Genomic DNA, 55,249 nt, shown 5'->3' with positions numbered 1-55,249 from the left:
TCACCGGCGTGCACGGTCAGGTCGACGCCGTCGACCGCCTGGACCGCGCCGACCTTCCGCTTGAACGGGAAGCCGCCGTGGATCGGGAAGTGCTTGGTGAGGCCCTCGGCGGTGAGCAGCGGCTCGCCCGGGGTGGGCGCGGCGTCACGGGGCGCCGGGAGGGTGACGTTCTCTGCCATGGTGATAGCTCCCTAGCCCAGCCGGGGCTTGATCTGCTCGGTGAAGAGGGTCTGCTTCTGCTCGGCGCTCAGGTGGCACGCGGCGGCGCGCCCCACCTCCAGCAGCGGCCGCTCGTCGGCGCAGCGGGCGCCGCCGACCTCGCCGGTGAAGCCGCAGCGCGGGTGGAACCCGCAGCCGGAGGGCGGGGTGAGCAGGCTCGGCGGCGTCCCGGGGATCGGGTGCAGCTCCTCGTGGACGTCCGAGCTGAGCCGGGGCATCGAGCTCAGCAGGCCCCAGGTGTACGGGTGCTGCGGCCGGCCGAGGATCTCCTTGACGGAGCCCCGCTCGACGGCCCGGCCCGCGTACATCACCAGCAGGTCGTCCGCGACGTTGGCGACCACGCCGAGGTCGTGGGTGATCAGGATGATCGCGGAGCCGAACTCCTGCTGGAGGTCCTTGAGGAGGTCCAGGATCTGCGCCTGGACGGTGACGTCCAGGGCGGTGGTCGGCTCGTCGGCGATCAGCAGCTCGGGGTTGCAGACCAGCGACATGGCGATCATCGCGCGCTGGCGCATACCGCCGGAGAACTGGTGCGGATAGTCGTCCACCCGCAGATTGGGCTGCGGGATCCCGACCTTGGTCAGCATCTCGATGGCGCGCTGCCGGCCCTCGCGCTTGCTGGCGCCGGTGTGCTTGATGAACGGCTCCGCGATCTGCCGGCCGACGGTGTAGTACGGCGACAGGGCGGTCAGCGCGTCCTGGAAGATCATGGCCATCTTGTTGCCGCGGAGCTTCTCCAGGGTCTTCTCCCTGGCCCCGGTCAACTCCTGGCCGTCCAGCGTGATCTCGCCGGTGATCTCGGTGCTCTTGGGGTTGTGCAGCCCCAGCACGGCGAGGTTGGTGACGGACTTGCCGGATCCCGATTCGCCGACGATGCCGAGCGTCTGCCCGCGTTCGAGGTCGAAGGAGAGGCCGTCGACCGCCTTGACGATGCCGTCCTCGGTGGAGAACCGGACATGCAGGTCGCGGACGGAGAGGAAGGGGTCCGATCCGGCCGGGACCGGCGCTTCCTCGGTCTTGGTGAGTGTGGTCACTTGGGCTCTCCTAGGACAGGCGCACGCGCGGGTCGATGAGGGCGTACGTCGCATCCACGATGATGTTGAACACCAGGATCAGCGCGGCGCTGAAGATCAGCACGCCGAGGATCATGGGCAGATCGAGGGTGATGACGGAGTTGATGGCCAGCCGGCCGAGGCCCGCCAGCGAGAAGGTGTACTCGGTGATCATGGCGCCGCCGAACAGCGAGCTCAGGTCGATGCCCAGGATCGTGACGATCGGGATCAGCGAGCCGCGCCAGGCGTAGCGGAGGAAGACGTAACGCGCCGGCATGCCCTTGGCCTTGGCGGTGCGGACGTGCTCCTCCTGGAGCTGCTCGATCATCGTCGAGCGCGACATACGGGTGTACTGCGCGGTGAAGATCGTCGACATCACCAGCCACGGCAGCAGCAGGCCCATGAACCAGCCGGCCGGATTGCTGGTGAGCTCCACGTACTTGGGCGAGGCCATGATGCCGCTGTAGACGAAGATGCCGAGGACGATCGGGCCCAGGATGTAGATCTGCACCGAGCTGAGGACCATGGACGCGCCGGTGACCGTCTTGTCGAGCAGCGAGCCCTTCTTCCAGGCGGCGAGCAGACCGGCACCGAGGCCGATCACCAGGAACGCGACCGCGCCGCCGACGGCCAGCGACGCCGTGGTGGGCAGCCGGTCCATCATCGTCGCCCAGACGTCCTGCTTGGTGGCGAAGGAGTAGCCGAAGCAGGGGGCGCTGCAGTGCCCGACGGAGTAGTCGCGGCCCGCGAAGATGCCGACGAGGAAGTCCCAGTACTGCGTCGGCAGGGGCTTGTCGAGACCGAGGTTCTGGTGGATCAGGGCCACGTTGTCGGCGGTGCAGTTCTTACCGCACGCCATCATGGCCGGGTCACCCGTGGAGAAGAACACGAAGAACGTGAAGGCGCTCAGCAGGAGAAGAATGACGACCGCGCCGAAGATCCGGCGGAATAGAAAGGGAAGCATGGCAGTTCGCTGCTCTCAGGACGGCGGCTGTGGGGAGTGACGGAGTGGCGGGGAAGGCCCCGGAGAGCGCGCGCTCCGCCGTGCCGCGCGCTCTCCGGACCGCTTCCGGTGCTTGCTTCTGTGCGTCTTACTTCTTGAGGAACAGCGTGTTCAGGTCCATGTAGTTGGTGTCGCTGTTGTAGCGGGTACCACCCACGTTGGAGCCGTACAGCTGGAGCGTCTTGGTGTAGAAGACCGGGGCGGCCGGGTTGACCTTCTCCACGATGTAGCGGTGCAGCTTCTGCCACTCCGCGGTCTGCTTCTTGATGTCCGTGATCTTCTCGATGCGGTCGATCTCCTCGCTCACGTGCTTGTCACGGATGTGCGAGTAGTTGGCCGCGCCGTCCTGGATCTGACGGGGGTCGTACGACGGCGGGATGACGGTGGAGGCGTCCGCCCAGTCCTGGCCCCAGCCGGTCATGTAGATGTCGAAGCCGTTGTCGACCTTGCCCATCTGCTGGTACCAGGAGGCCGCGTCGACCTCCTTCTTCTGGACGTCGAAGCCGGCCTTGTTCAGGGCGTCCTCGATGACCGCGGCTTCCTTCTGGCGGATCTCGGTGTTGGAGTAGGCGTAGACGAGCTTCATGCCCGTCTTGCCGGCCTCCTTGAGGAGCTTCTTGGCCTTTTCCGGCTCACCGTTGGGGTGCGTGAGCTTGCCGTAGGGGTCGTAGCCCTTCACATAGCCCGCCACGGTCGGGGCGAGCAGACCGCCGGCGACCTCACCGCCGTAGCTGCCGCCGTTGATGCGGACGATCTGCGAGTTCGGCATGGCGTAGGTGATCGCATCGCGGATCTTCTTGTCCTTGATGCGGTCCATGTTCATGTTCATCTGCCAGACGTAGGGCTGGTAGCCCTGCACCAGGCGCTTGCTGGCGCTGGGGTTGTCCAGCACCTGCTTGGTCTGCGTCGGCTCCACCGCGTTGGTGAAGCTGATCGCGTTCTTGGCCTCACCCTGGTCGGCCATCAGCCGCTTGGTGGAGTCCGAGAACTGGTGGTTGAAGGTGATGTCGAAGCCGTCGACGTACTGGTGCCGCGTCGGGTCCGTCTTCGCGTCCCAGCTGGTGTTGCGCACCAGCTTCGCGGACTTGCCTTCCTTGAAGGAGGCGAACTTGTACGGGCCGGCGCAGACCGGCTTGACGTCGTAGTTCTCCTTGGTGTCCTTCGCGCCCTCGGGGACGACGCTGTAGCCCGCCATGGCGAGCGCGTAGGGCACCTGCGACTGCGGCTTCTTGAAGTGGAAGATGACGGTCTTGTCGTCCGGGGTGTCCAGCACCGTCTTGGGCAGGTGGTCACCCTTGTACGGACCGTCCGGCAGCGCCTTGCGGTAGGTGGTGCCCGCGCCCGACAGCCAGGTCTGCATGTAGGTGGGGCCGTCGGTGATGAACTTGGCGTACATCCGCTCGAAGGTGTGGCGGATGTCCTTCGAGGTGATCGGCTTGCCGTCCTCGAACTTTATGCCGTCCTTGAGCGTGTACTTCCACGTCTTGCCGCCGTCGGACATCTGGCCCGAGTCGGTGGCGAGGTCGCCGACGACCGTCTTCTTGCCCGCGTCGTCCTGCTTGTACGTGGTCAGACCACGGAAGATCAGCTTGGACAGGTCACCCAGGTCGCTGACGTACATCTGCGCCGGGTCCAGGTGGTTGAAGCTGTCACGCTGGAAGACGCGCATGGTGCCGCCCTTGCGGGCGCCCTTGACCTCGGCGGCCGGGCCGGTGGAGTCGGCGGCCGTGCCGAGCGCCACGGCCTTGGACTGCGCGGCGGCGTCCTTGTCCGTCTGGGACTTGTCCTTGCCGCTGCTGCCGCCGCTGCTGCATCCGGTGAGCGCGAGCGAACCGGCCGCCAGGGCCACGATCACGGCGCGTGCTCTGCGCGTAGATAGTGCGTTCATGAGGTTCCAGCACCTGCCTGTCGTTGTTGTCCAGATGTGCTGCCTGACGCAACCGGTACGAGCCCGGCCCGGGGGTGACAGCGCCCCCCCTCAAATGGACGATCAGCGCCCGGACTTGGGGTCGAAGGCGTCCCGCACCGAGTCCCCCAGCAGGTTGAAGCACAGCACGAAGATCACCATCGCGGCGCCGGGGAAGACGAGGAAGGTCGGGTCGTTCTCGTAGACCATGCCGGCCGTGTGGAACAGCCGTCCCCAGTCCGGAGTGGGTTCCATGATGCCGACGCCCAGGAAGGAGAGGCCGGCCTCCGCCGTGACGAACAGCGGGAGCATGTAGGTGGCCTGCACCAGGATGGGCGTGACCACGTTGGGCAGCAGTTCCTTGCGGATGATGCGCCAGGGGGAGGCGCCGGTGATCTTCGCGGCCTCGACGAACTCCCGCTCACGCAGGGACAGCACCTGGCCGCGCAGCAGCCGGGCCAGACCCATCCACCCCAGCGCCCACTGGACCAGGATGAGCGCCACCACGCGTACGTAGGTGGGGGTCTCGTCGCCCGGCGGGATGAAGAACGCCACGACCACGGGCATGAAGGCCACGAAGGTCAGCTGACTGGGGAAGGCGAGCAGGAAGTCGATGACCCGGCCGAGCCAGTAGTCGGTCTTGCCGCCCACATAGCCGGCCGTGACGCCCAGGAGGGTGCCGGTGATGACCACCAGGATGGTCACCGCCACCGAGATGCCCAGGGACGTCCGCATGCCGTAGATCAGGGAAGTGAACAGATCGCGGCCGAGGGCCGGTTCGATACCGAACCAGAAGTCCCCGGAGATGCCGCCGTTGGCACCCATCGGATAGCCGAACTCGTCGAAGAGGCTCGGGTCCTCGTTGCCGTAGAAGGTGTACGGGTTCTTCCCGTACACCGACGCGATCAACGGGGCCAGCGCGGCCACGACGAAGAAGGCCAGCACAATGACCGCGCAGATGACGCCCGTGCGGTCGCGCTTGAAGCGTCGCCACATCAGTTGGCCGGGGGAACGGCCAACGAGCTCACCGTCCTTGCCGTCCTTCGTCTTCTTCAGACCCTTGGAATCAAGTCCGGGTGGATCGGACTTGGTTGCCGCGGTCTGGGATGGACTAGTCATCGCGAAGTGCCCCCGCGCCGAGTTCTCTTGGAGAGTGAAGCGGCACCGATTCGCACCGCTGGATGAGCGGACTTTCGCAAGTGATTTATGGCGGAGTCAAGGGGATCGGGTGTGCTCGTGAACAGGTCGTCTACTTCTTGAGCGAAGATTGCGCAGATCGACGCCCGGGCGTGCTTGACAGGGGTCCGGGATATACGGCATGGGGGACATATCGCCACGAACTGCTTTAACATGAAGGCAACTTCACTGTCGCAACACCGATATACGGACGCGCCATGATGAACAACGTACGGCCGTGCGGGTGCCGTAGACCGGCCGGGACGCCAGATGGTGTCCTGGCCGGTCGCTGCTTTGTCCGGGTTTCGCCGGTCGCCCGGGCCGGCTCTGTTGTGGCCGGGCCGGGAGTCGAGTAGACCTGCGGGGGCACCTCCTGTGCGGGGTGCCATGGACGACTCGGTACTTCGACACGGACGGGGGGCGAGCCGTGTCCACAGTGCGGGACAGCGTTCTCACCCGCGGCGCGCGCGGCCTCGGCGCGCTGGTCTGCCTGCTGCTCGCGCTGATCGGCGTGGCCTGGATCATCCGTGATCTGACCATCGCTCAGCACGGCGCGGACGTAGGGCGGTTCTGGCTCGGACAGGCGCCCCGGCCACGGGAGTTCACCGCCTGGGCCACCTCGGCGCTCGACCCGCTGCTGGTGCTCGGCGCGCTCGTCGTCGCGGTCGCCGCCCTGCGCACCGCCGTCGCCTCGACCATGGTCACCGGCGCCCTGCTCTCCCTGGCGGCCGCCACCGCACTGCTGCGGGTCCCGCTGGTGTGGATGCTGGGCGCGGGCTGGCTCCAAGGGCTGGACAGCGGTCTCATGGCGCGGGCACGGCTGACCGGCCTGGTCCAACTCGCCCTGGCGATCGCCCTGATCGTGGTGTGCGCGGCGGGACGGCGGCCGGACGGGGCCGGCGGGCGCGGGGCGCACGGGCTGACGGCGCCGGAGTCCGCGGCCTACGGAGTGGTCCGTGCGGTGCCGCCGGCGGCGGGCCCCGGAGCGCCCGGCAGGCCGTTCAAGGGGTCGGCCGTCACCGTCGCCGTCCTCCTGGGCGCCGCCGGAACCGCCGTCACCGGCTGGGAGATCCACTGGTGGGCGCAGCTCGGCGGGGACATCTACGCCAAGGGGCTGCTCGGCGACGCCTCCGTCTTCCGCGCGCTGCTCCAGCCGCCGGTGCACTGGCAGGCGGTGGCGCTCGCGCTGCTGGCCCTGGGCGCCGCGGCCGCCGCGCTGCGCCGGACGGCCTGGAGCCGGCCGGCGGCGCTGACGGCCGCGGCCCTGCTGTGCGTGCACGGCGCCGTGGCACTCGCCTTCGCCGGGCACACCGGGAAGTGGGGCCGCTTCGCCGTGCTGCCCCTCCGGGCCCAGCTGGAGCTGGGCACCGCCGGCTTCGTGGTGGCCGCCGGGCTGGCCGCGCTGATCGCGGCGGCCCGGCCCGGTGTCCCGGCGGCGGTCCCGGAGCGGGACGCGGTGCTGGCGTACGGCGCCGCCCCGGGCGAGGCGCGGCCACCGCACGCCCCGCCCCCGCCGTCCACGCTCCCGCCCGGCTGGTGAGACGGGCGGAGGGGCGGGGGATCTAGGGGGCGGGCGAACAGATCCCGTAGGGGGTGTGGGTGCCCCTGCGGAGCCACAACGGGGAAGTGGCGGAGGGTATTCCCGTCGTCATGGTCAGGACGGCATCCCCAATGACCGCTTGAGGAAGTCGACTTGGAGCAGCAGCAGGTTTTCGGCCACCTGCTCCTGTGCCGCCATGTGCGTCACCCCGGACAGCGGCAGCACCTCGTGCGGGCGGCCCGCCGCCAGCAGCGCCGAGGACAGCCGCAGCGAATGGGCCACGACCACATTGTCGTCCGCGAGGCCGTGCACGATCAGCATCGGGCGGTGCGGCTGCACCGCTCCGGACAGCCCCTCGTCCGTGATCAGCGAGTTCTCCGCGTAGACCGCCGGTTCCTCGTCCGGGTGGCCGAGGTAGCGCTCCTGGTAGTGGGTGTCGTACAGACGCAGATCGGTGACCGGCGCGCCCACCACCGCCGCGTGGAAGACATCGGGCCGGCGCAGCGCGGCGAGCCCGGCGAGATAACCGCCGAAGGACCAGCCGCGGATGGCCACCCGCTCCATGTCCAGGGGAAAGGATCCGGCCAGCGCCCGGAGGGCATGCACCTGGTCGTCCAGGGCGTACTCCGCGAGCCGCCGGGAGACCGACTTCTCCCACCCGGGGGAGCGGCCCGGGGTTCCCCGGCCGTCCGCGACGATCACCGCGAAGCCCTGGTCGGCGAACCACTGCGAGGTCAGATGGGCGTGGTGCGCGGCGACCACGCGCTGGCCGTGCGGACCGCCGTACGGGTCCAGCAGCACCGGCAGCGGACCGTCGCCGTCCTGATAGCCGCTCGGCAGCAGCACCGCACACGGAATCTCCCGTTCCCCGGCCAGGACGAGCCGGGGGCGGGCCGTCAGGGACGGCTGCTCGGCGTGCGAACCGATCGTGGCGAGCGTCTTCTCCCCGCCGTCGGCATCCAGCCGCACCACCTCCACCTGGGTGCCGGGCCGATCCAGCGACGCCTGGGACAGCACGGTCAGCGCCCCACCGCGCACCGCGGAGGACACCGTCGGATACGGGCGCTCGCCCACCCGCTCCCAGCCGCCCTGGTCACCGCTGCCGCGGAACCAGGCGCGGTAGACGCCGATGTCGTGCACCTCGGTGCCGCTCGCGGAGAACAGGACATCGTCCTCGCCGATGTCCAGGACGGCCCGGACGTGCAGCGGCGCCCCGGTCAGCGGCCGGTCGCCGACGAACAGCTTGCGCGCGCCGCCCTCGTCCGCGATCCGCACCAGCCGGCCGTCCGGCGTCCAGGCCGGAACCCCGGGGAACGGCTCGACCCACGCCTCGTCCTCGTCCTCGTGCACCGTCCGGGTCGCGCCGGTCGTGGTGTCGACGGTCAGATAGCGCTGATCGCGCTGGTCGCGGGCCTGTACGAGCAGCAGCGGCGGACCGGCCGCGGACCAGTGGACGCGCGCCAGATAGGGGTAGCGCTCGAAGTCCCAGACGATGTCGGTGCGGGTGCCGTCCAGGCCGAGCAGGGTGAGGGTGACCTCGGCGTTGCGGGTGCCGGCCGCCGGGTACGCGACCTGGGCGGGCTCCCGGTCCGGATGGGCGGGGTCGGAGATCCACCAGCGCCGCACCGGCGCCTCGTCGACCCGCGCGGCCAGCACCGCGTCGCTCTCCGGTGACCACCAGAAACCCCGGTAACGCCCCATCTCCTCGGCGGCGATGAACTCCGCGAGCCCCCAGGTCACCTCGGGCCCGTCGGGCTCGGCCAGCACCCGGTCCGCCCGCCCGCCGGCCGCCGCGCCGCCCTCGCCGCCGTCTTCGTCCGAGGTCGCGACGCCGTCCACCGGCACCACCCGCAGCCGGCCGTCCGCCACAAAGGCCACCTGCCGGCCGTCCGGCGAGGGCCGGGGGTCCACCACCGGCCCCTGGACCGGGAGTTCACGGGTGGTGCCGGCCCGCAGCTCGGAGACGAACAGCCGCCCCGAGAGCGTGAAGGCCGCCAACTCCACGGCGGAGTCCGTCGCATAGCCGACGATGCCCGCCGAGCTCTCCCGGCTGCGCTCGCGGCGGGCCCGCTCCTGCGGGGGGAGGTCCTCGTCCGCACCGGCCAGCAGGGCCCGCGGGTCGGCGGCCGGGAACTCCCGTCCCTCTTCCAGGTCGAGTACCCACAGCTGCTGACTGGGGTCGGTGCCCGCACCGGAGCGGAGGAAGGCGACGCGCGCGCCGTCGGGGGAGAGGGCGTAGCTGCGCGGGGCGCCCAGGGTGAAGCGCTGCGTACGGGCGTACTGCCGCGGGAACGAAGGCTGTCCGGTCATGGGGCCGAGCCTAGGGCCTGTCTTCGGGGTCCCGCCCGCCTCCGGGAGAACGACGGGATTTCGACGAAACCGCCTAGGGGTTTCGCGCCGGTCGGGGCCGGGTCGTGGCCGGGGCGGAGCCGCCCGTTCCGCCCTCGACGGCGGACCGGCTCACCCCGGTCGCGCTCGTGAAGATCATGTGCGCCCCCGTTCTGCTTCCGTGCTCCGACTTATGCGCTAGCGCGGAAAGTTATGATCCCTTGCGCGTAGTGGGTACGGGGTAAAGAGCCCTTGGCATACCCGGGTGCGCGGGTCGTGAAGTCGGTCCGGGCACCCTGAACTCTGTCCGGACCGTGAGTACTTGGAGGTGAGCCGCCGTGGCACTCTCGATTTCGGCGGTGGTGCTGCTGGCGATCATCGTCTTCTTGCTTGTCAAGAAGTCTGGACTGAAGGCCCCGCATGCACTGGTCTGCATGCTGCTGGGCTTCTATCTGGCCAGCTCGTCCATCGCCCCGACGATCAAGCAGCTGACGACGAACGTCGCGGGCATGCTCGGGAACATCAAGTTCTGAGCCGCCGCCGTCCCGGCCCGTCCGCGGTGGGCCCGTCCGTCGGGTGCCCGCCCACCGGGTGTCCGTCCGTCGAAGGCCCGTCCGCCGGCCGGGCACCCGGGTGGCGGACGGGATCGCCTGCGGGCGGCGGACGGGGCGGCTCGTAGGCTGTCGGCATGACCGATCAGCCCGCCCGTCCCCCGCAGCCACCCGCCGGGGGAAGCGCCTCGGCACCCGCCGGGGGGAGCGCCTCGCCCGCCGCCTTTTCCCGGCGGCTGCTGCTGGTGCATGCGCACCCCGACGACGAGTCGATCAACAACGGCCTGACCATGGCCAAGTACGCGGCCGAGGGCGCGCTGGTCACCCTGGTGACCTGCACCCTCGGTGAGGAGGGCGAGGTCATCCCGCCCGAGCTCGCCGCGCTCGCGCCGGACCGCGACGACACCCTCGGCCCGTACCGCGCCGGTGAGCTGGCCGCCGCGATGGCCGCCCTGGGTGTCACCGACCACCGCCTCCTCGGCGGGCCGGGCCGCTACCGGGACTCCGGGATGATGGGCGCTCCCCAGAACGACCGGCCGGACGCCTTCTGGCAGGCCCCGCTCGACGAGGCGGCGGGCGAACTGGTGGCCGTGATCCGGGAGGTCCGGCCGCAGGTCCTGGTCACCTATGACCCGAACGGCGGATACGGCCACCCCGATCACATCCAGGCGCACCGCGTCGCCATGCGCGGTGCCGAGCTCGCCGCGCGGGCGGACTTCCGGCCGGAGCTGGGCCGGGCCCATGAGATCGCGAAGATCTACTGGAACTGCAATCCCCGGTCGGTGGTCGAGGAGGGTTTCGCGCGGCTGCGCGCGGCCGGCCACAGCTTCCCCGGGGTGGCCACCGTCGACGATGTGCCGGGCGTGGTGCCGGACTCCGAGGTCACGGCGTCCCTCACCGGCGAGCCCGGGTACGCGGCCGCGAAGTCCGCGGCGATGCGGGCGCACTACACCCAGATCGCGGTCGACGGGCCGTTCTTCGCGCTCTCCAACGACTTGGGCCAGCCGCTGTTCGGCACGGAGCACTATCGGCTGGTGCACGGCGTCCCGGGCGCCGCGGAGGGGGTCCGGGAGGACGATCTCTTCGCGGGTATCGGCGAAATGGTGGGTATGGAGGAGAGTGCCCGGATTGAGGAGGCGGCGGAATGAGCACGGCGAAGGGCGGCGGCAACGCCGGTGAGGGAAACGGCGGCGCGGCTTCCGGTAACCGGAAGCGGTCGCGGGCGGGCTCGGGCGGAACGTCCGGTATGCCGTCCGGTGCTCCCGTGGCGCCGCTGGCCGGTTCCGTGCCGGCCGCGCCGCTGACGGTGGGACGGGTCGGCATATATGTGCTGCTTCTGGTCGCGGGCGTCCTGGTGGCCGCCGCCGGAACGCTGGTGCAAGCGGCCTGGTTCCCCGGCGGTTTGGTGCTGGCCCTGGCCGGTGTCGGCGGCCTGTTTTACGGGGGCGGCCGGGCGACCGGCACCTCCGCGGGCGTGCTGGTGCCCGGCGCGGCCTGGCTGGTGACCGTGTTCCTGCTGCTCAGCAACGTCCGGCCGGAAGGTGACTTTCTCTTCGGCGCGGGGCTCGGCTCGTACATCTTCCTGCTGGGCGGCATCGTGGTCGCTGTGATCTGCGCCACCGCGCAGCAGATGCGTCCGACGGGTCTCCGGCCCGGCCGAGTTGGCGGATGACGTGGTCCATACCGGGACGGATGCCGCGCCGGACCGGGTGAACGAACCGGGTCCCGGGGGTTCGCCCGGGGCGGGGGTGTTCGTACGCTCCCCGGGTGGCCGCCCGCGGCGGACAGTATGGTGGTGCGCGCCGTCGCGCCGCCCTGGGGGCACCTCCCGGCCTGTGGCCGGGGATCATCTCTGACGAGCGGCGGAGCCAACCGGGAGAACCTGCTTTGAGTCGTGAATCTGACAGTTCGTCCTCCGGCCCCCAGGGCCGTGGCGGAGCCGCGTACCCGTCCGGGACGCCGCCGTACGGCTCGCCCAGGGGAGAGGCCGGCGACACGCCGGCGTCCGGTGCCGCGGCGCAGCCGGAGGAGCCCAAGACCGAGACCACGCTGACGACGCGGATCAAGATCAACATTCCGGGGTCACGCCCCATCCCGCCGGTCGTCGTGCGCAAGCCCGTCGGTGAGGAGGCCGGCATGAACGGATCGGCTGGTTCCGGCGGTTCCGCCGGTTCCCGCGGCACGCCCCGCCCCGCAGAGCGGAACGCGGAGCGTACGGCGAACACGCCCCGGCCGGACGCCCCGGCGGACGAGGCCCCCGCGGGCGGCCCGTCCGAGAAGACCAGCGACTGGTTCGCGCCGCGCAAGCCGCAGGCCGGCGCCGGTGCGTCCTCGTCCACCGGCTCCCACGCGGTGCCGCCCGCCCCGGGCGGTGCCACGCCGCCGCCCGCTCCGTCGGGCCCCACGCCGCCGCAGCGCCCGGACCTGCCGTACTTCTCCGACAGTCCGGCACCGCAGGAGGGCGCCTCGCCGTTCGACGGCGGTGCCCGGCCGGGCACCGGCTCGCCGTTCGACGGTGGTCCGGGCGCGGCCGCCTCGCCGTTCGACGGGGCGGCGCCCGGCGCTACGCCGTTCGACGGCCCCGCCGCTCCCGCCCGCGACCACAGCCCGTTCGACGCCCCGGCGGGCGGCCCGAGCGGTCCGACGACCGGGCCGGCGCGTGGCAATGCGGCGCTCAACCTCCCGCCCGGCTTCAGTGACCCCGGCACCGGCGGCACGCCCCGGATCGACGACACCGCGGAGCTCACCCCGCAGCCGCCGGCGCCGCTCGCCGGTCCGGGCAGCGGTCTCGGCGGCGGCGTCGCCGGCGGACTGCCCACCGCCCCCAAGGGCAAGCGCGGCCCGAAGGGCCCCCAGGGCGGCGCCCCCGGCGGCCGCGACCGGGTGTCCGGCGACACGCTGGTCAGCGGCATCCCGAAGATCCCCGGCGACGAGAAGCCGTCGTCCCCGTCGCCGTTCGCGCAGGCCCCGGCCGGTGAGGGCGACAGCGCCGCCCCCAAGCCGCGGCCCAAGATCCCCGAGCCGATCAACCCGCCCAAGAGGGGCCGTAACAAGCTCGTTCTCGCGGGTGTCGCCGTCGTGGTGCTGGCCGGTGTCGCCTATGGCGCCGGGCTGCTGCTCGACCACGCCGATGTGCCCAACGGCACCACCGTGCTCGGGGTGGACATCGGCGGCACCACCAAGGAAGAGGCCGTCAAGAAGCTGGAGACGGCGCTCAAGGACAGCCGTACCGCGCCGCTCAAGCTCAGCATCGACGGCAAGTCCGCGACCCTGCGGCCCACCACGGCGGGTCTGGACATCGACCCGCAGGCGACGGTGCGCAGGGCGGCCGGCCGGGACTACAACCCGGTCTCCGTCATCGGCTCGCTGGTCGGCGTGCACCGCACGGCCGAGCCCGCGGTGATCGTCGACGACGAGAAGCTACAGATCGCCCTGGAGAACGCCACCGGGCCCGGGGGTGCCACCGAGGACGGCGGGATCACCTTCGAGAACGGCAAGGCGGTGCCGCACTACGGCGCGCCCCACAAGGCGATCGATGTGGACGCGTCCAAGAAGAAGGTCACCGACGCCTACCGCAAGCGCGCCGCGACCGGCACCGACGCACCCGTGATGCTGGCCGCCGGCATCCAGCAGCCGCAGGTCAGCAAGGCCGCGGTGGACAGGGCGCTGAAGCAGTTCGCCGAGCCCGCGATGTCCGGTCTGGTGACGGTCCGTACGGACGCGGCGCACACGGTCTCCTTCAGCCCGCAGAAGTCCATCCCGAAGTTCCTGTCGTTCAAGATCATCAACGGCGCTCTGGTGCCCTACTACGACCGGCCGGCGCTCAAGCAGCTCTACGGCGACACCTTCAACGGCGTCATGGTCACCAAGGGCGACGGCTCCAAGCACCCGGTCAGCGTCGAGGAGGTGGCGAGCGCGGTCGGCAAGGCGCTCCAGGGCACCAGCCCGAGCGAGCGGGTGCAGACCATCGCCACCAACGGCAACTGACCGCCGTACCACGCGATATCGCAGGTGAGAGGCCCCCGCGGGGAGTCTCCCCGGTCACCCCGGGAGGACCCCTAGGGGGCCTCCCCCATGACGGATGTCATGGGGGAGTGCTGACAGCCGGCACTGCCGCGCGGCGTGCGGAGGCCGGATGCTGAACAGCATGACGAGCACAGCGGCCACCACCGCCGACACCACCACCACCACCGCGACGGCGGAGCGGGCACCCGTGGTCAGCTTCCGGCGGGTCAGCAAGAGTTACGGCGCGGTGCGCGCGGTCTGCGACCTCGACCTGGAGCTGTCCCCGGGAGAGACCGTCGCCCTCCTCGGCCCCAACGGCGCGGGCAAGTCCTCCGCCCTCGATCTGCTCCTCGGGCTGCGCACCCCCGACTCCGGCACGGTCACCCTCTTCGGCACGACCCCGCAGCGCGCCATCGAGCAGGGCAGGGTCGGCGCGATGCTCCAGAGCGGCGGCCTGATGGAGGGCGTCAAGGTCAGGGAGCTGGTCAAGCTCGCCCGCGATCTGCATCCCCGCGGCCATCCGCTCGACCAGATCCTGGCCGCCGCCGATCTCACGGCCATCGCCGACCGCAAGGTCGACAAGCTCTCCGGCGGCCAGGAACAGCGGGTGCGCTTCGCCCTCGCCACCGCGGGCGGCAGCGATCTGCTCGTGCTGGACGAGCCGACCACCGGGATGGACGTCACCGCCCGGCAGACCTTCTGGGCCGCGATGCGCCGGCAGGCCAACGAGGGCCGTACGGTCCTCTTCGCGACGCACTACCTCGAAGAGGCCGACGCGATCGCCGACCGGGTGATCCTGCTGCACCGCGGCCGGGTGCTGGCCGACGGCACCGCCGCCGAGATCAAGTCCCGGGCCGGCGCCCGCCGGGTCACCTTCGACCTCGACGAGCCGGCCGGCCCCGGGGCGCTGGACGGCCTGCCCGCGCTGCTCTCCCTGGAGGTCTCGGGCCGCACGGTCCGCATCCGGTCCCGCGACGCCGACGCCACCGTCCACGCGCTGTACGCCCGCGGGCTCTACCCACGCCACCTCGAAGTCTCCGGCCTCGGCCTGGAGCAGGCATTCATCGCCCTGACCACCGCCTCCGACGCCGGCCCCGCCGAGGAGGCGGCACGATGACCACTCTGATCAAGCTGGAGATCGTCCGCGCCCTGCGCAACAAGAAGTTCATGTTCTTCTCGGTGATCTATCCGCCGGTGCTCTACCTGATCATCGCCGGCGGCGCGGACAGCACGCCCCTCCCCGGGATGAAGCTGGACATGGGTCTGTATTTCATGGTGTCCATGGCAGCATTCGGTGCCATGACCGCCGTGCTGCTGGGCAACAGCGAGCGCATCGCCAAGGAGCGCGAGAAGGGCTGGGTGCGGCAGCTGCGGCTGACGGCACTGCCCGGCCGCGGCTATGTCGCCGCCAAGATGGCCGCCGCCGCGACCGTCAGCCTGCCCTCGATCCTGCTGGTCCTGATCGTCGCCGCGGTGGTCAAGGGCGTCCGCCTGGAGCCCTGGCAGTGGATCGCCATCGCCGGCGGCACCTGGCTCGGCAGCTTCGTCTTCGCCGCGCTCGGCGTCGCCCTCGGCTATCTGGCCACCGGTGACGCGGTCCGCCCGATATCGATGCTCTGCTACTTCGGCCTGGCCTTCCTCGGCGGCCTGTGGATGCCGCTGACGATCCTGCCGCAGTGGGTGCAGAACATCGCCGAGTGGCTCCCGACCCACGCCTACGCGGCGCTCGGCACCGCCGTCGAGGCCGGCGGCGCACCGCACCTCAAGGACGTGGCCATCCTGGCCGGCTATCTGCTGGTCTTCACCGCCGGTGCGGCCGGCCTGTACCGAAAGGACACCCACAAGGCGTGAGAGGCACGACGGGGACAGGTGAGCCGGCGGACCGCAGTCCCATGCTGATCGGGCAGCCGCCCAGCAACCGCCGCCAGGCGCTGGTCAAGACGATGTGGATCTCCCTCTGGCTGCTGTATCTGGCCGGCCCGGTGAGCGGGCTGCTGCGGCCCGGCGTCCCCACCGCCGAGCGGATCTGGGGCGGCCTCGGGCTCACGCTCTTCGTCCTCTGCTACTTCGGCCTGGTCTTCCGCCACATCTGGGGCGAGCGGAGCCGCTCGGTGGTCCACGGCTCCCTGGTGCTGCTGCTGGTGCTGTCCATGGTGCTGTCCTGGACGCTGGACTCCTCCTGGCTGGTGCTGTTCATCTTCACCAGCGTGGGCTGCGGAGTGGTGCTGCCCTGGCAGCTGTCGCGCTGGTCCATCCCGCTGGTCACCCTGGTGCTGCTCCTCGTCGGCGCCCACGATCCGCAGATCCGCGGCTACTACCTCTTCGCCTACGGGCTCCCGGCGCTGGGCTGCGGTTTCCTGATGGTCGGCGTGCAGCATCTGATCCATACGTCCAGGGAACTGCGCGCCGCCCGCGAGGAGGTCGCCCGCCTCGCCGCCAACGACGAGCGGCTGCGGCTCTCCCGCGATCTGCACGACCTCCTCGGCCACTCCCTCTCCCTGATCACGCTCAAGAGCGAGCTGGCCGGCCGGCTGCTGCCCGACCGGCCGGCCGACGCCGCCCGGCAGGTCGCCGACATCGAACGGGTCAGCCGGCAGGCCCTGCTCGATGTCCGGGAGGCGGTCACCGGCTACCGCCGCCCCCGGCTCGCCGTCGAACTCGCCGGGGCGCGGACCGCGCTGCGCACCGCGGGCATCACGGCCGTCGTCGCCCCGGCCCTGGAGAGCGAGTACCGCGGGCTCGCCGTCGACGAGGAGGGCGCCCTGGCCTGGGCGCTGCGCGAGGCCGTCACCAACGTCATACGCCACAGCGGCGCCCGCCGCTGCGAGCTGCTGCTCACCGAGGAGTCCGAGGCCGACGAGCGCCACTGCCTGTGCCTGACGGTGCTCGACGACGGCACCGGCCCGCCCCGCGACCGGCACGACGGCAACGGCCTCAGCGGTCTGCGCGAGCGCCTCGCCCTGGCGGACGGCCGGCTGGAAACCGGCCCCGCCCCGCGCGGCCGCGGCTTCGCACTGCGCGCCACTGTCCCCCTGAGCGGCTCCGCCACGGGCCCCTCCCCGTCCCTTCGAACCCCATAGGGTGACCCGCATGATCAGAGTGCTGCTGGCGGAGGACCAGTCGATGGTCCGCGAGGCGCTGGCCGCGCTGCTGTCGCTGGAGGACGACCTGGAGGTCGTGGCCCAGGCGGCGCGCGGCGACGAGGTCCTCCCCGCCGCGCGGGCGCACACGGTGGACGTCGCCCTCCTGGACATCGAGATGCCCGGAATGAACGGACTGGACGCGGCGGCCGCGCTGCGCGACGCCCTGCCCACGGTGAAGACCGTCATCCTCACCACCTTCGGCCGCCCCGGCTATCTGCGCCGCGCCATGGAGGCGGGCGCCGACGCCTTCCTGGTCAAGGACGCCCCGGCGGCCCGGCTCGCCGACGCGATACGGCGCGTGCTGCGCGGCGAGCGGGTCATCGACCCGGCGCTGGCGGCCGCCGCGCTCGCCGACGGCGCCAGCCCGCTGACCGGGCGCGAGCGCGAGGTGCTGCTGACGGCCGCCGACGGCGCCACCAATGCCGAGATCGCCGCCGCACTCCAGCTGTCCGCGGGCACGGTCCGCAACTACCTCTCCACCGCCATCCAGAAAACGGGCGCCCGCAACCGCGCCGAGGCGGTCCGCACGGCCCGCGACAAGGGCTGGCTGTAGCCCGGCGGGCGGCAGCCGGTCCCGCGCGCGCCGGGACCTTCGTCCCGGTGCGGTCTGCGGCGGAGTCTTGCAGGCTTGAAGTGTTATGCCTGCCGACCGATCCACCGAGCACCGCGTCTGGGCTCCCCTGCTGCTCATCCTGGTGATCCTCCTCGTCGCCGTGCTGGATGCGACGACCGGCCCGGAACTGCACATCTCGGCCTTCCTGGGCATCGCCCCGCTGTACGCCGCGCTGCGCTGCTCGTTCCGACGGACGCTCCTGGTGGCCGTCGTCTTCGTCGTCAGCCTGACCTACATCGACCTCTTCACGGTCCCCGACTGGGCCCCGGCCAGCCGGGTCGTCGGGATCTTCGGCGCCTTCCTGGTGGCCGTCTTCTCCCTGATGCTGTGCCGCACCCGCCTCCAGCGGGAGGCCCTGCACGCCCGGACCCGGCTGGTCGCCGACACCGTGCAGCGGGCGATGCTGCGCGAGCTGCCGCTCAGCGCCGGCGCGGTCGAGGCGTACGGCTTCTATGTCTCCGCCCAGGAGGGGGCCCGGGTCGGCGGGGACATCTACGAGGCCATCGACACCCCGCACGGCCTCCGGCTGATGATCGGCGACGTACAGGGCAAGGGCATGCCGGCGATCGGCGCGGGCGTCGAGGTGCTGGCGTCGTTCCGGGAGGCCGCGCAGTACCAGGAATCGCTGGAGTCGGTGGCCGAGCGCATGGAGCAGGCGCTGGTCCGGCACAACGCCCGCTCCGTCGAGCAGGGCGCCGACGAGCGCTTCGTCACGGCGCTGCTGCTGGAGATCCGCACCGCGGCCGGTTCACGGCAGGGGCGGGTGCTGTCCTGCGGCCACATCCCGTACTACCTGGTGCGCCACGGCGAGGTCACCGAGCGCCGGGACGGCGAGGGCGGCCTGCCGCTCGGCCTGGGCATGCTCGGCGGCGGGCCCCGGCACAGCGTCCGCATCCACCCCGACCCCGACGACTGGATCGTGCTGTGCACGGACGGGGTGACCGAGGCGCGCGGCAAGGACGGGGAGTTCTACCCCCTGGCCGAGCGGCTGGCCGGGTGGACGGACCTGGAGCCCCCGGAGCTGGCCCGCACCCTCCGGGCCGATCTGGAGCGCTTCACCGGCGGCGACCTCAAGGACGACGCGACCGCGCTGGTCGTCCGGCGCACCCCCGCCGCCACTCAGTTGAGCATGGCCCGTGCCGCCGCGGCCTGACGCCGTATCGCGAGCGCCCCGGCCGCGTCGACGGCCTCCACCACCCGGGCGTACTCCTCCAGCTCGGCCGCCCCGGCCAGGAACTCACCACGCTGGACGAGCAGTTGGGCACGCTCATGACGCAGCCGCGCCGGATGGCTCGGCAGCAGCAGCGACAGCTCCAGCGCCCACAGCTGCACCGCGCTGTGCTCCGGGCGGGCCTGCGCCCAGGCCCGGATGTTGTTGAGGATCCGCAGCACGATCTCCAGCGGATCGGCGGGCGTCATCATCTGCGCGCTCAGCGGCTCCCCGGTCGCCCCCGCGACCAGCAGCTCCGCGTCCTCGTCGGTGAGCGGCCGGCCGCCCGCGAACGGATCGGCCAGGACATGGCTGCCTGCGGGATCGCCGAAGCCGACGACGAAATGGCCCGGCAGCGCCACCCCGTACACCGGGGCCCCGGCCCGCCGGGCGACCTCCATCCACACCACCGACAGCAGGATCGGCAGGCCCCGGCGCCGCCGCAGCACCTCGTGCAGCAGTGAGGACTCCAGCCGCCGGTAGTCGGCGGGCGAGCCGCCGAAGCCGCACCGGGTGCCGAGCAGCTCGCTGAGATTGCGGGCCCAGGCCCCGGGGCCGCCGGCCGGGGCGTACGGGAGCAGCCCGGCCAGCCGGTCCAGCTCGATCTGCACCGCGTCACAGCCCGCCTCGTCCAGCGCGGGATCGGCCTCGGCGCCGATCAGCAGACACAGCAGCGCCAGATCGGGCCGCTCGGCCCGCGCGGCCTCGGCGAACTGCTGCCGCCGTGCGGCGCGGGCGCCGTCCCGCTCCGGCTCGGGTTCCTGGGGCATGTCGGTGAATGACCCCTTCAGCGCCGGCCGCCGGGCCGGGCACGCCGGTAGTGATAGCCGTGGTGCTCGGTGAAGCCCAGCCGGTCGTAGAACGCGAGAGCGTCCGCGTTGTCGGCCTCGACCTGGAGATACGCGGCCGAGGCGCCCTCTTCCAGGGCCCGCTCGGCGAGCGCCGCCATCACCAGCGTGGCCAGCCCCTGCCGCCGTGCGGCCGGTGCCACCTCCAGGGCCGCGAAGCCCGCCCAGCGCCCGTCGACGACCAGCCGTCCGATCGCCGCCGTCCCGCCGTCCGCGCCGCGCACCGTCGCGAACCACACCGACGGCCCGCCGGTCAGCACCTGCCGGGCGATCCGGGTGGCCTCCTCCGACGCGGCCGCCTCACCGGTCCGGTTGTACAGCGCCAGCCAGTCCGCGCCGGGCTCCCGCGAGAGCAGGGCGCGGGAGGTGTCGGCGTCGGTGTCGGCGAGCGGCGCCAGCGCCGCGATCCGGACGGTGGTGTACCGCTCGTCGGTCCAGCCGCGCTCCGCCAGCTCCGCGGCCAGCCGTTCATCGCTGTCGGCCAGCCCGGTGGCGACCACGATCACCGGCGGCAGACCACGCTCCTCATACCACTGGCCGATCCGCTCCAGCGCAGCTTCCAGCGGGACACCGGGGTCGCCGAGCGGCAGCACCGAATTGGCGCGGCGGGTGAATCCGCCGGATGCCCGCAGCGTCCACTCCCCGAGACGCGCCGTCTCCACGGCGGGCCAGCCGCGGGCCGCGACGGTCTGGAGCTCGCGGGCGGTGGCGGCGGGCCCGCGCCGGCGGGCCGGTTCCCCAGTGGACGGCCGCGCGGCCCCGTGCCGGGCGCCGGCCGGACGGTCGGGCACCACCTTGGCCGCCACCAGCGAGGACTCCTCGATCCGTACGGTCTCGCCGTTGCGCCGTGTGATGCTCAGCACACCTTGATCCCAGGATGTGAGAACGCCGACCGCGTCGGTGAACGCGGGAACCCCCGCACCGCCCCCGGTCAGACGCCGGACGGATACCCTTTTGCCCACGTCAGCACGGGTGATCCGGACCTCCGCGCGTCCGCCGGCCAGGAATTCCATCGCTCAAACCGCCCCTCTTGTTCGTCTCGCGCCCGGGAACGGAGATACTAGATGGCGGGCATCGACGACGCCGCGCTCCCGCGCGCCCAGCGGCGGTACTGCCAATCGGTCCGCCGGCCCTACCGAGGAGGAACGACAGCGTGACCTACGTCATCGCGCAGCCTTGTGTCGACGTCAAGGACAAGGCGTGCATCGAGGAGTGCCCGGTCGACTGCATCTACGAGGGCTCCCGGTCCTTGTACATCCACCCGGACGAATGCGTCGACTGTGGCGCCTGTGAACCGGTCTGCCCGGTCGAGGCGATCTTCTACGAGGACGACACCCCGGAGGAGTGGAAGGACTACTACAAGGCGAATGTGGAGTTCTTCGACGAGCTCGGTTCGCCCGGTGGCGCCAGCAAGCTCGGTCTGATCGAGCGGGACCACCCCTTCATCGCGGCCCTGCCGCCGCAGAACCAGTAACGACCCGAGGACCAAGGGGGAGCCTGCCCGCTCCCTCTTGCTCCCGTGTCGTGGGGGGCACCTCCAGCGTCAGCCACGGGAGGTCGACGGCGCCGCCCCGGTCCCGTACGGCCTGCCGCCGTACGGGACCGCAGCATTTTCCGCCGAGGGCCCCGCACCACCCGAGAAAGAGAGCACCGTGGGCGCAGCATCGTCATCCCGGCCCGAGTCGCTTCGCGACCGCCTTCCGGTATTCCCGTGGGACCGCCTGGAGCCGTATAAGGCCACCGCCGCCGCGCACACCGACGGCATCGTGGACCTGTCCGTCGGCACCCCGGTGGACCCGGTCCCCGCGCTGGTGCGGCAGGCGCTGACCGACGCGGCCGACAGCCCCGGCTACCCGACGGTGTGGGGCACGGCCGCGCTGCGGGACGCGCTCACCGGCTGGGCCGCCGAGCGGCTCGGCGCCCGGGGCCTGGAGCACACCAATGTGCTGCCGGTCGTCGGCTCCAAGGAGCTGGTGGCCTGGCTGCCCACCCAACTGGGCCTCGGCCCCGGCGACAAGGTCGGCTACCCCCGGCTGGCCTACCCGACCTACGAGGTCGGCGCCCGGCTGGCCGGCGCCGAGCCGGTCGTCTACGACGACCCCACCGAGCTGGACCCCAACGGTCTGAAGCTGCTCTGGCTGAACTCGCCGTCCAACCCCACCGGCCGGGTGCTGAGCGCCGACGAGCTGCGCCGCACCGTCGCCTGGGCGCGCGAGCACGGGGTGCTGGTCTTCAGCGACGAGTGCTACCTGGAACTGGGCTGGGAGGCCGACCCGGTCTCCGTGCTGCACCCGGACATCTGCGGCGGCTCCCACGACGGCCTCGTCGCCGTCCACTCGCTCTCCAAGCGCTCCAACCTGGCCGGCTACCGCTCCGCGTTCCTCGTCGGTGACGCCGCGGTCCTCGGCGACCTGCTACAGATCCGCAAGCACGGCGGCATGATGATCGCGGCGCCCGTGCAGGCCGCCACCGTCGCGGCGCTGGGCGACACCGCCCATGTCGCCGAGCAGCGTGCGCGCTACGCCCGCCGCCGCGCCGCGCTGCGCGGCGCCTTCGAGGCCGCCGGCTTCCGCATCGAGCACAGCGAGGCCGCGCTCTACCTCTGGGCGACCCGCGACGAACCCTGCTGGGACACCGTCGGCGACCTCGCCAAGCGCGGCATCCTCGTCGCCCCCGGCGAGTTCTACGGCCCGGCGGGGGAGCGGTTCGTACGGATCGCCTTCACCGCCACCGACGAGCGGGTGGACGCGGCGGTGCGCCGGCTGGCGGACTGAGCCGCGGCTGACCACGCGCAGGGGCCCGGGGAGAGTGAACTCCCCGGGCCCCTGCGTCGTACGGGCGGACCGCCGGTCAGCGGCCGCCGAGCGGCAGACCGCCGAGCAGGCCGGTGGCGGGCGCGAGCAGGCCCTTGGGCGAGCCGACGAGCCCCTTGGCGGCGTCGAGCGGCAGCGAGCTGGTCGAGACGCCCTTCTTGGCGATCGGGCGGGCCACGCCCTCCGCCTTGTCAACGGCGGCCTGGGTGAACGGCATGGCCTTCTTCACGACGGGGCCGGCGGTCTCGACGAGCGCCGGGGCGAGCTTCGTGGCGGCCTTGCTGCCGGCCGCGTTCACCAGGCCGACGCCGTCGCGCGCGGTGTGGTCGAGGGTCGCGCTGGTGTTCTGGGAGTCCAGGGGCGCCGTCAGTCCGCCGAGTGCCTTGGTGGGCAGCTCCGCAGCGCTCGCGGAGCCGGCCGCAGCGACCACGGGAGCGGCACCCGCTGCAACGAGCAGGGCGGCTCGGGCGATCCGACGCGTAACGGGGAGGGACATGGTGCTCCTTTTACGGAGAAGGACTCGTACTTCTGACAGATGTGCCATGTCCGCCTGGCGGACGCACTGACTACCGCGTCAGAACCCCGAAGGTTGCGGTGAACTCCGGTAAAGAGTTGGTAACGCGTCACATAATCGGCCCTGGATAAAGACGGGCAATATGTGCACACGCCGAGGTGCCGCGGAAACGTCACAGCCCTTTGCGTACAAGGGAATTGACGGAAGGCGTGCGCGGGATGCGGTCAACTCGCCTTCTGTGAAAGGGAATTGCTACCGGTGCCCCTTCCGGGCGACCGGGCAAACTATTGCGCGGTGACGATTCGCACATGGTGCGCGGCCACCGCGGAATCGTCCGGCTTCCGCTGCCAGCCCTTCCCCGCATCGTCCGCCTGCCACATCCGGCCGGCGTAAGAGATCTGTTCGATGCGCAGCTCGGCGGAGTGCGCCATCGCCCACATGGCCAGCTCCCAGCCGCGCCGCTCGGCATCGCCCGCGCCCACCGCACCGGACTGCCGCACCGGTATCGTCACGCCGCTCCCGCCGCCCGTGGCACGGCCCTTGCCGTCGCCCGTCCGCGGCAGCACCCCGGCGCCGAACTCCCGCACCAGCCGCTCCCGCAGCGCCGCGGCGCCACCCGCCTGCCCGTCCACCGGGCGGCTCTCCGTGCAGGTCATCGCGTCCCGGTCGCGGCCCGAGAGCGCGCCGGTCAGCCGAGCGGCGTTCGCCTCGTGCTTCGCGTACGCCTGCGGATAGCCGCTGCGCTGCACCTTCTGCGCAGCGACGGTCAGCGGCAGCCGGGAGTAGCCGGGCACCTTCGCCAGATGCCGGTAGAACTCCCCGGCCGAATAGACCGGATCCATGATCTGCTGCACGCTGCCCCAGTCCTGCGACGGCCGCTGCTGGAAGAGCCCGACCGAATCCCGGTCACCGAAGTCGATGTTGCGCAGCCCCGACTCCTGCATCGCGGTCGCCAGCGCGATCGTCACCGCCCGCTCCGACAGGCCGCGCGAGGACGCCACCGCCGAGATCGTCGCGGCGTTCGCGGCCTGCTCCGGGGACAGCTCGTAATCCTTCGCGTCCCCTTCGGCGCGCACCGTGCACTGCGGTGCTCCCGGGCCACCGGTCACGAACTGGACCACGAGATAGCCGGCCAGTCCGATCAGTACGGCGACGGCTGCGGCGGCACGCCACAGACGGGCGCGGCGGCGGGGGGCTGAGGGCTGTGCGGACACGGGCCCACCGTACTGGAGTGCTGCCGATAGGGTCGGATCCATGGAGCGCTCCACAGATCACCCCGCCCTCGACCTCTCGCTCGACGCCGCCGCGCTCACCGCGCAGCTCGTCGACTTCCCCTCCGAGAGCGGCAACGAGAAGGCCCTCGCCGACGCCGTCGAGCACGCGCTGCGCGCGCTCCCGCACCTGACCGTCGACCGCTACGGCAACAACGTCGTGGCCCGCACCGACCTGGGCCGCGCCGAGCGGGTGGTGCTCGCCGGACACCTCGACACCGTGCCGATCGCCGACAACGTCCCCTCCCGGCTGGACGAGAACGGCGTGCTCTGGGGGTGCGGCACCTGCGACATGAAGTCCGGGGTCGCCGTCCAGCTGCGGATGGCCGCCACCGTCCCGGCCCCCAACCGCGACCTGACCTTCGTCTTCTACGACAACGAAGAGGTCGCCGCGCACCTCAACGGCCTCGGCCATGTCGCCGACGCCCACCCCGACTGGCTCACCGGGGACTTCGCCGTCCTCCTGGAGCCGTCCGACGGCCAGGTGGAGGGCGGCTGCCAGGGCACCCTCCGGGTCCTGCTGCGCACCACCGGCGAGCGCGCCCACTCCGCCCGCAGCTGGATGGGCGCCAACGCGCTGCACGCCGCCGCCCCGATCCTGGCGAAGCTCGCCGCGTACGAACCGCGCCGCCCGGTCATCGACGGCCTCGAATACCGCGAGGGCCTCAACGCCGTACGCATCGAGGGCGGCGTCGCCAACAACGTCATCCCGGACGCCTGCACGGTCACCGTGAACTTCCGCTACGCACCGGACCGCACCCCCGACGAGGCGGTGGCCCACGTCCGCGAGGTCTTCGCGGACTGCCCGGTGGACGAGTTCGTCATCGACGACCACTCCCCGGGCGCACTGCCGGGGCTCGCCCACCCGGCGGCCAAGGCGTTCATGGAAGCCGTCGGCGGCACCGCGATGCCCAAGTTCGGCTGGACCGATGTCTCGCGCTTCAGCTCCCTGGGTGTCCCGGCCGTCAACTACGGCCCCGGCTACTCCCTGCTCGCGCACAAAAAGGACGAGCGGGTGGAAATCGACCGCATCCTGCACTGCGAGGAACGGCTGCGTGCCTGGCTGACGGCCTGACGCCCCCCGGGCCCGCCGCCGACCGCTCGCCTCCCCACCGAATTCCCCTGCTCTTCATGTCGGCGGATCTACGCTGAACAGGCAAACGATCTGCCAGCGGAGGGAGCACGACATGGCCAGTCCCGAGGGAGCACCGGTCCCTGAGGAGCAGCGGCTGGGTCCCGTACTGCGCCGCCAGGAGCAGGTACAGGCCGGCACCACCGACCAGCGGCTGCTGGACTCCGAAGGCCCCTCCGAGTGGGTGCACACCGATCCCTGGCGCGTGATGCGCATCCAGTCGGAGTTCGTGGAGGGCTTCGGCGCGCTGGCCGAGCTGGGTCCGGCCGTCAGCGTCTTCGGCTCGGCCCGTACGCCGCGTGACTCCATGGAGTACGACGCCGGGGTACGGATCGGCCGGGCCCTGGTCGACGCCGGCTTCGCGGTGATCACCGGCGGCGGCCCCGGCGCCATGGAGGCCGCCAACAAGGGCGCCAACGAGGCCGGTGGCACCTCCGTCGGGCTGGGCATCGAGCTGCCCTTCGAGCAGGGCATGAACGAGTATGTGAACCTCGGCGTCGACTTCCGCTACTTCTTCGTCCGCAAGACGTGCTTTGTGAAGTACGCCCGGGGCTTCGTGGTGCTCCCCGGCGGCCTCGGCACCCTCGACGAACTCTTCGAGGCGCTCACCCTCGTCCAGACCCGCAAGGTCACCCGCTTCCCGATCGTGCTGTTCGGCACGGCCTACTGGAGCGGCCTCGTCGACTGGCTGCGCGACACCCTCATCGCCCAGGGCAAGGCATCCATGCACGACCTGGAACTCTTCCACCTCAGCGACGACGTGGACGAGGCAATCGCCTTGGTGACTAAGGAGGTCGGGATCTAGGGGGCGGGGGGCCGGGCCTCGCGCCGAGTGGTGCGGCGCGGGCCCCGGGCTGAACGGGGTCGCCCGGGCTCCCGCCGACCGGCGAGGCCCGGGCCCCCCGACCGGCGAGGCCCGGGGGGAATGCCGCCGTCGCCAACGGGCGCTGCCCGGGAATGCGGGCGCCGGCCGGGCGCCGCCTGGAAATGCCCCTGCCGACCGGCCAGGCCCGGGAATTCCGCCGCCGGCCCCCGGCAGGCGCCCGGCCGGCGCCCGCCCCGGGAATACCCCCGCCCCCCATCCCGTTGTCGGCCCCGAGGGGGCTCACGCACCCCCTACGGCATCCGTTCGCACGAGCCCTAAGGGCCGTCTCCCTCAGGCCAGGCCCCGGCGGGCGACGGCCGGGGGCCGGTGGCCGGCGATCGAGGCCACCATGTCCAGCACCTGCCGGGTCTCGGCGACCTCGTGGACGCGGTAGACCCGGGCGCCCAGCCAGGCCGAGACGGCGGTGGTCGCGAGGGTGCCGAGGACCCGTTCCTTGACCGGCTTGTCGAGCGTCTCGCCGACGAAGTCCTTGTTGGACAGCGAGACCAGCACCGGGAAGGGCGTATCACCTGCTCCGGCGAAGCCGAGAGCTCGGGGATCGGCCTCCGCCATCTCGCCGAGCCGGCGGGTCGCCTCCAGGCTGTGCCGGGTGTTCTTCCCGAAGTCGTGCCCCGGGTCGATCATGATCGCGTCCCGCCGGACGCCCAACTCCACGGCCCGTTCGGCCAGTCCGAGCGTCACCCGAAGGATGTCCGCCATCACGTCGTCGTAGGTCACCCGGTGCGGCCGGGTCCGTGGTTCGGCGCCGCCCGCGTGGGTGCACACCAGGCCGACGTCATAGCGCGCGGCAACCTCGGCGAGCCGTGGATCGACGCCGCCCCAGGCGTCGTTGAGCAGATCCGCGCCGGCCTCGCACACCGCCTCGCCGACCTCGTGCCGCCAGGTGTCGACGCTGATCACCACATCGGGGAAGCGCTTGCGGACCTCGGAGACGAACCCGACCGTGCGGCGGGCCTCCTCCTCGGCGCTCACCTCCTCGCCGGGACCGGCCTTGACGCCGCCGATGTCGATGATCGCGGCACCGTCGGCCACCGCCTGTTCCACCCGGTCGAGGGCGGGCTCGTCACGGAACGTGGCGCCCTGGTCGTAGAACGAGTCCGGCGTCCTGTTGACGATCGCCATGATCACCGGCTCATGCGCGCCGAACTCGCGATTCCCCAGCCGCAGCATTCCCTGACTCCCTCTCCGTGGTCCGGGAGCGACCCTAACTGTCACACCCGCATGGCACGATCAGTGCAGGCACATAGTCCGGGGAGTTGGTCGTGTTCTGGTTCTTGCTGATCGCGATGGTCGTGGTGGTGGCCGCGGTCACGCTCGTGGTGGTCGGCGGCGGTGACGGCGGTGGGCTGCGGGATTCCGAGCCGGACCGGCTGCACGACCCGCTGCCGGAGGACCGCCCCGTGGCCCGCGCCGATGTCGCCGCCGTCCGCCTGCCGGTGACCGTCCGTGGCTATCGGATGACCGAAGTCGACGACGTCCTGGACCGGCTGGGCGCCGAACTCGCCGAGCGGGACGCCCGGATCGCCGAGCTGGAGGCCGCGCTGGCCGGGGCGCATGCCTCCGCCATGGGCGGCCCGGGGCTGATACAGGACGGCCCGCCGGTGCTCGGGCCGGTGCCGGAGACGGGGCCCGCCCCCGGGCGCGGCGACCGGAAATCCGCGGACGCACCCGAAGCGCCCGGTCAGCGGCCGGACGACGAGGAGCGGGCATGAGCGGCGTGGTGAGGGAACCGGACGGCATCCCGCGCTGCCCGTGGGGCCTGGAGTCGGCGCAGATGGCCGACTACCGCGCCTACCACGACACCGAATGGGGCCTGCCGGTCCATGGCGACGACGCCCTCTTCGAGCGGATGAGCCTGGAGGCGTTCCAGTCCGGGCTCTCCTGGATCACGATCCTGCGCCGCCGCCCCGGCTTCCGCGCCGCGTTCGCCGGCTTCCGGATCGCGGAGGTGGCGCGGTTCACGGACGCGGACGCCGAGCGGCTGCTCACCGACCCCGGCATCATCCGCAACCGCGCCAAGATCGCCGCGACGATCAACAACGCCAAGGTCGCCGCCGAGCTGGCCCCCGGCGAGCTCGACGACCTGATCTGGTCCTTCGCCCCCGCCCGGGCGGGCCGGCCGGTGCCGCGCACCGTCGACGACGTCCAGGCGACGACCCCGGAGTCCACGGCGCTCGCCAAGGACCTCAAGAAGCGCGGCTTCCGCTTCGTCGGCCCGACCACCGCCTACGCGATGATGCAGGCCTGCGGCCTCGTCAACGACCATCTGGCGGAGTGCCACGTCCGGGCGGCCGTGGAGGCGGCGGCCGGCTGACCCGGCCAGCCGGGCGGGGCCGGTCCCAGGGCGGTCAGCGCCCCAGGAAGACCGGCTTCTCCTTCTTCACGAACGCCTCGACCGCGATCCGGTGGTCCTCCGACGCCCCGGCCCGGCCCTGGAGTTCGTCCTCCTTGCCGAGGGTCTCGACGAGCGAGTGCCCCGCCCCGTAGGCCAGCGACTCCTTGAGCGCGGCATACGCGGCGGTCGGGCCCTGGGCCAGCCGGCGGGCGACGGCCGCGGCCTCCTCGGCCAGCTCCTCGGCCGGCACGACCTTGTTGGCGATCCCCAGCTCGTACGCCTCCTGGGCACCGACGTTGCGCGGGAAGAGCAGCAGGTCGGCGGCCCGGCCCTGGCCGATCAGCCGCGGCAGGGTCCAGGACATCCCGGAGTCGGCGGTCAGCGCGACCCCCGCGAAGGAGGTGTTGAAGGAGGCGGAGTCGGCGACCACGCGGTAGTCGGCGGCCATCGCGAAGCCCGCGCCGGCGCCCGCGGCGACCCCGTTGACGCCCGCCACCACGGGCTTGGGCATCTCGGTCAGCGCCGTCACGATGGGGTTGTAGTGCTCACGCACGGTGTTCATGGTCTTCCCGGAGCCGGTGGCCCGGTCCTCGGCCAGCAGGCCGATGTGCTCCTTGAGGTCCTGACCGACGCAGAAGGCGCGCCCGGTGGCGGTCAGCAGAACGGCGCGCACGGCGGAATCGGTGGCGGCCTCCTGGAGCGTGTCCCGCAGCAGGACCTTCGCCTCGATGTTCAGCGCGTTCATCGCGTCGGGGCGGTTGAGCGTGATCGTCGCGAGTCCGTCGGTCACGTCATAGAGCACGGTGTCGGCCATAGTGGGAGTCCCCTCCGTCGCGGCTCGGACTGCTCGGCAGCGGCAGTCAGCGCTCAGGATGCCGGAGATCATCGGGCATCGGCATGTGACGTACATCAAAGATTGCGGGCGCGCCGGGGGTCGGCGGGCGGAGAAGTATTGCAGTCAGCTCTCCGAATTGAGGGGGTTTGCGGGAGCGCGTTGCCGAAGGGATGCAGCCCGATGTTGGTCATCGGGTCGTTCGATGCGGGATAATGGCCTGGAAGCAATGTGTTCGATGCCGGTGACACGTGCCTATTCGGGCCGTCGGCTGAGATGAGCTGGTTTCAGGAAGGGGAACGAGCATGGCGGCCATGAAGCCGCGGACGGGCGACGGCCCGCTCGAGGTGACCAAGGAGGGGCGGGGCATCGTCATGCGTGTTCCGCTCGAAGGCGGCGGGCGGCTCGTCGTCGAGCTGACCCCCGACGAAGCCAAGGCCCTGGGTGAGGCCCTGGACAAGGTCACCGTCTGACAAGGGCGGCGCAACCGGCGGTTTCCCGGGGCTGGCCCCGGTATCCCCAGCCGAATTACCCCGGCCCCGGCATGTGGCGCGCAGTGAAGGCGCGCCGCGTGCCGGGGCCGTTTCGTCCCTCCGGAGCCGGGTGGGTCAACCGCGTTTGACGGCGCAGAGCAGTCCGTCGCCGACCGGCAACAGGGACGGCACGAGGGTCGTGCTCTCCCTTACGGCCCGCAGGAGTTCCCGCAGGCGCAGCACCTCCGCGGGCTGCACCGCCGAATCGACCGTACGGCCGTCCGCGAAGACGCCCTCGAAGCAGACCAGGCCGCCGGGGCGCAGCAGACGCAACGATTCAGCGAGGTACTCCAAGCACTCCATCAGGTCGCCGTCGCAGTACACGAGGTCGTATCCGCCGTCCGCGAGCCGGGGGAGTACGTCCAGGGCCCGGCCGGGGATGAAGCGGGCGCGGTTCCCGGCGAAGCCGGCCGCACGGAACGCCTGCTTGGCGAACGCCTGGCGCTCGGGTTCGAGGTCCACGGTGGTCAGCACCCCGTCGGGCCGCATGCCGTGCAGGAGGTAGATGCCCGACACGCCCGTGCCGGTGCCGATCTCGGCGACCGCCTTGGCGTCCACGGCGGCGGCGAGCAGACGGAGGGCCGAGCCGGTGCCGGTGGTCACCGTGCGGATTCCGGCTTCCCGTGCGCGGTCACGGGACCAGTGCAGGGCGGCCTCGGCGCTGTCGTCGATGGTCCCGGCGCCGTACGCCTCGGCGAATGCCAAGCTCGTCTGCCGGTTGCCGGTAATGGCCCTCTCCTGTCCCCGTAGTTGACGCAACCGTGACTGTATCCGCTGCGTGCGGGAACCCGCAGATGGGACTGGACGTTAAGGAGGGGTAGCGGGATGACGGGGGGATGCACGGTGAAGACCGCGCGAGACGAGAAGCAGGACCAAATGCAGGTCAAAACTGCTTATCCGGAGCTAACGGGCGAGGTGGATATGGTAGGGGCTCTACTGGACACCACCAGAGCCACCAGGGGAGGTGCGGCTGCGGCGGGTGACCGAGGGGTGCTGAGGCGCTTGAAGAGGTCGTTCGCCGAGCCGAAATCCGTGACAAACACTGCTGACCGTTTCCGCCCCCACGGCCCGAAGGGCATGGGAGGGGCCTCCGACTCCGCGACCACCGCGACCTTTGCCGCAGACGCGGATGCGCAGGCGTGGACTCCGCCCAGCTGGGAGGAGATCGTCAGCACCCACAGTGCACGGGTCTACCGCCTCGCCTACCGCCTCACCGGCAATCAACACGACGCCGAGGACCTCACCCAGGAGGTGTTCGTCCGCGTCTTCCGTTCGCTGTCGACGTACACCCCCGGCACCTTCGAGGGCTGGCTGCACCGCATCACGACCAACCTCTTCCTGGACATGGTCCGGCGCCGTCAGCGTATTCGCTTCGACGCGCTCGGTGACGACGCGGCCGAGCGGCTCCCCAGCCGCGAGCCCTCCCCGCAGCAGCACTTCAACGACACCCACTTCGACGCCGATGTGCAGCAGGCGCTGGACACCCTGGCGCCGGAGTTCCGCGCCGCGGTCGTGCTGTGCGACATCGAGGGCCTGTCCTACGAGGAGATCGCCGCGACGCTCGGCGTCAAGCTGGGCACGGTCCGCAGCCGGATCCACCGTGGCCGCTCCCATCTGCGCAAGTCCCTCAAGCACCGGGCCCCGGCCACCCGCGCCGAAGAGCGCGAGCAGCGGCGCTCGCTGGCCGTGGTGCCCTCGCAGGAGGTCGGAATCGCGTGAGCGGCAACGGCGGTCCGTCCCCCGCCGAGCAGCATCTCGGCGACCGCCTTGCGGCCCTGGTCGACGGCGAGTTGGGGCATGACGCGCGCGAGCGGGTGCTCGCGCACCTTGCGACCTGCGGTAAATGCAAGGCGGAGGCCGACGCCCAGCGTCGGCTGAAAAACGTCTTCGCCCAGGCGGCACCCCCCGGGCCGTCCGAGGGCCTGCTGGCACGTCTCCAGCAATTGCCCGGCGGCGACCCCGACGGGCCCGGCAGCCGGCTCGGCAACGGCGCCCTCGGACGCGGCGAATTCGCCGGCGGTGGCGGCGCCTTCCGCTATGTCCCCTCCGGCGGTCACTCCGGCCATGCCATGGCGGCGCTGCCCACCCAGCGCGGCCGCGGCTTCCGGGTGCACGAGGTCGACCGTCCCGCACAGCGGCGGCGGTTCGCCTTCGCGGCGGCCGGTGCGGTCTCCCTCGCGGCCTTCGCGCTGGGTGGCGCCCTCCCGCTGGAAGCGGCCGTCGACCTGCCCGGCGGACGCGTCGACGGCGGCGGCACGACCGTCACCCCGCTCAGCGTCAGCCCGGCCGCCGACAGCGGTTCCTTGCTCCGCGGCGCGGAGTTCGCCGCCAGGAACTCCGCCGGCCGGCAGCCGTCCGGCGGCCCGACCCTGGCCCCGGCCCCCAGCGCCATGGCCCTGTACGCCCCCGGTGCGGCGCCCCCCGCCCCCTATGCGTCGGCACCCGCATCCGCGCCGGCCGGTCGCTTCGGCCTCTCGCCGCTGATAGCCGGCAGCGGCCCGGCGTCGCCGTATCACCTCGCGCCGCTGACCACCGCCACCGGCAACTCCCCGCTGCGGAAGAACCCGCCGGCGCTCCCGCCGCTGGAGCCCAAGCGTCCGCTGATCGGCTCCGCGGCCGCGGCGGGCCCCTCCGCCAAGGGCGGAGCCCCTGCCCCACGCTGACCGTCCCCTGCGCGGCCCCACACGGAACTGGTTGAATCCCTGTGGGGCGGCGCACCCCTGACCGGGCGCGTCCGCGAGGTGGTGGTGGCCCGCGCACGACGCGGGCGAACTCTGGGGAGAGCATGGACGACGGTAAGGCCGCCGGGTCGAAGCTGAAGTGGTGGAGCCGTCCGGGAAGCAGCGCGGGCACGGAACCCTCCGCCGAGGCCGTCCCGCAGACGGCGCCGCCCGCCGGCAGCCCGTCGGACGGGACGCGGACCGAGAGCTCCGGCACGTCCGACGTGCACCAGAGCGGCGAGGACTGGGTGGTGCGTCCGCCGGAGCGTGGGGACGCACCGGGCGCGGCGCCGGGCTCGTCGGCCGGATCCGGGCCGTACGGTGCCACGGTGGCTGACGGCGCCACGGTGACCGACGCGGCCGAGGCCGTGACCGCCCGGCTGCCCCACGTGCCGGGCACGTCCGCCGGGCAGCCGGAGGAGGACTGGACCGTGCGTCCGCCGGAGCCGCGGAACGGCGCGGCGGCGCCCGGGTCGCCCGGAGCCGCCGGGACGGCCGAAGTGGCCGGTCCCGCCGACGAGTTGACGGTGGCGCCGGGCGTGACCGCCGCCGGGGCCGGATCGAACCAGGAGACCGCCGCGACCGTGGACGGCCGGGCCGGCGGTGCGCGCCCGGAGCCGGGGACCGTGACGCTCGGGCGGGTGCGCGAGGCCGCACCGGACGAGGCTGCTCCGGTTGCCCGGACCGCCCCGGCGACGGTGACACTGGGGCAGGTGCGCGAGGACGTACGGGACGGGGCCGGTCTGCCTGCCCGGACCCCGGACGGGCCGGACACCACGGCCACGGTGGCCACAACGGCGGCACCCGGTACCGCGGCCACGTCGGCCACCGTTGCCGCACCCGCACCCGCACCCGCAACCTCGGCTTCGACGGCCACCCCGCCCGCCGCCCCCGAAGCCGGTGCGGCGTCGCCCGTGGCGCCCGCACCTGCCGAGATCCCGGCCGCCGCGGCCACGACGGCCGCACCCGCCACCACGGCCACCCCCCTGGCCCCCACCCCCATACCGCCCGCCGCCCCCGCACCGACCGAGCCCCCCGCCGCCGCGCCCCAGCAGCCCCTGCACGCCGAGGACCCGTACGGCACACCTCCCTACGGCGGTCCCGGGCCCTGGGCGCCCGCGCCGCCCGTGCAGCGGCCGATGGCGACCCCCGCACAGGGCACGGTGCTTCCGCCGCAGGCCGGGCCGCTGCCCCCGTACGGTGCCCCGGCCGTCCCGCAGCCCGCGATGCCCGCCGCGGCCTACCCGGGCTCGCCGCAGTCACCCGCGCCCGCCGCACCGTCTGGCACCAGCGGCGAGGGCTCGCCGCTCGCACCGGGCGCCGAGCAGCCGCACCCGGCCGGGGCGGCAGACGCCGCACACCCCCGGCCCGCCGCCGACCCTGCCGTGCCCCACCGGCCGGGTCTCCAGAAGACCGGCGCTCCGCAGCCCGCCTCCGGGCAGACCGCCGTCCCGCAGCCCGCTCCCGGACAGACCGCCGCCCCCGGAGCCACCGGCTCACAGAGCGCATCCATGGACACCGCGGCCGGCCCGGCCGCCGGACCCGACGCGCCGCCCGAAGGCACGGACGGCGCCTTCATCCCCCACCCTGGCGACGGCGGCCCCCGCCCGGCCCCGGCGACCGCGCCCCACGCGTCCGCCCCACAGCCCGGCCCCACCGGCCCCCACCCGGCCCCGGCACCCGCACCCCACGCCCCCGGCCCACACCCCGGCCCGACCCCCACCCCCAACCACACGCCGACCCCCCACCCCACCCCCACCCCCCAAGCCGCCTGGCACCAATACGACCCCTGGCGTGCGCCGTTGCAGGGCGAACCGCCCGCGCCGATGGCCGGGCGGCGTCGGCGGCGGGGGCCGCTGGTCGTCGGCGCGGTGGCGCTCGCCCTGCTCGCGGGGGGTGTCGGCGGGGGCATCGGTGCGTATGTCGAGCGCTACGGCGGGCTCAGTGACATCAAGCTTTCGCAGTCCGGGGCCGATGAGGGGGGCCGTAAGCCCGACAGCGTGGCCGGGATCGCGCAGACCGCGCTGCCGGGGGTGGTGACCCTGCACGTGCGGGGCAGCGCCGAGCAGGGGACCGGCACCGGCTTCGTCCTCGATCACCAGGGGCACATCCTCACCAACAACCACGTGGTCGAACCGGCCGGCAGCGGTGGCGAGATCTCGGTGACCTTCAGCGGCGGCCAGACGGCCAAGGCCAAGGTCGTCGGGCGGGACGGCGGCTACGACCTCGCCGTCGTCCAGGTGGAGGGGGTGGCGGGGCTGCGGCAGCTCACGCTCGGCAACTCCGACTCGGTGCGGGTCGGCGACCCGGTGGTGGCGATCGGCGCACCGTTCGACCTCGCCAACACCGTCACGGCCGGGATCATCAGCGCCAAGCAGCGCCCGATCACCGCGGGCGGCCGGAAGGGCGACGGCAGCGATGTGTCGTATGTGGATGCCCTTCAGACCGATGCCCCCATCAACCCGGGTAACTCCGGCGGTCCGCTGGTGGACGCCAAGGCGCGGGTAATCGGCATCAACAGCGCCATCCGCGCGGCCGACAGCGGCGGCGGCCCGGACGGCGACAGCCAGGGCCAGGGCGGCAGCATAGGGCTGGGCTTCGCCATACCCATCAACCAGGCCAAGCGGGTGGCCGAGGAGCTGATCAACACCGGCCGGGCGACACACCCGGTGATCGGCGTGACGCTGGAGATGGAGTACGCGGGCGACGGGGCGCGGGTCAGTGAGGGCGGCAAGGACGGCCGGCAGCCGGTCCTCCCGGGCGGCCCTGGCGCCAAGGCCGGGATCAAGGCCGGCGATGTGATCACCAAGGTCGACGGTGCCCCCGTGCACAGCGGCGAGGAGCTGATCGTCAAGATCCGCAGCCACCGGCCCGGCGACACGCTGGTGCTGACCGTCCAGAGGGGCGGTAAGGAGCGGTCCGTCCGGCTCAGCCTGGGCTCCTCCAGTACGGGCTGATCGTTTGCACTGTGTTGGTACGGGTGACTCCCGTCCGACGTGTGGGGCCAGGTACCGTGATAGGCGGCCTGGCCCCTAGGCCACCGAAGGCCGCGGATAACCCAAGGAGCTGCAAGGTGTTCTTCGACATAGGACCCCTCGAGCTGGTGGCGCTCGTGATCCTTGCCGTCCTCATCTTCGGTCCGGACAAGCTCCCCAAGGTCATCCAGGACGTCATGTCCTTCGTCCGCAAGGTCCGGGCGTTCTCGGACAGCGCCAAGGAGGACATCCGCAGCGAGCTGGGGCCGGAGTTCAAGGACTTCGAGTTCGAGGACCTCAAGCCCAAGAACTTTGTGCGCAAGCACGTCCTGGAGAAGGACGAGTACGGCCTCAAGGACCTTCAGGAGATCCGTAACGGCTTCGACCTGAAGAAGGAGATGGCCGAGGTCACCGACGCCGTCCACGGCCACGACAGCGCTTCCTCCGCCACGCCCTCGAACGGCTCGGGTCCGAGCCTGACCAAGGAGTCCCCGGCCGCCTCCGCCGGGCGTCCCGACATGGTCAAGAGGACCGCTCAGCCGGACGAGCGTCCGCCGTTCGACGCCGACGCCACCTGACACACACCGGTATGACTGTCTGTGTGGAAGCCTATGGCTATGCTCCGGGTGTCCGGGGTTCGGTCGCCTGAGGGGGGCGGGCCGCCCACGACGCAGGGCAACAAGGAGGCTCCGCGCAGATGGAGACGACCAGTCCGTCAGCGACACATGAGGCGGCCGCCGGCGCCGGCCGGAAGGTCGACGGCTATCTGCTGGCCGCGTTCCCGTGGTACGGCCTCGACGAGGCGTTCACCGGTCCGCGCTGGCTGATGCAGGTCGGCGCGGCCGCGGACGGCACCGTCGAGCACGGCGCCACCGGGCACGGTGAGGAGCCCACCATCAAGGTGGAGCCGCCGCAGGACGAGCGCTTCGCGGTCGTGGTGACGGTCGCCAGCCGCCCCGTGCGGCGCAGCGGTGACGGCACCGGCGTCCTGGAGGCGACCTCGGTCTCGACGGCCGCCTGGCTCGCCGGGTCGGGGCTGCTCGCGCAGACCTGGCCGACCCAGATGGACCGGACGCTGCGCCAGGACTGGCTGGACCAGCAGACGATGCTCGCCTGGGAGCTGGCCGACGATCTCGGCGGCGGCAGCTGGAGCGAGCTGATGCTGCCGGTGGACGGGGTGCCCACGTCGTTCGCCTACCGCGAGTCCGAGTACGGCTGGGTGCTGGCCGGCTCGGCGAGCGAGGGCCCCGAGGCGGTGCACATCGGCGCCTACGGGCGGGGCATGAGCGCCTACGGGCTGGGCTTCTCGGTGATCAAGGACCTGTCCGCGTACGAGGGCTGACCGGGCCCGAGCGGGCGTCACAGCGAGGGGCGGACCCGTACGGGCCCGCCCCTTTCCGCGTCATCCGGGAGCCGGCGCCGGCCCCCGTCTCAGAACTTGTTGCGCGGGGTGATCCCCAGCGACATACCGGACAGGCCCCGCTGGCGGCCGCCCAGCTTGCCCGCGATGGTGCGGATCGCCGAGCCGGCGGGGGAGTCGGGGTCGGTCAGCACGACCGGCTTGCCCTCGTCGCCGCCCTCGCGCAGCCGGACGTCGATCGGGATGGCGCCGAGCACCGGCACCTGTGTGCCGGTCGTCTTCGTCAGGCCCTCGGCGACCCGCTCGCCGCCGCCGGTGCCGAAGACATCGACCATCTCGTCGCAGTGCGGGCAGGGCAGCCCGGACATGTTCTCGACCACGCCGACGATCTTCTGGTGGGTCTGCACGGCGATCGAACCGGCCCGCTCGGCGACCTCGGCGGCGGCCTGCTGCGGGGTGGTGACCACCAGGATCTCGGCGTTCGGGACGAGCTGGGCCACCGAGATGGCGATGTCGCCGGTGCCCGGGGGCAGGTCCAGCAGCAGCACGTCCAGGTCGCCCCAGTAGACGTCGGCGAGGAACTGCTGGAGCGCGCGGTGCAGCATCGGGCCGCGCCAGACGACCGGGGCGTTGCCCGGGGTGAACATGCCGATCGAGATGACCTTCACGCCGTTCGCCGACGGCGGCATGATCATGTTCTCGACCTGGGTGGGCTTGCCGTAGGCGCCCAGCATCCGGGGCACGGAGTGGCCGTAGATGTCGGCGTCCACGACACCGACCTTCAGCCCGTCGGCCGCCATCGCCGCGGCGAGGTTGACCGTCACCGACGACTTGCCGACGCCGCCCTTGCCGGAGGCGACCGCGTAGACCCGGGTCAGCGAACCGGGCTGGGCGAACGGCACCTCACGCTCGGCGGTGCCGCCGCGCAGCGAGGCCGCCAGCTCCTTGCGCTGCTCGTCGCTCATCACGTCCAGCTCGACGGCGACGGAGGTGACGCCCTCGACCCGCTCGACGGCCTCGCGCACATTGCTGGTGATCGTCTCGCGCATCGGGCAGCCGGAGACGGTCAGATAGACCACGACCGCCACCGCGCCGTCCGCCGCGATGTCCACCGATTTGACCATCCCCAGTTCGGTGATGGGGCGGTGGATCTCGGGGTCGTTCACCGTCGCGAGCGCTTCGCGGACCGCGTCCTCGCTCGGGGTGGTGCCTGGGGGAGTGTCGTTGGCCATGTCCCGATGGTACGGCGCATGAGGCGGCCTCCGGAAAGGCCGTCAGCGGTCGCGTTCGTCACTCTCCGCGTCAGCCGGCTGCAGCTCCAGGTCCCTGAGCATGTCCTGGAGCTCGGAGCGGATCCAGTCGCGGGTGGCGACCTCGCCGAGCCCGAGCCGCAGCGCCGCAATCTCCCGGGTCAGATACTCGGTGTCGGCGATGGAGCGCTCGTTCTGCTTGCGGTCCTGCTCGTGGGTGACCCGGTCGCGGTCGTCCTGGCGGTTCTGCGCCAGCAGGATCAGCGGCGCGGCGTACGACGCCTGGAGCGACAGTGCCAGCGTCAGAAAGATGAACGGATACTGGTCGAACCGCAGCCCGCCGGGCACGGTGGTGTTCCAGATGACCCACACGATGATGGTGAAGGTCATCCAGACGATGAAGCGGCCGGTCCCCAGGAAGCGGGCGATCTTCTCCGAGAGCCGCCCGAAGGCCTCCGGGTCGTATTCGGGCAGGAATGTACGGCGCGGGGCGCGCGGCTGGTCGAGACGCACCCGGGGCCGGTCCACGGTGCCCCGGCGCAGCGCGGAGGCGCCGTTCGCCCGCGACCGCTCCCGGCCGCCGTCCCGCTCCTCAGCGGCCATGCGCGGCCTCCCCGAGGCGGCCGTTGCCGGTCAGTCCGTCCGTCGCCGAGCCGTGCAGCCCGTCTTCCCGCCAGTCGTCCGGCAGCAGATGGTCCAGCACGTCATCGACGGTGACCGCGCCCAGCAGGGCCCCGCTCTCGTCCACGACCGGCGCGGCGACCATGTTGTACGCGGCCAGGTAGCTGGTCACCTCCGGCAGCGGGGTGTCCGGCGGCAGGGCCGGCAGGTCGGTGTCGGCGATCGAGCTGACCAGGGTGAACGGCGGGTCGCGCAGCAGCCGTTGGAAGTGCACCAGGCCCAGGTACTTGCCGGTGGGGGTCTCGTCCGGGGGCCGGCAGACATAGACCTGGGCGGCCAGGGCGGGGGACAGATCCGGATCGCGGACCCGGGCCAGCGCGTCCGCGACGGTGGCGTCCGGCCGCAGCACGATCGGCTCGGTGGTCATCAGCCCGCCCGCGGTCCGCTCCTCGTACGACATCAGCCGCCGGACATCCGCGGCCTCCTCCGGCCGCATCAGCGCCAGCAGCCGCTCCTTCTCCTCCTCCGGCAGCTCGGAGAGCAGATCGGCGGCGTCGTCCGGGTCCATCGCCTCCAGGACGTCCGCGGCCCGCTCGTCCTTCAGCTTGCCGAGGATCTCCACCTGGTCGTCCTCCGGCAGCTCCTCCAGGACGTCGGCGAGCCGGTCGTCGTCGAGTGCCGCGGCGACCTCGGCCCGCCGCTTGGCGGAGAGATGGTGCAGCACCCCGGCCAGGTCGGCGGGCCGCAGCTGCTCGAAGGTGGCCAGCAGGCTCTCCGCGCCCTGCCCGTGCTCCTCCAGCGAGAAGCCGGTCACCGCCGACCACTCCACGGTCAGCGCCTCTCCCTTGCGGCGCAGCGCCCCGCCCTTCCCCTTCCGTACGAAGACCTTGTCGATCTCCCAGTCGCGGCGGGCCGGCAGCTGGGTGATGCCGATGTCGAGGACGGTGACCTCCTCGCCGGTCTCCACCAGCCGCACCCGCCGGTCGAGCAGCTCGCCGAGCACCAGCGTCTCGGACGCCCGCTGTTCGAAGCGCCGCATGTTGACCACACCGGTGATGACGATCTGGCCGGAGTCCACACCGGTCACCCGCGTCATGGGCACGAAGATCCGGCGCCGGCTGATCACCTCGACGACCACGCCGAGCAGCCGCGGCGGACGGTCGCCGACCCGGAGCAGCGCGACGAGGTCCCGCAGCCGGCCGACCTGGTCGCCGTTGGGGTCGAAGACGGCGCTGCCGGCGAGGTGGGAGACGAAGACCCGGGGCGTCACGACTGCCATGCAGAGCGCCGCCCTTCTCCCGTTCGGCCCGAAATAAGGCATCAATCCGGGTTCAGGCTAACGCGCCCGGCTCCGCGCCGCCCCGGTGAAAGAGGCCGTAGGGTGACCGCCACGCACCCCGCCGAAGACCCTGCGCGCCCAGGTACGCTGCCGTACTGCTGTCGAGGTCACCCGCATCAGGAGGCAGAGCCGACGTGAGCGCAATCCCCCCGGGGTCCGGCCCCCGACCCCTGCCCGCGACCCGTCGTACGGGACGGGCTGCGCTCGTGGGGGCGGCCTGCGCGGCACTGGCCGCGGCGCTGACCGGCTGCGGCGGGGAGGAGAACCCGGACGCCGGCACCAACGGCATGGGAAAGCTGCCCGCCGCGAAGGTCGAGGCCAAGGCGCGGGCCGCGGCCCAGCGCGCCGAGACGGTGCACCTCTCCGGCAATGTCGTCAGCCAGGGCCGCACCTACCAGCTCGATATGAGCCTGGCCAAGGACGGCGCCAAGGGCGAGCTGACCACCAAGGCGGCCGCCTTCCAGCTGCTGCGGATCGGCGACGCGCTCTACCTGAAGGCGGACGCCGCCTTCTGGGCCGGTGAGAAGAGCGGCAAGTCCGGCGCCCTCGACCAGGGGGCGGCGAACAAGCTCGGCGGCAAATACGTCAAGGTGCCCGCCAAGGACCCGGTCTACCAGCGCTTCAGCGGCTTCACCGACAAGGACACCCTGCTCGCCGGTCTGCTCGGCCTGCACGGCAAGCTGACCTCCGGTGACCGCGGTGACCTCGACGGGGTCCGCACCATCCGGCTCACCGCCGGCGCGGGCTCCGGCGGCACCCTCGATGTCTCCCTGGAGGGCACGCCCTACCCGCTGCGGCTGCACCGGGCCGGCGACGCGGGTGTGGTGCGGATGGGTGACTGGGGCAAGAGCGTGGACCTCAAGGCCCCGGACAAGGACCAGGTCGTGGACTACGGCACCCGGATCTCCGGCGGGGGCGGCTAGCCAGGTCCCGCCGCGCACCGGAGCACGCCCGGCGGGCGGGCCGGACCCCTGACGGCCGCCCCGGGCTCAGCCCTTGCGCCCCCGCCGCAGCAGCTTCGGCAGCGCGGCCGGGGCGGGGCGCCGGGTGATCGCGGGGCTCGCCAGGGGCGGCACGGCATGCGACTTTGCCGGCATCTGTCCGGGGCGCTGGGTGGTCTCCCCGGTCGGCTCCAGCCGCAGCACCCGGCACTCGCGCGCCCAGCGCTCCGTGAGGGTGTCCGCGTCCGGTGCGTTCAGCCGCTTGCCCTTGAGCTCGTCGACCGCGGCACGCCAGGACTCGCTCTCCGGCGCCAGTTCGACGACCCGGGCCTGCCAGGCGACCAGCCGGCCGCCCTTGTCCTTGCTGCGGACGGTGACCGTCGCCGTCCCGCCGTCGGCCAGCCCGAGGTCGGCCAGCGGCTGCTCACCGGCGCCGTCCCCGATGAGGCAGGCGGCCCCGTCGAGCCACAGGTGCCACAGCGCACGGGACGGGCCGGCCGTCCCCCGTACCCAGATGAGGCCGGACTTCTTGGTGGCCTCTTCGATGAGCGCCCGATCGTGCAGGGCCTGCGACACGGTGTCCGTCATACGGCTCAGCCTAATCGCCCCTGCGTCGGGCGACGGGGGCCGCCCAGGCGCTGAGATGCGCGGACCCGCGGGCGGTACCGGCGGGCGGCGCCGGGCTCACAGCCAGCCGTTGCGCTTGAACCCGCGGTGGATGCCGACACAGATCGCGGCCGTCACCAGCAGCACGGCGGGGTAGCCGTACTCCCAGTGCGTCTCCGGCATGTAGTCGAAGTTCATGCCGTAGATCCCGGCGATCATCGTCGGTACGGCGAAGATCGCCGCCCATGCGGTGATCTTGCGCATGTCCTCGTTCTGTGCGACGGCGGCCTGCGCGAGGTTGGCCTGAAGGATGGAGTTGAGCAGATCGTCGAAGGACAGCACCTGCTCATTGACCCGCGCCAAGTGGTCGGCGACATCCCGGAAGTACTTCTGGATGTCGGAGTCCACCAGCCGCATCGGACGCTCGCTCAGCAACTGCATCGGCCGCAGCAGCGGCGACACCGCCCGCTTGAACTCCAGTACCTCACGCTTGAGTTGGTAGATCCGCCCGGCGTCGCCGCCCTTCGGGGAGCCCTTGCCGTTGGTGCCGGAGCTGAAGACGTCGATCTCCACCTCGTCGATGTCGTCCTGCACCGCGCCGGCCACCGCCATATATCCGTCGACGACCTGGTCGGCGATGGCGTGCAGCACCGCGGACGGCCCCTTGGCCAGCAGCTCCGGGTCGTCCTGGAGCCGGTGCCGCAGCGCGCGCAGCGAGCCCTGGCCGCCGTGCCGCACGGTCACGATGAAGTCCCGGCCGGTGAAGCACATCACCTCGCCGGTCTCCACGACCTCACTGGTCGCGGTCAGCTCGGTGTGCTCGACGTAGTGGACCGTCTTGAAGACCGTGAACAGGGTCTCGTCGTAACGCTCCAGCTTGGGCCGCTGGTGGGCGTGCACGGCGTCCTCGACGGCCAGCGGGTGCAGCCCGAACTCCTGGGCGATACCGGCGAATTCGGCCTCGGTCGGCTCATGCAGGCCGATCCAGGCGAATCCGCCCTCGGTCCGCACACCGGCCATCGCCTCGGCCGGGGTGACGTGCTCGCTCACCCGGCGGCCCTCGCGGTAGACACCGCAGTCGACGATGGCGCTGTTCGCGCAGGCCGGGGTGGACTCATAGGGGTACGGACGGTCGTCGCGACGCCGGGACGGACGGACGGCGGCGCGCAGGTCGCGGATCATCGACATGGCAGGCTCCTTCACGGGCCGGCCGTCAGCGCGGGCGCGGGGGGCAACGCTGCCCGGAACGTGGACGTACGAGGCGTCATCGGCTGTACGTCCGCAAAGCGGGCGGCGCTCCGTGCGGGGGCACTGACGGCAGTTCGCAGAAAACACGGAACAAAGAGTCGAAGGCGCTCTTCCGGCATCTACTTCCGGCGCAAAGGTGCTTCCCTGGTTTCACCGCTGAGCGGCGGGGTACGGAAGCTCTCGGATCAGGAGATTCGCTGCGCGAGGGAAATGACGGGAGAACTATCGGTACTGCACGGTCGACTCGGATCCACCGCAGCCCCACCTCCTCCGGCCGGTCCCCGTTGGGGGACGACGTCATTCCCTGACCAGACGGCAAGGCTATCAGCCGCCTGAAGCGTTGCGGTGCCGCTTTGCCCGTTCCATACGAAGAACGGGGGCCGCCGCACAGCAGAACATGGAGGGGTGACGGCCGAACGGGTGCCCGGCCGTATGCTCGCGCCATGTCTGACGTTCTTGAGCTGGTCGAGGCCCGGTTGCGGACCGCCCTGGGCGAGCCGGACGCGCGCGCCGCCGTCACTTTCCTCGGGACCGACCGTATCGAGGTCCTCCGCTTCGTGGACAGCGGGGTGGTCCGTTACGCCACGCTCGGGATGTCCGCGCAGCCCATGGCCGACCCCACGACAGTGGTGGCCGATCCCCTCCGCGGTCCGCGCGCCGAACTCGTGCTGTCCGTACGGGCCGGCCTCGCCGACACCGACAAGGCACTCCGGCCGCTCGCTGTGCTCGCCGCGTCCCCGCAGGTCGAGGGGGTGGTGGTGGCGCCCGGCGCCTCGCTGGACGTGGGTGAACCGCTGTGGCCGGGTGCGGCGTTCACCTCGGTGCTGGTCGCGGCGCCCGGGGGGCTCGTCGAGGATCTCGAACTGGACGAGCCGAGGGAGCCGGTCCGTTTTCTGCCGCTGCTGCCGATGACGCCCAACGAGGCGGCCTGGAAGCGGGTGCACGGCGCCGAGGCCCTGGAGAAGCGCTGGCTGGAGCACGGCACGGATCTGCGCGATCCGCTGCGCACGGGCGTTCCGCTGGACTGATCCGCGCGCTGCCCATAGCGGCACGCCCCGTCGGTTCTCTCAGGAGAGACCGACGGGGCGTCAGTTTGCTTGCGGGACGGGCCGGGACGGGGCGGCCCCGGGGTGCCTCACCGGGCGAAGGCGGTGACCCCGTCCTCCGTCGCGTGCTGCGGCGCCCGCTCCGCGGCCACGATGGTCAGCGCCCGGCGCCGGACGGCGACGATAGCGGCGCCGAGCACCGCTGCGACGGCCGCGACCACGAAGGGGAGATGGATATCGGTCCACTCCTCGATCTTGGGCGCGAGGAACGGCGCGGCCGCCGCCGCGAACCAGCGCACGAAGTTGTAGCCGGCGCTCGCCACCGGGCGCGGGGCGTCCGAGACGCCCAGCGCCAGTTCCGTGAAGACGGTGTTGTTCAGGCCGATGAAGGCGCCGGCCAGGACCGTGCACACGACGGCGGTGGTGTGGTCCCCGTAGCCCAGTACGAGCAGATCGGCGGCGAGTAGCAGCAGCGAGGCGCACAGCACCTTCAGCGAGCCGAAGCGGTGCTGGAGCCGGGGCGCCACGATCACCGAGAACACCGCGAGCAGCACACCCCAGGCGAAGAAGACACCGCCCGACGCGTACGGGGACATGTTCAGCACGAACGGGGTGAAGGCCAGCACCGTGAAGAACGCGTAGTTGTAGAAGAAGGCGGCGGTGGCGGTGGCGGCCAGCCCGCCGTGACCCAGCGCCTTGACCGGGGCGAGGAGCGAGGTCTTGGCGGCGGGCTTCGGCTGCTCCTTGAGGAAGACCGTGATGGCGAGGAAGCCGACGGCCATCAGGACGGCGGTCCCGAAGAACGGGTAGCGCCACTTCAGGTCACCGAGGACCGCGCCCAGCAGCGGGCCGCAGGCCATCCCGAGCCCCAGCGCGGACTCGTACAGCAGGATCGCCGCGCTGCTCCCGCCGGCCGCCGCGCCCACGATGACCGCCAGCGCCGTCGAGACGAACAGCGCGTTGCCCAGGCCCCAGCCCGCCCGGAAGCCGACCAGTTCGCCGACCGACCCCGACATACCGGAGAGCGCCGCGAAGACCACCACCAGCGCCAGCCCGGCCAGCAGCGTCCTACGGCCGCCGATGCGGCTGGAGACGAAGCCGGTGACCAGCATCGCGACCGCGGTGATCAGGAAGTAGGAGGTGAAGAGGAGGGAGACCTGGCTGTTGGTGGCGTGCAGGCCCCGGGCGATCGAGGGGAGGATCGGGTCGACGAGGCCGATGCCCATGAAGGCCACGACCGAGGCGCCCGCCGTGGCCCAGACGGCCTTCGGCTGGCGGAGCAGGGAGCCGCCGCCCTCCTCGAACGGATCGTCCGCGCCACCGTGGCCGCCGCTCTTCGTGCCGCTCATGCTGCGGTTCCCCTTCCTGTTGCCGGTTGCGTATCCCTGGTCCGTGGCGGCCGGTGCGGCCGCGAGATCGTTGACGTTTACACACAATAAGTTAGGCGATCTAAAGAATGCAAGCTGCAACTAATTCTTGGGGTGGGCGTGAATGGGTCTCGCGATGCGGTCAAATGCGCGCCGGCGTAAGTGATTCGGGGCACACCGGTCGGGTGATCGTCCTTGACGCGGCGGCGGGGCTGGAGGACCGTTGGTCCCTATGAGGGGCGAACCCAGTTGCCCGAAGTGCGGAGGCCGGGTACGGGCGCCCGGTCTCTTCTCCGACACCTGGCAGTGCGCCCTGCACGGCACCGTGCATCCGCTCCAGCCGGTCGTCCCGCCGAGCGTCGAGGCGCTCGGCGTTGTCGTGCACCGCGCCCAGGTCCCCGTATGGATGCCCTGGCCGCTGCCGGTCGGCTGGCTGTTCACCGGGGTGGCCTGCGCCGGCGACGACCGCAGCGGTGGCCGGGCGACCGCGGTGGCCTGTACGGGCCCCGGGCCGCTTGGCGGTCCCGGCGAACTGCTGCTGATCGCCGAGGAACTGGGCGTCGGACTCGGCGCGCGCTACGCCGGTATCGACGGCCCCGACCCCGGCCCGCACCTCTGCGTCGACAAGCACCCGCACGGCAAGGTGCTCGCCGCCGGCCGCCCGACCCCGCTGTGGCACCTCGACGACGCGCCCTCGGACCGTGCGGTGTTCGCGGGCGAGGCGCGCGGGCTGTGGCTCTGGGCGATCGCCTGGCCCGAGCAGTCGGGGCTGATGATGTACGACGAGCTGGTGCTGACCGATCTGCGCGAGGCCGGCGCCGAGGTGGATCTGCTGCCGTGCGGGGCGCTCTCGCCGCGGATTCTGGGCTGACGGCCGGCCGCTGGCGCCGGCCGCCGGGCGGCCCGGTGCCACCCGGCCGCCCGGTATCCTTCTGAGGTCCCCTTACGGTGTACCTGTCCCCGGTGTTTCCCGGGCCCCGTCCCCCGTCCGTCCCGCAGCAGTCCGGAGGCCGCGTCGTGCGTATCGATCTGCACACCCACTCCACGGCCTCCGACGGTACGGACACCCCCGCCGAGCTGGTGCGCAACGCCGCGGCCGGCGGGCTGGACGTCGTCGCGCTGACCGACCACGACACCGTCGGCGGCCACGCCGAGGCGCGGGCGGCGCTGCCCGCGGGGCTGACGCTGGTCACCGGCGCCGAACTCTCCTGCCGCCTCGACGGGGTCAGCCTCCATGTGCTCGCCTACCTCTTCGACCCCGCGGAGCCGGAGCTCGCCCGCGAGCGCGAGCTGGTGCGGGACGACCGGGTGCCGCGGGCCCAGGGCATGGTCGCCAAGCTGCGGGACCTCGGGGTGCCCATCACCTGGGAGCAGGTCGCCCGGATCGCCGGGGACGGCGCCGTGGGACGGCCGCATATCGCCACCGCCCTCGTCGACCTGGGCGTGGTTCCCTCCGTCTCCGACGCGTTCTGCGCCGACTGGCTCGCCAACGACGGCCGGGCGTACGTGGAGAAGCACGAGCTCGATCCGTTCGACGCGATCCGGCTGGTCAAGGCGGCCGGCGGGGTCACCGTCTTCGCGCATCCACTGGCCGTCAAGCGCGGCAGCTGCGTACCGGAGAGCGCGGTGGCCGAACTCGCCGCGGCCGGCCTCGACGGCATCGAGGTCGACCACATGGACCACGACGCCCCGACCCGCGCGCGGCTGCGCGGGATGGCCGCCGACCTCGGCCTGCTGACCACCGGCTCCAGTGACTACCACGGCAGCCGTAAGACCTGTCGCCTCGGCGAATACACCACCGACCCCGAGATCTACGGCGAGATCGTGCGCCGCGCGACCGGCGCCTTCCCCGTTCCCGGCACCGGGGGCTGAGCTCGCCGCGGCCGGCTGCCGCACCACATGCCCCGGTCCGCCGGACCGTTACCCACCGGACCGTTACCCACCGGACCGTCATCCACCGGGCCGTTCTCCGTCCGGGCGAGGCGCAGGCCCCTGTCTGCCCGCCGCCCCACCACCCCCTCCTTACGGGCCCGCGCCCACCGCGCCGGTCCGTGGTTGCTCCCGTACCACCTCTCGCAAGGCCATCACCGTGTTCGACGTCGCCGTCTTCAGTACTCTGTTCGTCACCCTGTTCGTGATCATGGATCCGCCGGGCATCACCCCGATCTTCCTGGCCCTGACCTCCGGCCGGCCGGCCAAGGTGCAGCGCCGGATGGCCTGGCAGGCCGCCGCCGTCGCCTTCTGCGTCATCGCCCTCTTCGGCCTCTTCGGCCGGCAGATCCTGGGGCGGCTGCACATCTCCACCCCCGCGCTGATGATCGCGGGCGGGCTGCTGCTCCTGCTGGTCGCGCTGGATCTGCTGACCGGGAAGTCGGAGGAGCCGACCCAGACCAAGGACGTCAATGTGGCGCTGGTGCCGCTGGGGATGCCGCTGCTGGCCGGGCCCGGCGCGATCGTGTCGGTGATCCTCGCGGTGCAGCACGCCCACGGTGTCGCCGCGCAGATCTCCGTCTGGGCGGCGATCGCGGCGATCCATGTGGTGCTGTATCTGGTGATGCGGTTCTCGCTGGTGATCATCCGCCTGATCAAGGACGGCGGAGTGGTCCTGGTCACGCGGCTGGCGGGCATGATGCTCTCCGCGCTCGCCGTGCAGCAGATCATCAACGGCGTGCTCCAGGTGATCCAGGCGGCGGCCTGACACCGGCACACCGCCGTGCAACGCACAGCGCCCCCGTACGGCCTGTGCGTACGGGGGCGCTCGTGCGGTGCGGCCGATCGCGGCCGGCTGCCGGTCCGGCGCGTTACCGGGCGGCGGAAAGGGTGTTAACGGACGGCGGTGTCGGCCGGGCGGATATAGATGCGCTGGCCGGTTGAGGCGGCCTGCTGCACGATCCGGTTGACGGAGGCGGCGTCCACGACGGTGCTGTCCACGGCGGTGCCGTCGACATCGTCCAGGCGCATGATCTCGAAGCGCATACGGCTTCTCCCTTCGTCTGATCCTCCTGCGGAGAACTCCTTGGGTCGGCGCTGCCCGGCGGCACTGCCGGGCGCTCCATACAGGGAGAACGCCCTGCCCAGTGCAATCATTCCCTACGCTAAAGAAAAATTTCGACGGCCTAAGTACGCCTGCCCGAGAACGGTTGTGCCCGCAGAGTGACCGCCCGGACAATGGGTCCGGTATGAATGACGTCCAGCCCACGGGCCCCACTGACCTCACCACGCTCGCCGCCGGGATCGAGCGCACCAACGAGCTGCTCACCCGGGTGCTCGCCGAGGTCGCCACCACCCCGTCCACCCACGCGGCGTTCGTGGACGCCGGCTATGTCTACGCCGCGGCAGGACGGCTGGTCGCCGGCACGGAGGACCGCAAGGCCTTCGACCTGGACGCGGAGGGGCTCATCGAGGCCCTCATCGACCGGGCCCGGATGATCTTCCCGGACAGCCGGCTGCTGCGCGTCTACTGGTACGACGGCGCCCGCCGTCGCATCCACACCCAGGAGCAGCAGCGGATCGCCGAGCTGCCCGACGTGAAGGTCAGGCTCGGCAACCTCAACGCCAACAACCAGCAGAAGGGCGTCGACTCCCTGATCCGCTCCGACCTGGAGTCGCTGGCCCGGCACCGGGCGATCAGCGACGCGGTGCTGATCGGCGGCGACGAGGACCTGGTCTCCGCGGTGGAGGCGGCCCAGGGCTACGGCGCACGGGTGCACCTGTGGGGCATCGAGGCCCCCGGCGGCCGCAATCAGGCCGAGCCGCTGCTGTGGGAGGTCGACAGCACCCGCACCTTCGACCTGGAGTTCTGCAAGCCGTACGTCACCCGGCGGGCCGGCGTCGAGTGCGCCGAGCAGACGGTGGGCGAGGGACCGGCGCCCAGCCGCGACGATGTGCGCTTCGTCGGCGCGCAGGTCGCCGCCCAGTGGCTGTCGGAGCGCGGCCGCGAGTGGGTGGCCGGACTGCTCCCCGGCCACCCCTATCTGCCCGGTGCCGTCGACCAGGAACTGCTGACCGCTTCGGAGGCGCTGCTGCGGCACTCCCTGCGCGGCCACGCCGATCTGCGCCGGGTGCTGCGCGACGGCTTCTGGGATCACGTGCAGGGGCAGTATTAGCGGACGTTCCGGAGGCGCGTCCTTCGGCGTCCGGCCGGGGGGAAGGCCGGGCTCAGGCCCGCGCGAGCAGCTCCGTGAGACGGTCGAAGAAGCCCGACCAGCCCGCCTCCGCCTGGCGGTACTGCTCGGAGGTGAGATTGCCGCCGAGCTGACGGAAGGCCATCTCCGTGCGGTCCCCGAGGTCGGTCAGGGTGACCCGGACGATCTCGCCCTCGATGCCGTCCGGCGCGCTCGCGTCCTTGAGGGTGAACTCCAGCCGCTCCGGGGGCGCGACCTCGCGGTAGACCCCGGAGAACGGCAGCTCACCGCCGTCCGGGGTCTGCATCACCAGACTCCAGACCCCGCCGGGCCGGGGATCCATCGTCATCCGGTCGGCCGGCACCGGCAGCTCCCCGCCGAACCAGTACCCGAAGTGCTCCGGCCTGGTCCACGCCTCGAAGACCAGCTCACGGCGGGCATCGAAGGTCCGGGTGAGCGCGATGCCGTGCGGGCCGTCCTCGGTATCGCCCGGTGTCGCCGGATTCTCGGTCATGGGGAGCCCTTCGTACGAAGCCGGTGCGGGCCGGGCGCCGGTGCCGGCCCGCCTTCCTCGATGCTCGCCGAACCACCGGTCGCTGTCCTGGCGACACCGGCCGCTCGGCCCACCCGGACCGGCGCGGACGGGCCGGTGGCGGCGCGGGCGGACCTGCCCTCGGCCCACCCGGACCGGCGGCGGCCCACCCGGACCGGCCTCAGCCCACCCCGCTCCAGAACCCCGCCAGCGCCTCGGCCGTCTTCTCCGGACGCTCGGCGTTGGGGGAGTGCTCGGCGCCCTCGATGACGGTGCGCCGGGCGGACAGCCGCTCGGCCATCGCGTCCATCCACGACACCGGCCAGGCATAGTCGACGGCGCCGGAGACGACATGGGTGGCCAGCCCCGTACGGGCCAGCTCCGCCACCCGGTCGGGCTCCTCCAGCATCTGCCGGCCGGTCGCGATCAGCTGCTCGGGCACGGTGTTCAGCCAACGACGGTGCAGGAACGCGCCGATCTCCGGCGGGGTCGCCGCGTCCGCCGCCTCCGGGGGATCCAGTTCGCGCATCGCCCGCCAGACGCTCTCCATGTCGAGCCGGCCGAGCGCGTCGATCAGCATCCGCACCCGGGCCTGCTGGGACGCCTCGATGGCCGCGGGCCCGGAGCTGAGCACGGTCAGCGAACGGAACGGGGACGCATCCAGCAGCACCGCGGCCCGGGTGATCAGGCCGCCCAGTGAGTGCCCCAGCAGATGGACCGGCCCGCTGTCCGGCTCCCGCACGGCCCGTACCTGCGCCAGCACATCGAGCGCCAACTCCCGTTGCGCGTAAGCCGGTTCGTCGCGCGGCCCGGGGGACTCGTGCTGGCCGCGGCCGTCCACCGCGACCGCCCGGAACCCGGCCGCGGCGAGCGGCGCCAGCAGGGCGAGGAAGTCTTCCTTGCTGCCGGTGAAGCCGGGCACCAACAGGGCGGTGCCGATCGGTGCGGCCTCCGGCCGGGCGTCCTGCACGGCGAAGGAGCCGCGCTCGGTGTCGAGTCGGTACGCACGGGCGCACGGGGGCAGCGTGAGGATGGGCGGCCTGCTCATGAGGCGAGATTATCCGGGCCGGGCGGCAAAACGGGGCCGGGACGCCGACGACCCGGCACCCGCGCGGGGCGGGTCCGGGTCGTCGGCGTGGAGCGGGAGGGTCAGCCCTCGGGCGTCACCTCGGCCGCGGTGGCCTTGGCGCGGGTGCGGCGGCGCACCGGCTTGGCCTCGGCGGCCTCCGCCGCGTCCGCGGCCGGCTTGGCGGCAGCGCTCTTGCGCGTCCGCTTCGGCTTGGCCGGGGCGTCCTCGGCGGCCGGGGCATCGGCCGTGGCCTTCGCGGCGGCGGTCTTCCGGGTGCGCTTGGGCTTGGCCGGCGCGGCCTCGGCGCCCTCGGTGGTGTCCACCACGGCCTCGGCGGTCTTGGCGGCGGCGGTCTTCCGCGTCCGCTTCGGCTTGGCGGGAGCCTCCTCGGCGCCCTCGGCGGTGTCCACCACGGCCTCCGCGGCCTTGGCGGCGGCGGTCTTCCGGGTGCGCTTCGGCTTGGCCGGCGCCTCCACCACGGCGTCCGCGGCCACGGTCTCCGTCACCACTGCCGGCGCCGTCTCCACGGCGGCCTTGGCGGCGCTGCGGCTACGGCGGCGCGGCTTGGCCGGCGCCTCGACGGGCTCCGTCACGGCCGCGGCGGCCGCCGAGCGCTCCGCCGCGAGCGCCCGGGCGGCGGTCTCGACGGTCTGGAAGCTCTCGGTCTCCACCGGACGGATCACCCGGCTACGGCGGCGGCGCGGCTTGGCGGCCTCGGCCGGAGCCTCGGTCACCGCGGCGGGGGCCTCGGTCACCGCGGCGGCCTTGGTCGCCACGACGGGGGCCTTGGTCGCCTTGCGGGCGGCCCTGGTCACCTCGGCGGGGGCCTCGGTCGCCACCGTGGCGGGCTCGGCCGCCGCGGCGACGGTGGCCGCGGCCTCGGCGACCGGCGCCGTCACGGCACCGGACTGACCGGTGCGGGTACGGCGACGCCGGCGCGGCTGCCGCGGTCCGGCGGCGTCCGTGCCCTCGGAGCGCTCGGTGGACTCGGCGGCAGCGGGCGACCCGGTCGTCTGCGTCGTCGCGTCGGCCGGGCCGTCCGGCGCGGAGCCGCCACGGGTGCGGCGGCGCTGCCGCGGGGTACGGGTGCGCGGGGCGCGCTCCTCCTCGGCGACGGCGCCCTTACGGGGACCACGGCCCCGGCCGCCGGTCTCGCCCAGGTCCTCGACCTCTTCCGCGGCCAGCCCGGCCCGGGTGCGCTCGTTGCGCGGCAGCACGCCCTTGGTACCCGCGGGGATGTTCAGCTGCTCGTAGAGGTGCGGCGAGGTGGAGTAGGTCTCCTCCGGCTCGTCGAACGCCAGGTCCAGCGCCTTGTTGATCAGCTTCCAGCGCGGGATGTCGTCCCAGTCGACGAGGGTGATCGCGGTGCCCTTGGCGCCCGCCCGGCCGGTACGACCGATGCGGTGCAGGTAGGTCTTCTCCTCCTCGGGCGACTGGTAGTTGATGACATGGGTCACACCCTCGACGTCGATACCGCGGGCAGCGACGTCGGTGCAGACCAGGACGTCGACCTTGCCGTTGCGGAAGGCGCGCAGCGCCTGCTCACGGGCGCCCTGGCCGAGGTCGCCGTGCACCGCGCCGGAGGCGAAGCCGCGGCGCGCGAGCTGGTCGGCGATATCGGCGGCGGTCCGCTTCGTACGGCAGAACACCATCGCCAGGCCCCGGCCCTCGGCCTGGAGGATGCGGGCGACCATCTCCGGCTTGTCCATGGAGTGCGCGCGGAAGACGTGCTGGGCGGTGTTGCGGACGGTCTGGCCCTCGTCGTCCGGCGCGGTGGCGCGGATGTGCGTGGGCTGCGACATGTAGCGGCGGGCCAGCGAGATGACCTGGCCGGGCATGGTCGCGGAGAACAGCATCGTCTGCCGCTTGGCCGGCAGCAGCTGGATGATCTTCTCGACGTCGGGCAGGAAGCCCAGGTCGAGCATCTCGTCGGCCTCGTCCAGCACCAGGCTCTTGACCTGGGAGAGGTTGAGCTTGCGCTGGCCGGCCAGGTCGAGCAGCCGGCCGGGCGTGCCGACGACCACGTCGACGCCCTTCTTCAGCGCCTCGACCTGCGGCTCGTAGGCACGGCCGCCGTAAATGGCCAGCACCCGGACATTGCGCACCTTGCCGGCGGTGAGCAGGTCGTTGGTGACCTGCTGGCACAGCTCGCGGGTGGGCACGACCACCAGGGCCTGCGGGGCCTCGGTGAGCTGCTCGGGCTTGGCGCGGCCCGCCTCGACGTCCGCGGGGACCGTGACGCGCTCAAGGAGCGGCAGGCCGAAACCGAGGGTCTTGCCCGTGCCGGTCTTGGCCTGGCCGATGACGTCGTTGCCGGAGAGGGCGACGGGGAGCGTCAGCTCCTGGATGGGAAAGGGGGAGATGATGCCGACGGCTTCCAGCGCCTCGGCCGTCTCGGGAAAAATCCCGAGGTCTCGGAATGTAGACAGAATCTTGCCTCTTCTGTGAGACGCGGCGTGAGGCGGCGAAGGGGGTCGTACCGCACCTTCGTACGGGTTCGTACGGGCCGGCCTGAGGCGGCCGGTGGGGCGGGACCACTGCCAACGCTCAGGCACTCCTGCCGCGAGCGGTGTCCCTCCTGCTGTGCGTATGTCTGCTACGCGCCGCAAAAGAGGGCGGTCGGTTTGGAGCCGATCGGGCCACCGACCGGGCATCCGCTTCGTGGAACGACCCACCGATACTCGGCAGGTCCAAATACCACTGTACCCCGGATATGGCGCGCCCATCCGAAGGCTTGTATGAGTGAGGAATACATCACGGCCGGGTACGGCGCCCGAGCGCCGGCTACGACCGTCGTTCGTACGAGGGAACGGCAGTGGCTGACCAGGCCCTTCCCCCAGCCGCCGAGCGGGCTATTGTGCCGGTCATGGGAACGCCTGACAACGCCGCGGCTGACGCGCAAGAACACACCGGGATCGCCGCCCAGGACTGGGCGCAGGCATCCGCCGACCCGCAGTACCGGGCCGCCGTGATCGATCTGCTCGGCGCGCTCGCCTACGGCGAGCTGTCCGCCTTCGAGCGCCTGGCGGAGGACGCCAAGCTCGCGCCGACGATGGACGACAAGGCCGAACTGGCCAAGATGGCCTCGGCAGAGTTCCACCACTTCGAGCGGCTGCGGGAGCGGCTCGCGCAAATCGAGGCGGAGCCGAACGAGGCGATGGAGCCATTCGCCGCCGCCCTGGACGAGTTCCACCGCCAGACCGCCCCGTCGGACTGGCTGGAGGGCCTGGTCAAGGCCTATGTGGGCGACTCGATCGCCAGTGACTTCTACCGCGAGGTCGCGGCCCGCCTGGACTCCGACACCCGTGGCCTGGTGCTGGCCGTACTCGACGACACCGGGCATGCCACCTTCGCCGTGGAGAAGGTGCGCGCGGCCATCGAGGCCGAGCCGCGGGTCGGCGGACGGCTGGCCCTGTGGGCGCGCCGGCTGATGGGCGAGGCGCTCTCACAGGCGCAGCGGGTGGTCGCGGACCGCGACGCGCTCTCCACGATGCTGGTGGGCGGGGTCGCCGACGGCTTCGACCTGGCAGAGGTGGGCCGGATGTTCTCGCGGATCACCGAGGCACACACCAAGCGGATGGCGGCGCTGGGGCTCGCGGCCTGACGCCGTGTCCTGACGTCGTATCGGGGTGCCGGGCGGTTCAGGCCGTCCGGTGCCCCTTCAGCGCCGGGGCCGGCCGGCGAAGGCGCCGGTGCGGCGGGCGCACCAGGACCGACAGCAGCGCCGCCCCCACGGCGACCGACGCGAACATCACCTGGACGGGATACCCCGGGCCAAGGATCGCGCGGGTCAGCATGGCGCCGAGCAGCGCCGCGACCGGGCCCGTGGCGAGCGTGAGGGTGCGCGAGGGGAAGCGGTCGGGCAGCCATCGCGTGGCGGACAGGGCGATGACAAAGCCGATGAGCAGGGCACCGAGCGCTTCCCAGATCATGCTGTTCCCTCCCGCGTGACAACGCCGACCGGACGAATCGGTCGTAGGCGGTCGTACCCAGGGGGCACCGGCAGCAACCCTCCCGGCGCCGGTCCGCTGCCTGATCGGCCCAGCCGAACCGACTCGAACGGTCTGATCTGCGCAAATACGGCGCCCGGGGGCCCGGAACGGCGGGGGAGGCCGTGGTTCCGGCCTCCCCCGCCCCCTCC

At 72.3% G+C, this 55,249-nt stretch carries 53 protein-coding genes (1 of these 53 cut by a window edge); 29 read left to right on the top strand and 24 right to left on the bottom strand.

Annotated features, from left to right (window positions below; translation table 11 throughout):
* The 5 genes from AC3EUV_RS28125 to AC3EUV_RS28105 all read right to left on the bottom strand — a co-directional run.
* A protein-coding gene (locus tag AC3EUV_RS28125) for an ABC transporter ATP-binding protein (protein WP_432145445.1) crosses the window boundary here: on the bottom strand, positions 1 to 179 show its 5' end (the start). The gene continues 961 nt to the left of window position 1, outside the view; only the first 179 of its 1,140 coding nucleotides appear in the window; its start codon is at positions 177 to 179; the stop codon falls past the left edge of the window.
* Between the two features lie 12 nt (positions 180 to 191).
* Positions 192 to 1,253, bottom strand: coding sequence for an ABC transporter ATP-binding protein (locus AC3EUV_RS28120; protein ID WP_432145444.1), 1,062 nt, complete (start codon positions 1,251 to 1,253; stop codon positions 192 to 194).
* A 10-nt stretch (positions 1,254 to 1,263) separates the two neighbouring features.
* Positions 1,264 to 2,235 (bottom strand): ABC transporter permease, encoded by a 972-nt coding sequence (locus AC3EUV_RS28115; protein ID WP_432145443.1) that lies wholly within the window; start codon positions 2,233 to 2,235, stop codon positions 1,264 to 1,266.
* 127 nt (positions 2,236 to 2,362) lie between these two features.
* The gene (locus tag AC3EUV_RS28110) at positions 2,363 to 4,162 is read right to left on the bottom strand and encodes an ABC transporter substrate-binding protein (protein WP_432145442.1); all 1,800 of its coding nucleotides are present in this window, start codon (positions 4,160 to 4,162) and stop codon (positions 2,363 to 2,365) included.
* A 102-nt stretch (positions 4,163 to 4,264) separates the two neighbouring features.
* Complete coding sequence (locus tag AC3EUV_RS28105) at positions 4,265 to 5,299, bottom strand: ABC transporter permease (RefSeq protein ID WP_432145441.1); 1,035 nt, start codon at positions 5,297 to 5,299, stop codon at positions 4,265 to 4,267.
* 484 nt (positions 5,300 to 5,783) lie between these two features.
* On the opposite strand from AC3EUV_RS28105, the gene AC3EUV_RS28100 reads away from it, so the two are divergent.
* Entirely contained in the window at positions 5,784 to 6,896 is a 1,113-nt protein-coding gene (locus AC3EUV_RS28100; RefSeq protein ID WP_435604159.1) for a hypothetical protein, read from the top strand.
* Positions 6,897 to 7,010: 114 nt separating this feature from the next.
* Here AC3EUV_RS28100 and AC3EUV_RS28095 read toward each other — a convergent pair whose 3' ends face one another.
* Positions 7,011 to 9,206, bottom strand: coding sequence for a S9 family peptidase (locus AC3EUV_RS28095; RefSeq protein WP_435604158.1), 2,196 nt, complete (start codon positions 9,204 to 9,206; stop codon positions 7,011 to 7,013).
* A gap of 356 nt (positions 9,207 to 9,562) precedes the next feature.
* On the opposite strand from AC3EUV_RS28095, the gene AC3EUV_RS28090 reads away from it, so the two are divergent.
* From AC3EUV_RS28090 to AC3EUV_RS28050, 9 genes are all read left to right on the top strand, one after another.
* Positions 9,563 to 9,757 carry a hypothetical protein gene (locus tag AC3EUV_RS28090; RefSeq protein ID WP_006603310.1) on the top strand — a complete coding sequence of 65 codons (195 nt, stop codon included), beginning with the start codon at positions 9,563 to 9,565 and terminating at the stop codon, positions 9,755 to 9,757.
* Positions 9,758 to 9,912: 155 nt separating this feature from the next.
* Positions 9,913 to 10,923 (top strand): N-acetyl-1-D-myo-inositol-2-amino-2-deoxy-alpha-D-glucopyranoside deacetylase, encoded by a 1,011-nt coding sequence (gene mshB, locus AC3EUV_RS28085; protein WP_432145438.1) that lies wholly within the window; start codon positions 9,913 to 9,915, stop codon positions 10,921 to 10,923.
* On the top strand, positions 10,920 to 11,447 hold the full coding sequence (locus AC3EUV_RS28080; protein ID WP_432145437.1) for a DUF6113 family protein: 528 nt from the start codon (positions 10,920 to 10,922) through the stop codon (positions 11,445 to 11,447). Before mshB ends, AC3EUV_RS28080 begins: the two co-directional genes overlap by 4 nt.
* A 215-nt stretch (positions 11,448 to 11,662) precedes the next feature.
* A complete protein-coding gene (locus tag AC3EUV_RS28075; RefSeq protein WP_435604157.1) occupies positions 11,663 to 13,762 on the top strand; it encodes a hypothetical protein in 2,100 nt (699 codons plus the stop codon).
* A 160-nt stretch (positions 13,763 to 13,922) separates the two neighbouring features.
* Positions 13,923 to 14,897, top strand: coding sequence for an ABC transporter ATP-binding protein (locus AC3EUV_RS28070; protein WP_435604156.1), 975 nt, complete (start codon positions 13,923 to 13,925; stop codon positions 14,895 to 14,897).
* Positions 14,894 to 15,631 (top strand): ABC transporter permease, encoded by a 738-nt coding sequence (locus AC3EUV_RS28065; protein WP_432145434.1) that lies wholly within the window; start codon positions 14,894 to 14,896, stop codon positions 15,629 to 15,631. The genes AC3EUV_RS28070 and AC3EUV_RS28065 overlap by 4 nt, the downstream gene beginning before the upstream one ends.
* Complete coding sequence (locus AC3EUV_RS28060) at positions 15,628 to 16,860, top strand: sensor histidine kinase (protein ID WP_435604155.1); 1,233 nt, start codon at positions 15,628 to 15,630, stop codon at positions 16,858 to 16,860. Before AC3EUV_RS28065 ends, AC3EUV_RS28060 begins: the two co-directional genes overlap by 4 nt.
* Positions 16,861 to 16,870: 10 nt before the next feature.
* Positions 16,871 to 17,476: a response regulator transcription factor gene (locus AC3EUV_RS28055; protein WP_435604154.1), complete on the top strand. Its 606-nt coding sequence runs from the start codon at positions 16,871 to 16,873 to the stop codon at positions 17,474 to 17,476.
* 85 nt (positions 17,477 to 17,561) lie between these two features.
* Positions 17,562 to 18,689 (top strand): PP2C family protein-serine/threonine phosphatase, encoded by a 1,128-nt coding sequence (locus AC3EUV_RS28050; RefSeq protein ID WP_432145431.1) that lies wholly within the window; start codon positions 17,562 to 17,564, stop codon positions 18,687 to 18,689.
* Here AC3EUV_RS28050 and AC3EUV_RS28045 read toward each other — a convergent pair.
* Entirely contained in the window at positions 18,656 to 19,516 is an 861-nt protein-coding gene (locus AC3EUV_RS28045) for a transglutaminase family protein (RefSeq protein WP_432145430.1), read from the bottom strand. The two genes, AC3EUV_RS28050 and AC3EUV_RS28045, sit on opposite strands and share 34 nt — an antisense overlap.
* Positions 19,517 to 19,533: 17 nt before the next feature.
* Complete coding sequence (locus AC3EUV_RS28040; RefSeq protein ID WP_435604153.1) at positions 19,534 to 20,607, bottom strand: GNAT family N-acetyltransferase; 1,074 nt, start codon at positions 20,605 to 20,607, stop codon at positions 19,534 to 19,536.
* Positions 20,608 to 20,747: 140 nt separating this feature from the next.
* Between AC3EUV_RS28040 and fdxA the strand changes: the two genes are divergently transcribed.
* Positions 20,748 to 21,068, top strand: a complete 321-nt coding sequence (fdxA, locus tag AC3EUV_RS28035; protein ID WP_018089397.1) for a ferredoxin — start codon at positions 20,748 to 20,750, stop codon at positions 21,066 to 21,068.
* Positions 21,069 to 21,246: 178 nt separating this feature from the next.
* Entirely contained in the window at positions 21,247 to 22,368 is a 1,122-nt protein-coding gene (dapC, locus tag AC3EUV_RS28030) for a succinyldiaminopimelate transaminase (protein WP_432145428.1), read from the top strand.
* Between the two features lie 76 nt (positions 22,369 to 22,444).
* Here the strand turns inward: dapC and AC3EUV_RS28025 are convergent, their stop codons facing one another.
* Positions 22,445 to 22,903: an ATP-binding protein gene (locus tag AC3EUV_RS28025; protein WP_432145427.1), complete on the bottom strand. Its 459-nt coding sequence runs from the start codon at positions 22,901 to 22,903 to the stop codon at positions 22,445 to 22,447.
* A 302-nt stretch (positions 22,904 to 23,205) separates the two neighbouring features.
* Positions 23,206 to 24,135 carry a VldE C-terminal domain-containing protein gene (locus AC3EUV_RS28020; protein ID WP_432145426.1) on the bottom strand — a complete coding sequence of 310 codons (930 nt, stop codon included), beginning with the start codon at positions 24,133 to 24,135 and terminating at the stop codon, positions 23,206 to 23,208.
* A gap of 40 nt (positions 24,136 to 24,175) precedes the next feature.
* On the opposite strand from AC3EUV_RS28020, the gene dapE reads away from it, so the two are divergent.
* A complete protein-coding gene (dapE, locus tag AC3EUV_RS28015; RefSeq protein ID WP_432145425.1) occupies positions 24,176 to 25,267 on the top strand; it encodes a succinyl-diaminopimelate desuccinylase in 1,092 nt (363 codons plus the stop codon).
* A 112-nt stretch (positions 25,268 to 25,379) separates the two neighbouring features.
* The gene (locus AC3EUV_RS28010) at positions 25,380 to 26,129 is read left to right on the top strand and encodes an LOG family protein (RefSeq protein WP_435604152.1); all 750 of its coding nucleotides are present in this window, start codon (positions 25,380 to 25,382) and stop codon (positions 26,127 to 26,129) included.
* Positions 26,130 to 26,480: 351 nt separating this feature from the next.
* Here AC3EUV_RS28010 and folP read toward each other — a convergent pair whose 3' ends face one another.
* Positions 26,481 to 27,380, bottom strand: coding sequence for a dihydropteroate synthase (gene folP / locus AC3EUV_RS28005; protein ID WP_432145423.1), 900 nt, complete (start codon positions 27,378 to 27,380; stop codon positions 26,481 to 26,483).
* Between the two features lie 92 nt (positions 27,381 to 27,472).
* Between folP and AC3EUV_RS28000 the strand changes: the two genes are divergently transcribed.
* Both AC3EUV_RS28000 and AC3EUV_RS27995 read left to right on the top strand, forming a co-directional pair.
* Entirely contained in the window at positions 27,473 to 27,922 is a 450-nt protein-coding gene (locus AC3EUV_RS28000; protein WP_435604151.1) for a DivIVA domain-containing protein, read from the top strand.
* Positions 27,919 to 28,524, top strand: coding sequence for a DNA-3-methyladenine glycosylase I (locus tag AC3EUV_RS27995; protein WP_432145421.1), 606 nt, complete (start codon positions 27,919 to 27,921; stop codon positions 28,522 to 28,524). Before AC3EUV_RS28000 ends, AC3EUV_RS27995 begins: the two co-directional genes overlap by 4 nt.
* Before the next feature lie 34 nt (positions 28,525 to 28,558).
* Here AC3EUV_RS27995 and chcB read toward each other — a convergent pair whose 3' ends face one another.
* The gene (chcB, locus tag AC3EUV_RS27990) at positions 28,559 to 29,359 is read right to left on the bottom strand and encodes a 2-cyclohexenylcarbonyl CoA isomerase (RefSeq protein ID WP_432145420.1); all 801 of its coding nucleotides are present in this window, start codon (positions 29,357 to 29,359) and stop codon (positions 28,559 to 28,561) included.
* A 323-nt stretch (positions 29,360 to 29,682) separates the two neighbouring features.
* Between chcB and AC3EUV_RS27985 the strand changes: the two genes are divergently transcribed.
* On the top strand, positions 29,683 to 29,850 hold the full coding sequence (locus AC3EUV_RS27985) for a DUF3117 domain-containing protein (protein ID WP_006603288.1): 168 nt from the start codon (positions 29,683 to 29,685) through the stop codon (positions 29,848 to 29,850).
* 135 nt (positions 29,851 to 29,985) lie between these two features.
* Here the strand turns inward: AC3EUV_RS27985 and AC3EUV_RS27980 are convergent, their stop codons facing one another.
* Complete coding sequence (locus AC3EUV_RS27980; RefSeq protein ID WP_042148253.1) at positions 29,986 to 30,669, bottom strand: O-methyltransferase; 684 nt, start codon at positions 30,667 to 30,669, stop codon at positions 29,986 to 29,988.
* Between the two features lie 273 nt (positions 30,670 to 30,942).
* Here AC3EUV_RS27980 and sigE point away from each other — a divergent pair, with 273 nt between their 5' ends.
* The 5 genes from sigE (at position 30,943) to AC3EUV_RS27955 (ending at position 36,947) form a co-directional block, all read left to right on the top strand.
* Complete coding sequence (sigE, locus tag AC3EUV_RS27975; RefSeq protein ID WP_387245006.1) at positions 30,943 to 31,629, top strand: RNA polymerase sigma factor SigE; 687 nt, start codon at positions 30,943 to 30,945, stop codon at positions 31,627 to 31,629.
* Positions 31,626 to 32,573: an anti-sigma factor family protein gene (locus tag AC3EUV_RS27970; protein ID WP_432145419.1), complete on the top strand. Its 948-nt coding sequence runs from the start codon at positions 31,626 to 31,628 to the stop codon at positions 32,571 to 32,573. Before sigE ends, AC3EUV_RS27970 begins: the two co-directional genes overlap by 4 nt.
* 1,283 nt (positions 32,574 to 33,856) lie before the next feature.
* Positions 33,857 to 35,587 (top strand): S1C family serine protease, encoded by a 1,731-nt coding sequence (locus tag AC3EUV_RS27965; RefSeq protein ID WP_435604168.1) that lies wholly within the window; start codon positions 33,857 to 33,859, stop codon positions 35,585 to 35,587.
* Between the two features lie 116 nt (positions 35,588 to 35,703).
* Positions 35,704 to 36,183, top strand: coding sequence for a sec-independent translocase (locus AC3EUV_RS27960; protein WP_432145418.1), 480 nt, complete (start codon positions 35,704 to 35,706; stop codon positions 36,181 to 36,183).
* A gap of 119 nt (positions 36,184 to 36,302) precedes the next feature.
* Positions 36,303 to 36,947: a hypothetical protein gene (locus AC3EUV_RS27955; RefSeq protein ID WP_432145417.1), complete on the top strand. Its 645-nt coding sequence runs from the start codon at positions 36,303 to 36,305 to the stop codon at positions 36,945 to 36,947.
* A gap of 89 nt (positions 36,948 to 37,036) precedes the next feature.
* Here the strand turns inward: AC3EUV_RS27955 and AC3EUV_RS27950 are convergent, their stop codons facing one another.
* Genes AC3EUV_RS27950 through AC3EUV_RS27940 form a run of 3 tightly spaced genes read right to left on the bottom strand, consistent with a single transcriptional unit; the run spans position 37,037 to position 40,115 of the window.
* Positions 37,037 to 38,197, bottom strand: coding sequence for an Mrp/NBP35 family ATP-binding protein (locus AC3EUV_RS27950; protein WP_432145416.1), 1,161 nt, complete (start codon positions 38,195 to 38,197; stop codon positions 37,037 to 37,039).
* Positions 38,198 to 38,239: 42 nt separating this feature from the next.
* Positions 38,240 to 38,818, bottom strand: coding sequence for a DUF1003 domain-containing protein (locus tag AC3EUV_RS27945; protein WP_432145415.1), 579 nt, complete (start codon positions 38,816 to 38,818; stop codon positions 38,240 to 38,242).
* A complete protein-coding gene (locus AC3EUV_RS27940) occupies positions 38,808 to 40,115 on the bottom strand; it encodes a magnesium transporter MgtE N-terminal domain-containing protein (protein ID WP_432145414.1) in 1,308 nt (435 codons plus the stop codon). The genes AC3EUV_RS27945 and AC3EUV_RS27940 overlap by 11 nt, the downstream gene beginning before the upstream one ends.
* A 194-nt stretch (positions 40,116 to 40,309) precedes the next feature.
* Here AC3EUV_RS27940 and AC3EUV_RS27935 point away from each other — a divergent pair, with 194 nt between their 5' ends.
* On the top strand, positions 40,310 to 41,098 hold the full coding sequence (locus AC3EUV_RS27935; RefSeq protein WP_432145413.1) for a hypothetical protein: 789 nt from the start codon (positions 40,310 to 40,312) through the stop codon (positions 41,096 to 41,098).
* A gap of 66 nt (positions 41,099 to 41,164) precedes the next feature.
* Here the strand turns inward: AC3EUV_RS27935 and AC3EUV_RS27930 are convergent, their stop codons facing one another.
* A complete protein-coding gene (locus AC3EUV_RS27930) occupies positions 41,165 to 41,704 on the bottom strand; it encodes a ferredoxin reductase domain-containing protein (protein ID WP_432145412.1) in 540 nt (179 codons plus the stop codon).
* A gap of 96 nt (positions 41,705 to 41,800) precedes the next feature.
* Positions 41,801 to 42,910: a magnesium and cobalt transport protein CorA gene (locus tag AC3EUV_RS27925; RefSeq protein WP_432145411.1), complete on the bottom strand. Its 1,110-nt coding sequence runs from the start codon at positions 42,908 to 42,910 to the stop codon at positions 41,801 to 41,803.
* 503 nt (positions 42,911 to 43,413) lie between these two features.
* Here AC3EUV_RS27925 and AC3EUV_RS27920 point away from each other — a divergent pair.
* A complete protein-coding gene (locus AC3EUV_RS27920; protein ID WP_432145410.1) occupies positions 43,414 to 43,998 on the top strand; it encodes a suppressor of fused domain protein in 585 nt (194 codons plus the stop codon).
* A 107-nt stretch (positions 43,999 to 44,105) separates the two neighbouring features.
* Here AC3EUV_RS27920 and AC3EUV_RS27915 read toward each other — a convergent pair whose 3' ends face one another.
* Complete coding sequence (locus AC3EUV_RS27915; RefSeq protein ID WP_435604150.1) at positions 44,106 to 45,365, bottom strand: MFS transporter; 1,260 nt, start codon at positions 45,363 to 45,365, stop codon at positions 44,106 to 44,108.
* A gap of 250 nt (positions 45,366 to 45,615) precedes the next feature.
* Between AC3EUV_RS27915 and AC3EUV_RS27910 the strand changes: the two genes are divergently transcribed.
* From AC3EUV_RS27910 to AC3EUV_RS27900, 3 genes are all read left to right on the top strand, one after another.
* The gene (locus AC3EUV_RS27910; protein ID WP_432145408.1) at positions 45,616 to 46,254 is read left to right on the top strand and encodes a DUF6758 family protein; all 639 of its coding nucleotides are present in this window, start codon (positions 45,616 to 45,618) and stop codon (positions 46,252 to 46,254) included.
* Positions 46,255 to 46,400: 146 nt separating this feature from the next.
* The gene (locus AC3EUV_RS27905; RefSeq protein WP_432145407.1) at positions 46,401 to 47,255 is read left to right on the top strand and encodes a PHP domain-containing protein; all 855 of its coding nucleotides are present in this window, start codon (positions 46,401 to 46,403) and stop codon (positions 47,253 to 47,255) included.
* A gap of 217 nt (positions 47,256 to 47,472) precedes the next feature.
* On the top strand, positions 47,473 to 48,081 hold the full coding sequence (locus AC3EUV_RS27900; protein ID WP_432145406.1) for a MarC family protein: 609 nt from the start codon (positions 47,473 to 47,475) through the stop codon (positions 48,079 to 48,081).
* A 125-nt stretch (positions 48,082 to 48,206) separates the two neighbouring features.
* Here AC3EUV_RS27900 and AC3EUV_RS27895 read toward each other — a convergent pair whose 3' ends face one another.
* Positions 48,207 to 48,359, bottom strand: a complete 153-nt coding sequence (locus tag AC3EUV_RS27895) for a hypothetical protein (protein WP_085925097.1) — start codon at positions 48,357 to 48,359, stop codon at positions 48,207 to 48,209.
* Between the two features lie 203 nt (positions 48,360 to 48,562).
* Between AC3EUV_RS27895 and AC3EUV_RS27890 the strand changes: the two genes are divergently transcribed.
* Positions 48,563 to 49,489, top strand: a complete 927-nt coding sequence (locus tag AC3EUV_RS27890; protein ID WP_432145405.1) for an NYN domain-containing protein — start codon at positions 48,563 to 48,565, stop codon at positions 49,487 to 49,489.
* Positions 49,490 to 49,541: 52 nt separating this feature from the next.
* Here the strand turns inward: AC3EUV_RS27890 and AC3EUV_RS27885 are convergent, their stop codons facing one another.
* The 3 genes from AC3EUV_RS27885 to AC3EUV_RS27875 form a co-directional block, all read right to left on the bottom strand.
* Positions 49,542 to 50,021, bottom strand: coding sequence for an SRPBCC family protein (locus AC3EUV_RS27885; RefSeq protein ID WP_432145404.1), 480 nt, complete (start codon positions 50,019 to 50,021; stop codon positions 49,542 to 49,544).
* 199 nt (positions 50,022 to 50,220) lie between these two features.
* Positions 50,221 to 51,087, bottom strand: coding sequence for an alpha/beta fold hydrolase (locus AC3EUV_RS27880; RefSeq protein WP_432145403.1), 867 nt, complete (start codon positions 51,085 to 51,087; stop codon positions 50,221 to 50,223).
* Between the two features lie 101 nt (positions 51,088 to 51,188).
* Positions 51,189 to 53,663, bottom strand: a complete 2,475-nt coding sequence (locus tag AC3EUV_RS27875; RefSeq protein ID WP_432145402.1) for a DEAD/DEAH box helicase — start codon at positions 53,661 to 53,663, stop codon at positions 51,189 to 51,191.
* A 311-nt stretch (positions 53,664 to 53,974) separates the two neighbouring features.
* Between AC3EUV_RS27875 and AC3EUV_RS27870 the strand changes: the two genes are divergently transcribed.
* Entirely contained in the window at positions 53,975 to 54,712 is a 738-nt protein-coding gene (locus tag AC3EUV_RS27870; protein WP_042148315.1) for a ferritin-like fold-containing protein, read from the top strand.
* Positions 54,713 to 54,749: 37 nt separating this feature from the next.
* On the opposite strand, the gene AC3EUV_RS27865 is transcribed toward AC3EUV_RS27870, so the two are convergent.
* A complete protein-coding gene (locus AC3EUV_RS27865; RefSeq protein ID WP_432145401.1) occupies positions 54,750 to 55,040 on the bottom strand; it encodes a hypothetical protein in 291 nt (96 codons plus the stop codon).
* Between the last annotated feature and the right edge of the window lie 209 nt (positions 55,041 to 55,249).

The sequence above is a fragment of the Streptomyces sp. bgisy130 genome, from assembly GCF_057708345.1.
Note: the sequence above shows the minus strand (reverse complement) of the source record. Positions and strands in the feature narration are given on the sequence as shown.

Excerpts from the sequence above, each read along its gene's own strand:
- AC3EUV_RS28110 (WP_432145442.1), bottom strand. The coding sequence starts at position 4,162 with ATGAACGCACTATCTACGCGCAGAGCACGCGCCGTGATCGTGGCCCTG.
- mshB (WP_432145438.1), top strand. The coding sequence starts at position 9,913 with ATGACCGATCAGCCCGCCCGTCCCCCGCAGCCACCCGCCGGGGGAAGC.
- dapE (WP_432145425.1), top strand. The coding sequence starts at position 24,176 with ATGGAGCGCTCCACAGATCACCCCGCCCTCGACCTCTCGCTCGACGCC.
- AC3EUV_RS28010 (WP_435604152.1), top strand. The coding sequence starts at position 25,380 with ATGGCCAGTCCCGAGGGAGCACCGGTCCCTGAGGAGCAGCGGCTGGGT.
- chcB (WP_432145420.1), bottom strand. The coding sequence starts at position 29,359 with ATGGCCGACACCGTGCTCTATGACGTGACCGACGGACTCGCGACGATC.
- AC3EUV_RS28045 (WP_432145430.1), bottom strand. The coding sequence starts at position 19,516 with ATGCCCCAGGAACCCGAGCCGGAGCGGGACGGCGCCCGCGCCGCACGG.
- AC3EUV_RS27965 (WP_435604168.1), top strand. The coding sequence starts at position 33,857 with ATGCCCGCCGCGGCCTACCCGGGCTCGCCGCAGTCACCCGCGCCCGCC.
- AC3EUV_RS27925 (WP_432145411.1), bottom strand. The coding sequence starts at position 42,910 with ATGTCGATGATCCGCGACCTGCGCGCCGCCGTCCGTCCGTCCCGGCGT.
- AC3EUV_RS28070 (WP_435604156.1), top strand. The coding sequence starts at position 13,923 with ATGACGAGCACAGCGGCCACCACCGCCGACACCACCACCACCACCGCG.
- folP (WP_432145423.1), bottom strand. The coding sequence starts at position 27,380 with ATGCTGCGGCTGGGGAATCGCGAGTTCGGCGCGCATGAGCCGGTGATC.
- AC3EUV_RS27930 (WP_432145412.1), bottom strand. The coding sequence starts at position 41,704 with ATGACGGACACCGTGTCGCAGGCCCTGCACGATCGGGCGCTCATCGAA.
- AC3EUV_RS28080 (WP_432145437.1), top strand. The coding sequence starts at position 10,920 with ATGAGCACGGCGAAGGGCGGCGGCAACGCCGGTGAGGGAAACGGCGGC.
- AC3EUV_RS27950 (WP_432145416.1), bottom strand. The coding sequence starts at position 38,197 with ATGGCCAACGACACTCCCCCAGGCACCACCCCGAGCGAGGACGCGGTC.
- AC3EUV_RS27940 (WP_432145414.1), bottom strand. The coding sequence starts at position 40,115 with ATGGCAGTCGTGACGCCCCGGGTCTTCGTCTCCCACCTCGCCGGCAGC.
- AC3EUV_RS27880 (WP_432145403.1), bottom strand. The coding sequence starts at position 51,087 with ATGAGCAGGCCGCCCATCCTCACGCTGCCCCCGTGCGCCCGTGCGTAC.
- AC3EUV_RS28105 (WP_432145441.1), bottom strand. The coding sequence starts at position 5,299 with ATGACTAGTCCATCCCAGACCGCGGCAACCAAGTCCGATCCACCCGGA.
- AC3EUV_RS28065 (WP_432145434.1), top strand. The coding sequence starts at position 14,894 with ATGACCACTCTGATCAAGCTGGAGATCGTCCGCGCCCTGCGCAACAAG.
- AC3EUV_RS28050 (WP_432145431.1), top strand. The coding sequence starts at position 17,562 with ATGCCTGCCGACCGATCCACCGAGCACCGCGTCTGGGCTCCCCTGCTG.
- AC3EUV_RS27915 (WP_435604150.1), bottom strand. The coding sequence starts at position 45,365 with ATGAGCGGCACGAAGAGCGGCGGCCACGGTGGCGCGGACGATCCGTTC.
- AC3EUV_RS28115 (WP_432145443.1), bottom strand. The coding sequence starts at position 2,235 with ATGCTTCCCTTTCTATTCCGCCGGATCTTCGGCGCGGTCGTCATTCTT.
- AC3EUV_RS28055 (WP_435604154.1), top strand. The coding sequence starts at position 16,871 with ATGATCAGAGTGCTGCTGGCGGAGGACCAGTCGATGGTCCGCGAGGCG.
- AC3EUV_RS27920 (WP_432145410.1), top strand. The coding sequence starts at position 43,414 with ATGTCTGACGTTCTTGAGCTGGTCGAGGCCCGGTTGCGGACCGCCCTG.
- AC3EUV_RS28095 (WP_435604158.1), bottom strand. The coding sequence starts at position 9,206 with ATGACCGGACAGCCTTCGTTCCCGCGGCAGTACGCCCGTACGCAGCGC.
- AC3EUV_RS28025 (WP_432145427.1), bottom strand. The coding sequence starts at position 22,903 with ATGTCCCTCCCCGTTACGCGTCGGATCGCCCGAGCCGCCCTGCTCGTT.
- AC3EUV_RS27945 (WP_432145415.1), bottom strand. The coding sequence starts at position 38,818 with ATGGCCGCTGAGGAGCGGGACGGCGGCCGGGAGCGGTCGCGGGCGAAC.
- AC3EUV_RS27910 (WP_432145408.1), top strand. The coding sequence starts at position 45,616 with ATGAGGGGCGAACCCAGTTGCCCGAAGTGCGGAGGCCGGGTACGGGCG.
- AC3EUV_RS27870 (WP_042148315.1), top strand. The coding sequence starts at position 53,975 with ATGGGAACGCCTGACAACGCCGCGGCTGACGCGCAAGAACACACCGGG.
- AC3EUV_RS27955 (WP_432145417.1), top strand. The coding sequence starts at position 36,303 with ATGGAGACGACCAGTCCGTCAGCGACACATGAGGCGGCCGCCGGCGCC.
- AC3EUV_RS27885 (WP_432145404.1), bottom strand. The coding sequence starts at position 50,021 with ATGACCGAGAATCCGGCGACACCGGGCGATACCGAGGACGGCCCGCAC.
- AC3EUV_RS28040 (WP_435604153.1), bottom strand. The coding sequence starts at position 20,607 with ATGGAATTCCTGGCCGGCGGACGCGCGGAGGTCCGGATCACCCGTGCT.
- AC3EUV_RS27985 (WP_006603288.1), top strand. The coding sequence starts at position 29,683 with ATGGCGGCCATGAAGCCGCGGACGGGCGACGGCCCGCTCGAGGTGACC.
- AC3EUV_RS27865 (WP_432145401.1), bottom strand. The coding sequence starts at position 55,040 with ATGATCTGGGAAGCGCTCGGTGCCCTGCTCATCGGCTTTGTCATCGCC.
- AC3EUV_RS27895 (WP_085925097.1), bottom strand. The coding sequence starts at position 48,359 with ATGCGCTTCGAGATCATGCGCCTGGACGATGTCGACGGCACCGCCGTG.
- AC3EUV_RS27890 (WP_432145405.1), top strand. The coding sequence starts at position 48,563 with ATGAATGACGTCCAGCCCACGGGCCCCACTGACCTCACCACGCTCGCC.
- AC3EUV_RS27995 (WP_432145421.1), top strand. The coding sequence starts at position 27,919 with ATGAGCGGCGTGGTGAGGGAACCGGACGGCATCCCGCGCTGCCCGTGG.